The organism is Nitrospirota bacterium (genome assembly GCA_016207885.1).
Classification (GTDB): domain Bacteria; phylum Nitrospirota; class Thermodesulfovibrionia; order UBA6902; family UBA6902; genus JACQZG01.
In genome coordinates, this window is record JACQZE010000008.1 from 1 (window position 1) to 56965 (window position 56965).

Genomic DNA, 56965 nt, shown 5'->3' on the forward strand with positions numbered 1-56965 from the left:
AATGGCAGGGCCAGGAGAAATTATAAATTCTATACATCAGATGCCGATGCAAAGTATGTTGATGTGAGAGAGTATGACTGCTCAAAGATACCGCTGACTGTATCGTGCCCGCATCTTCCTTCAAATACAAAACCTGCGGCAGAGCTTTCGCATATCACTATTGACCAGGTGGTTGTAGGTTCATGCACAAACGGCAGGATCGAAGACTTAAGAGAAGCGGCTGAGATAATCTAGGGTAAGAAGGTCAATCCTAACACGAGAATGATAGTCATACCTGCTACACAGCAGATATACCTGCAGGCTGTTAAAGAAGGGTTGGCTGAGATATTTGTAAACGCAGAGGCTGTCTTTTCAACCCCGACATGCGGGCCGTGCCTCGGCGGGCATATGGGAATACTTGCAAAAGGCGAGAAGGCTCTTGCCACCACCAACAGGAACTTTGTAGGAAGGATGGGAGACCCGGGCAGTGAGGTCTATCTCTCAAACCCGGCCGTTGCCGCAGCGTCCGCAGTGCTTGGCAGGATAGCCGTTCCTAATGAAATAAAGTAAATCGGTATGCTTAGAGGATAATATTCCATGAGGATGACTTCTGCCGTAAACAGCAAGACTTTCAAAGACGATCTTCTCGACAAGATATATTTCATAATGGAACGTATCGTCGTGTTTGACGGAATAGATGATGTGCTTAATCATATTGTAAGGACATCGGTCAGCCTTACCCGGTCAGAGGCTGCGACGATCAGGACATTTGATGTGACGAGCGGAAAGCTTAAGATAAACGCAAGCCACGGCCTTTCCCGCAAATATATAAATCAGTCTTCATTGAATATCGGCGAAGGCATACTCGGAAAAGTCGTGCAAAGCGGGAAGCCTTTTATGACAAAAGATATTCACACGGAGAAGAACTGTGTGTATAAAGAGCTTGCCAGGGATGAAGGGATCCACTCGATACTTTCCATCCCTCTGAAAACAAAGAATGCCACCATCGGATGCCTTACCGTCTACAGAAAGACAAAGGATAAATTCACCGATGAGGAGATGCTGCTGCTCAATATATTCGCCGCGCAGTCGATAGAGGCGATAGATAAAATGTCTCTCGTGGAGAACCTGAAGAGGCAGGCAAGCCATGATATGCTCACTGACACATTTAACAGGCATTTCCTTTACAAGAGGCTTGATGAGGAGATAATGAGGGCGTCACGCCACAGCCTTGTCTTTTCGGTCATTTTCATAGACATAGATAATTTTAAGAAATTCAATGATGAGCACGGGCATCTTCTCGGCGACAAGCTTCTTGTAGACATGATACATCTGATAAAAAAGGGTTTAAGGAAAAATGACATAATCGGAAGGTTCGGCGGAGAGGAATTTGTCCTGATAGCTCCGGAGACCGATAAGAACGGCGCTGTTTCGCTTATTACCAAGGCGCTGAAGCAGGTCAACAAGCACAGTTTTCTCGGTAATAAGGGTGACGTTAAGGGAATCAGCTTCAGCGCGGGAATATCCTCTTTCCCTGAGGATGGAAAGACATCACAGGAGATCATCGGCAATGCTGATGAAGCCATGTACCTCTCAAAGAAGTCAGGCAAGAATGCTGTAAAAGTATGTAAGAAGCCCGCAAAAAAGGCAGCGGGAAAAAAGAAGGCTGAATAAGGGAGGCTTTGAAATTGATACTTAAAGGAAGAGTATGGAAGTTTGGCAGGGATATAGATACTGACGCGATCATACCGGCAAGATATCTTAATACATCTGACCCGAACGAACTCGCGAAACATGTCATGGAAGATGCTGATAAGGATTTCCCGTCAAAGGTTAAAAAAGGCGATATGATAATCGCTGACGCGAACTTCGGCTGCGGTTCTTCACGCGAGCACGCGCCTATAGCCATCAAGGCCGCAGGCATGCAGGGAGTCGTGGCAAAGAGCTTCGCGAGGATATTCTACAGGAACGCGTTCAATATCGGGCTTCCCATCTTTGAGTCTGAAGAAGCTTCTGAAAAGATATCAGAGGGCGATGTTATAGAGGTGGACGCTGACAGCGGCGTGATTAAGAACATTACCAAGGGCGAAGAGTACGCCGCAAAACCGATCCCGCCATTCATGCAGGAACTTATATCCGCGGGAGGGCTTATTGAGTGGACAAAGAAGAGGTTGAAGAGCAATTAACTCCTTCCACTTAAATGATGAAAAATAATTGCGGTGCAAACAGGCCGAAGTCGAATAAGATCATCCTGGCGGATGAGGCCTATCAGAATTTTTTCAACATATCAAACGACATATTCTGCATCGTGGGGCTGGATGGTTATTTTAAACTCGTAAACCCGGCCTTTACAAGGCTGCTCGGTTATTCCGAAGAGGAGCTTCTCGCAACATCCTTCTATGACCTCATACATCCTGATGAGCTTCAAGATAACATTAATGAAATAGAGACGATCTCAGAAGGCACGCACTTAAATTATTGCGAGCACAGCTATCTATGCAAGGACGGCTCTTTCAAGCTCATCGCATGGAACGCGTATTCAGACATTGAGGATGGTGTAATATATGCGGTCGGCCAGGACATCACGAGGCAGAAGCAGGCAGAAGAGGCGCTGCAGAAGATAGGGGATGAGCTTGAGCATGAGAAGTCCTTTAGCCATATCATCACAAGAAGCAAAAAGATGCGGGCGATATTTCATTACATTGAAGCTGTGGCAAGGTCGCGCAAGCCGATACTTATTACAGGTGAGACAGGAACGGGAAAAGAGCTGCTTGCAAGGGCGGTGCATTCTGCAAGCGGGCTGAGCGGCCCTCATGTGGCTGTGAACATTGCCGGGCTTGATGACAATATGTTCTCTGATACGCTCTTCGGCCATAAGAAGGGCGCATACACTGGAGCGGATAAGGACAGAAGCGGGCTTGTTGTAAAGGCTGAAGGCGGCACGCTCCTGCTTGATGAGATAGGAGACCTCAGCGAATCATCGCAGGTCAAACTTCTCCGCCTGCTTGAGGAACGGATATATTATCCGATAGGCTCGGATCTCCCTGAGAAGAGCAACGCGTGCATCATAGCCTGTTCCAACCATAACATTGAAGGCCTTGTCGCAAAGGGAAGGTTCCGCAAGGATCTTTATTTCCGTCTGAAGATACATCACATACATATACCGCCCCTGCGCGAGCGGATAACGGATATCCCGCTTCTGTTTGATCATTTCCTCAAAGAGGCGTCAGGCTCTATGGAAAAGAAGATGCCTTCTGTGCCGGGCGAACTCATTACGCTGCTTTCAACATATCACTTCCCCGGCAATATACGCGAGCTTCAGGCGATGGTCTATGACGCGGTCGCGCAGAACAGGTCAGGACGGCTCTCTCTTGATGTATTCAATAAACAGATGAAGCAGCAAGGCTCAGAACAGATAGCTGATGCGGGCTCTTTTGTTGATATTCTTGGACACTTCCCTAAATTAAAAGATACAGAGAACCTTCTGATATCAGAGGCGCTTAAACGCTCCAATGGAAATCAGGGCATAGCAGCTTCACTCCTCGGCATATCACGCCAGGCGCTTAACCAGCGCTTAAAGAAAAATGAGCCTGATAAGGGATGCAATAATCCTTGCTCTTTCAATAATAGTTGCAACTCTGAATAATCGTTTTATTCCAGCCTGTTATATCTCTTTTGTCAATAATATGTAAAGGATGATTGCATCCCTTCAACCCTCCTGTTTTGCTTGAGCAAAGACATATATCTCCTTGACTTTTAAGCATATTTTCTCATGCTTCAAAATGGTGGCACGGATTCTGCTATTAGAGAGGTGTAAATCAAAAAATTAAACCTGATAACAAAGGAGATCTAAAATGAAATTACTGCTCATCTCTCTTCAATCCAACGCATACGTTACAGGACTTAAATACATAGCCGCAAATGTCATTGATAGCGGTCATGACGCAAAGATACTGCTCCTTCCGGGCTTTATTGAAGAGACTTTGTCGCCTTCAATAGAAGGCTTTATTAAGGATTACAACCCTGACCTTATAGGCATCGGGCTGATGTCAATTGAATTTTATCCGGCAAAGAACCTCACACTTCTTCTGAAGGAAAAATTCCAGGTACCTGTAATATGGGGAGGAGTGCATGTTGTCGTTGATCCTGATGAATGCATAAAGCACACTGATTATGTCTGCGTCAGCGAGGGAGAGAGGGCGGTCGTATCTTTGCTTGACCATCTCCGTGCAAAGGGCAGACATGTCCTGCCGGAGATCCCGAACATATGGGTCAATGATAAAGGCAGGGTCATAAAACAGGAAAGGGCCCTGCCTGAAAAAGACCTTGACAGCCTTCCTCTTCAGGAATATCTGCCTGAGTATTTTTACGGTTATCACAAGAACAGGATAATCAGGTTTGCGGAAGAACCGCGCCTCTTCCGCAGGTATGCGCTCTACGGCGGCACATGCCATATGATGATCACATCAAGGGGATGCCCCTTCAACTGCGGGTATTGCGCCAATTCATACCTGATGAAGGTCTATGGCAATAAGGTGAGGGAGAGGTCTGTTGAAAGCTGCATTCAGGAACTGAAAGAGGTAAAGAAAGACCCGTATATTATTTATATAAATTTCGAGGATGACTGGTTCCTCTTCCACAGCATAGATTGGCTCAAGAAGTTCTGCGAAGAGTATAAGAAATATATCAACCTGCCGTTTATGATACGCGTCTTCCCGTCAAACCTTGACAGGGAGAAGATATTTCTCCTGAGGGACGCGGGGCTCAGCTGGGTGATAATGGGCGTTCAGAGCGGAAGCGACCGCATCAACTTTGAGGTCTTCAACAGGCGGGTGCATTTTTCATCAGTATTAAAGGCTGCTGAGATGATAGCAGAGACAAAGGCTGCTGCTTATTACGAGATGATAACTGACAACCCTTACGAGACTGAAGAAGACAGGATGGAGACGATAAACTCCATAGCAAAGATCAAGAGGCCGTATGCAATATCGCTTGCGCATCTCACATTCTTCCCCGGTACTCCTCTTACCAAGAAGGCGATAAGCGACGGCATCGCAGACCCGGAGGCGTATCTGACAAGGTACATGGTAAATATCGACAATACCTATTTTAATAAAGTCCTTTACATGACGCCTTATCTACCGCGTTTCATAACCGGCTTTTTCAACAGGCCGGAAAAATCGAGAGGGATACTTCACTCACTCCTTGTAACAATCCTCTTCTTTGTAATGAAGAGGACGGTGGAACCTGCTGTCTACTTCTTTATCACAACAAGGGCGCTGAACTATAACATCGAGTGGACATACAAGACCGTGCTTTACAACTGGAGGTCAGCCGTGTCGAAACTCTTTTATAACTTCCTCGGCAGGCAGGACATTAAATTTGATGAGAGGCTGAAGATGTTTCGAAAGGTCAAACCGGCGCTGTTTGTAAAATAACTTTAATTTATAAAATGGAGGTGTGAGATGAAAAAGAGCAGATTTTTATTAGTAGTAATCATTGTTGTGACAGCATTATCTTTTGCAGGCGGTGCTGAGAAGGCTTCTGCTGGTGGTCATTGGGCAACAAGAACAGTAGAAAGTAGGGGTGGTGGTCGTTATGGCTCTTTTATTACTGTCAGTGTTTTTGTTCATACCCAATCTCCCGTTATGCCTATTACTCTTGCCCATCATATAGCTCCTCCGGGTTTTCCATATGAATGGTTTGCAAAAGATGCTGCTGACTCATTCAGGAAGAACGGGCTGAAGGTCAATACCGCTTCAGCAGTTAAAGATGAGCATCCAAAAGCAAAAGAGTGCATGAAGATCCATGTAACCTCAAACGACAAGAACCTTGAAGGATGCATTCTGACATTTGAGAAGAAAGAAGACCTTGAAGCGCAGCAGAAACACTATCTCGCGCTTAATGAAAAAGGCGAACTCCACAATTGGTCATTTGTCAAAGACAATGTGCTCCTCGTGCTTGACGGCTCGGTATCTGAAGAAGAGGCGAGGTTGTATGAATCCTCATTGGGCGCAATGGCTGCGGATAAATAGTTGGAAAAGTTTAATTATAAACATTAAATAGAGTCTGTTATATAATACACGTCAGATGAATATATCTTTAATTAAAGTAAGAGAGTCCTCAACAGATATACCTGAAATGACCCCGCCTTTAGGCCTTCTTTATCTTGCAGGCTATTTAAGAAAGTTCAGGCCCGGCAAGGATGATATCAAGCTGTTTGACCTGTCAGTCCAAAGCGATAATTTTGTCATGGACAATATGAAGGACGCGGATATTGTCGGCCTATCATCAATGAACAGGGACGGGTTGTATTTATCGGAAATAGTAAAGCGCGTCAGAGAGGTAAATCAAAGGTGCGTACTGGTACTGGGTGGGCCTGTGGTATCAAGCCTTATGGAAGAACTGTTCGATACTTTTGATGTTGATTACGCGGTTGCTTATGAGGGTGAGAGAACATTTCTTGAGCTTGTGGAAAAGATCGACGGCAGTCAAATGCCTTTTGAGGAGATAAAAGGCATCCTCTTTAAAAAAGGCGCTGACAGCGTATTTACCGGCAGGAGGGAGTCTATCGAAGACCTTGACGGAGAGATCCCTTTTCCTGCCTGGGATCTCTTCATAAACAGCCCGCTCGGAGCAGAATTCTGGAAGAGAAAAAGTTTCTCGTTCTTCAGAGTCAACAAGAAGTATATGGGGATTTTTTCTTCACGCGGGTGCCCCTATAATTGCATATACTGTCATGACATATTTACCAAAAAGTTCAGAGCACACTCTGCCGAACGGGTTGTCAGCGAGATGGAATTTCTGAACAAACAATTCGGGATCGCGGATTTTGAGTTTTATGATGATACCTTTAATTTTGACAAGGCCAGGGCCAGAAGGATATGTGATCTTATTATTGAAAAACGCCTCAAGGTGAACCTGTATTTCCCTAACGGTGTAAGGGCTGACAGGCTTGAGAAGGACATAGTAGAGAAACTCGCAAAGGCAGGAACAAAAGTTTTATGTTTTGCTATCGAGACAGTTTCAGAAAGGCTGCAGAAGCTTCTGAGGAGAGAACTGAAATTTGACAACCTGGACAGCATGATACAGACAGCCGTAGAGAACGGCATACATGCCGAAGGCTTTTTTATGATAGGACACCCTACTGAAACAAGGGAAGAAATGCTTAAGACGATAGATTATGCCGCAAGATCCCCTTTACACTCTGCCGCTTTTTCAATTACTACGCCGCAGAAGGGAACAAGGCTCTTTGCAGAATACATCGGCGGGGATGCTCCCCAGAAGCTGGGCGAGGGTTACTATGCACATTCAAGCTCAATATCCGGGCTTGGCCCTTCTGAGGTCAACAGGCTTCTTTCATATGCATTCAGAAAGGTCTATCTCAGGCCTGTAAGAATATTCAGAATTATGAGAACCCTTCCGTTTCGACTGTTTTTCAGCAGAAGGTTTTTTGTTCAGATAGTCAAATGGGCAGATGTTGTTGCAGGAAGGCCTTATCGTCAGGAACTAAATTAAAGATGAAAAACCTGCATCACAAACAATTTTTATCATCTGCTAAAAGTTTCGCCAGGCTCTGGCGGGCTCTTCTTTTCAAGCAACTCCCTAACTATTTAATAGTTTTTGTAACAGGACGCTGTAACATGAACTGTGATTACTGCTGTAACATTGCCCGAAAAATCAGAAGTTCTGAAGAATTATCTTCTGAGCAATGGGCCAATGCAGTCAAAGGAACCAACGCATTGATTCATCTTACGATCACCGGTGGTGAGCCATTTATCCGGCAGGATATTGGAGAACTTGTCATTGGAATGGTAAAGTCCTCCGGAGTCCCCCATGTAAGTATCAATACAAACGGCTTTCTGACCGGGCATATTCTAAAAACTACAGAAGAAATTCTGACCTCCTTGCCGGATATTGATTTTACATTACATGTATCACTTGACGGCCCTGCTGAAATACATGATGCCGTGAGGCATAAACATGGCGCTGCATCCGCTGTGTACGATACAATTCATGGATTAAGCCATCTTAAAAAGAGATTTCCCAATTTCAAGGTCTTGCTGCAATCTCTCATTCTTCCTGAAAACGTAGAAGTTATGGAATCATTCCTTGCAGACTCCAGGTTGCTGCCGGTTGATTTTCACGAAATAACCTTTCCCCGGGATATCACTGGTAAAAATATGCATGATGCAGCCATGATCAAAAATTACAAAAAAATAATTAAAAAACACAGATCATTAACCTCTCTGGAAAGCAGGATGTTCAATATACTGAATAAACGCGTAGCAAATACACTTCAGAAAAAGAGATCCTATTTACCATGCTATGCCGGAGGACGGATGGTTGAAATACTCCCTAACGGTGAGGTCATTGCCTGTGAAATGTCAAAAGTTAAAGGTGAATCACTGATCGGCGATGTCAGTAATGGAGAGGATTGTCTGGTTGATATCTGTGGCAGTATTAATGCAAAACAGTTTCGCAACAAAATAGCGAAAAGCTGTATATGTACATTTGAGTGCTCCGTACTATGCAACATTGTTTTTGATGTAAAGAGATGGCCATTGCTTCTCTTTGGCAGATAAAAAGCAGCCAGTATGTCAAGGCAACAGCAGCCATCATTGACATAAAATCATCTATATGCGAATATAAATCACGCCACGAAGGCTGAGAGGTCAGAAGACCTTTAAAACTTTCGTGGTTTTTTTATTTTGTAAAATTTAAGGAGAATACCCATGACAAATGAATTGATGATACTTGTTACTGCCGCTGCTTCCATCGGCTTTCTTCACACGCTGTTAGGCCCGGATCATTATATCCCTTTCATAGCGATGTCAAAGTCGGGCGAATGGTCCATGCGCAAGACAACTTTTGTCACAGTTCTGTGCGGCATAGGGCATGTCCTGAGTTCAGTTTTGCTGGGTACAGTAGGCATAACTTTCGGATTGGCTGTTTCAAGGCTTGAGGCCTTTGAATCATTCCGCGGAGATATAGCAACATGGGCACTGATAGCGTTCGGCCTTGTCTACTTTGCATGGGGAATGAGGCGCGCTTATCGGAACAGGCCGCACACACATATACATGATCACGGCGGCGGCGCAGAGCATGTGCATACTCATGTTCATGCTGAAGAGCATCTGCATCTGCATAAAAAAAAGAATGCAAGCGTTGTGACTCCGTGGGCGCTCTTTATAATCTTCATCCTCGGCCCGTGCGAGCCTTTGATCCCGATGCTTATGTATCCAGCCGCACGGCACAGCATGTTGGGCCTCGGACTTGTTGCCGGAGTATTCAGCGCGGTCACGATATCGACCATGCTCGGTATTGTGCTTGTCTCGACATACGGGATTAATATTCTTCCTGCCAAAGGGCTGGAGCGTTATACCCATGCCATCGCAGGGGCGATAATAAGTTTTTGCGGCATATCGGTGCTCGTCTTTGGTCTGTGATGACGTTTAAATATTAAGGGGAATTGAAATGACGGAACTTGAAAAACTGAAACATCTTCTTGAACACTGGATAGAGCACAATGATGCCCATATCAATACTTATAAGGAATGGGCGTCAAAGGCAGAGGTCCTTGGCGAGAAAGGGCTTGCTGATATTCTGCTGCAGATCGTTGAGGAGAGCAAAAAACTTAACGGTCTCTTTAACAAGGCTCAGAAAGTCATTTAATCGCTAATCCTTCTGCTACAATAACCTATGGCAACATCCCTCTATGTCCATATCCCATTTTGCCTGAAGCGCTGCATGTACTGCGATTTTGTTTCAGGGATATATGACCCGCAAAAGGCTGCCGCATACATCAGCGCGCTGAAGAAAGAGATAATCGCAATCTCCAATGATAATTACCCCTCCCCCATCCCCCTCCCTCAAGGGGAGGGGGCAAGGGGGAGGGTGTTCTCAACTCTTTACATAGGTGGAGGAACACCCACTGCGCTTTCAACAAATCTTCTTAAAGATCTGATAGGTCATATCTTTACATGCTTTGATTTTCCCCCCCCCCATCCCCTGCTTAAGGCACCTACTGTTGCCCTTATTAAGGGGGGGCAAAAGGGGGGGGAAGCGACTATTGAGACTAACCCAGGTACTCTTGATCTGGAAAAATTGAAAGCTGTCAAAGAAGCCGGGATGAACAGGTTAAGCATCGGCGTTCAGTCTTTCAATGATGATGAACTTAAGTTGCTCCACAGGCTTCACTCTTCTTCAGAAGCGGAGAGGGCTTTTTATCTTGCCAGAGAGGCGGGATTTAGCAATATCGGCATTGACCTCATTTATGGAATTCCTGGACAGAGTTTGGAAAGCTGGAAGAAGACGCTTCAAAAGGTGGTTCAGCTCGGCCCCGAACATATATCTGCATATGAACTTACAGTAGAGAAGGGGACGTTATTGCATGAGAGGATCAGGGAAGGCGGTATTTCAGTTTCAGATGAGGAGTTGATCATTGAGATGTATAACCACACCATTGATCATTTGTCTTTATCAGGCTTTGAACACTATGAAATATCCAACTTTGCAAAACCCGGTTTTCAGTCCCGCCATAATCTTAACTACTGGGAGAGGGGAGATTATTACGCTGCCGGGCTTGGAGCGCATTCTTTTGTAAATGGAAAACGTTCTTATAACACTGGCGATCTGGATGATTATCTTAAAGCTATTTCTGACATGAGAAGCCCTGTTTTGGAAGAAGAATATATAACTAAAGATAAGGCTGTCTCTGAGGCCATCTTTCTCGGGCTGAGAAAGACTGAAGGGATAAATGTCGAATCATTCTTCAAACGCTATGGGATGAATATTTTAAGTCATTATCAGGATGAATTGGCGGATATGCAGGAAGAAGGCCTGATCGAGATCACTAATTCAGAATGCTCATATGAAACCAATCTGAGGTTGACGAGGCGCGGCCTGCTTCTCTCTAACGAGGTATTTGTCAGGCTTTCCTGAATTACTGCTAATAAATTTTCTTGCTGTTTATCTGGCGTTTGATTAAAATTAAGCGGTAATCTTATAGGGGATGAATTAGATGCCGTTATCACTGAATGAAATCAGAGACCGTGCGCTTGCCTTCTCCCGTGAATGGGAAGGCGCGAACGCAGAAAGGGTGGCTTTCCTGTTTGAGTTATACCATAAATACACAAGCCTGCTGCCCGCACCGGAGAAACCAAAACAGCGCAGGAGGAAAAGGACTTAAAGAAGGCAATACATCAAGCGCGTTTGTAGTTTTCTTGATGTGCCTAAAAACTGTTATTATACAAATGAGGTTATAGAGCATGAAATTTGAATGGGACCCGGAAAAAGATAAGGCAAACAGGAACAACACAAGCTGACTTTCCTTGAAGCCTGTTATGTCTTTTCCGATAAATATATGCTGACTTTTTTTGATGAGGGGCATTCGGAATACGAGGACAGATGGATTACATTAGGGCAGATCCCAAACGGTAAAATTCTTGTGGTGAGTCATACATACAGGAAGATAAGGAACAAAGAATCCGTGCGGATTATTTCCGCAAGGAAGGCGACAAAACACGAAGAAAAGCAATATGTTGAAAGGAGGGTGAGATCATGAAAAAAGAATATGATTTTTCAAAAGCTGAACAGGGCAAATTTTACAGGCCGATAGAAGAGCTTGAAATCCCGGTATATCTCGATAAAGAGGTTAAGGCTTTTTATAGCAAAAAGGCCCTGATGAAAAATGTGGATTTAACTAAAGTCGTCAATACCATTTTGCGCAAAGAGATGGAGATGTTGAAGGCTATAGGAATTTAACAAGAAGAAAGGATAAATTGTAATGAATTTGTGAGGTGTCGGTTGGGACACTGCCCTTTATCACCAACACTTTCACGCCCGCCCTGCTGTGTAGGGAGCGAGGGCTCTTTTTAAATCTCTTTTTTATCTCAATCATTCCATTCGTTGTCTCTTCCCCACATATCCAGAGTCTTATCCTTTCAACCTCGGTGTTTGTGAAGCTTACCTGAAGTATAGTATCGATCCCATACTCATGTTATAATAGTCACATTGTATAGCTTATATATATTGGAGCGCTTGTAATGTCGATGAAATTTGAACCGAAATGGATAGCCTGGGAGATAACAAGAAGGTGTAACCTCAAGTGCGTTCACTGCCGTTCTTCGTCTGAACTTGAGGCCAAAGGCCATCCTGATTTTTCTATGGAAGAGGCGTATCGGGTCATTGATGATATCTCAAGCTACGCTAAGCCTGTGATGGTCTTGTCTGGCGGCGAGCCGCTTTTACGCAAAGATGTATTCGATATCGCAAAGTACGGCACTGATAAAGGGCTGAGGATATGTATCGCTACGAACGGCTCTCTTGTTACCGAAGAGGTTTGCATAAAGATGAAGGATGCCGGCGTGAAGATGGTCTCGCTCAGCCTTGACGGTTCAACAGCTGAGGTCCATGATAATTTCAGAAACCAGAAAGGCGCGTTTGACGGTGTTATCAACGCCACAGCCCTTTTCAAAAAACACGACATCAAGTTCCTTATAAATTCATCATTCACAAAGAGAAACCAGAGTGAGATACCAAAACTCAGTAAGCTGGCTAAAGAGCTCGGCGCCACCGCGTGGTATATGTTCATGATCGTTCCCACGGGAAGAGGAGAGGATATCATGAATGAGCTGATATCCAAAGAGGATTATGAGGAGCTGCTCAAGTGGCATTATGAGATGGAGAAGAATGAGAAGGATATGCTTGTGCGCCCCACCTGCGCCCCGCACTATTACCGGATAGTGCTTCAGATGCAGAAAGAGGAAGGCGAGAAGTTCGAGCGCCGCACGCTTAACTTCTCAACAGGCGGTTCAAAGGGATGCCTTGCGGGCCAGCTCATCTGCCTCATAGATGTGGACGGCAATGTGCTTCCATGCAGTTACTTCCCTAAATCAGCAGGCAATATCCGGGAGAAGACTTTCAAGGATATCTGGGAGAATTCCGAGCTTTTCAAGGATATGAGAAACTTCAAGGCATACAAGGGGAAGTGCGGTTCATGCGAATACGTAAATGTATGCGGCGGATGCAGGGCTCGCGCGTATGCCGTGACCGGGGATTATATGGATGAGGAACCGTTCTGCGGATATGTTCCGGTAAAAATGTTAAAAGAAGGTAAAACTAAATAAACGTAACAGAAGGGATAAGATCATGAATGATACTTTTTTAAAGGCATGCAGAGGTGAAGAAGTTCCATACACTCCAATATGGATAATGCGCCAGGCAGGGAGATATTTACCTGACTATCAGAAGGTCAGGGGCAAAGTTGATTTTCTGACGCTCTGCAAGACCCCGGAACTTGCGGCAGAGGTAACTATACAGCCGATAGATATTCTCGGCGTGGACGCGGCAATATTGTTTTCCGATATCCTTATCCCGTGCGAGGCTATGGGTATCGGGCTTGATTTCCATGAGGGGAAGGGGCCTCTGCTCTCACCGCCGATACGCGACGCTGCCACTGTGAATAAACTCTCTGTTCCCGACCCTGAAGATACCATGAGGTTTGTGATGGATACTATACGCCTGCTGAGAAAAGAGCTTGCCGGAAGGGTTCCGCTCATTGGTTTCGCAGGCGCGCCTTTTACAACAGCAACCTACATGATCGAAGGCGGCACCTCCAGAAATTTCCTTAACACCAAGATGATGATCTATCAGAACCCCGCGCTGTATAAATCGCTGATGGATAAGGTTACCGCCACGATAACAGAGTATCTCAAGGCGCAGATTAGCGCCGGCGCACAGGCTGTGCAGATATTTGATACATGGGGCGGGATATTTTCGCCTTCAGATTTCAGGGAACATGCCCTGTCATATGTTCAGAGGATCATCAGCGATCTGAGAAACTGGATGAAGAGCGAAAGGATTGAAACAGTTCCTATCATCTATTTTGTCGGTGAGACAGCCGGGCTTCTTGAGGAGATAAAGACATCCGGAGCTGATGTATATGGAGTTGACTGGAGAATAAATATAGATGATGCGATCAGAAGGCTTGGCGGAGATGTTGTGGTGCAGGGCAACCTTGACCCGCTTTCAATGTTTCTGCCCGAACAGGAGATAGAGAAGAGAGTTCAGGATGTTCTGGACAGGGCCTCATCCGCGAAAGGCCATATCTTCAATCTGGGGCACGGCGTAGTACCGCAGACATCTCCTGATAATGTCATAGCGCTTGTGGAGATGGTTCACAGGCTGAGTAAAAAGTAATTTTTCATCAAAACGCTGTAAGGGATAGATATCATGAGTGAACTGGCAGAAAAGAATTATGTTAGCGATGAACGCCGCGGCAGTGAGGAGATATTCCGTAATATCTTTGAATCACTGAGCGATGCTGTTTTTATTATTGATCTCTACGGTAAATTCATAGATGTTAATAAAACCGCTCTTGAACGCCTGGGCCACACAAAGGAAGAGATATTATCCATGAATATATTCGAGCTGTCTCCCAGGGAATTTGCCGTCAGAATTCCTGATTGTATGAGCGCTGTCAAAGAATGCGGTGAGGCTGTATATGAAATGGCCTTAAAGAAGAAGGACGGCGCTGTCATACCGGTTGAGGCAAACTGCAGGATGATGGATTTCGGCGGCGAGAAGATAATGCTGAGCGTTATGAGGGATGTAAGAGACCGGAAGAATATTGAGGAGTCTCTCAGGAAACACCAGCTTTTTCTCTCCTCTATACTTGAAGGCATTGGCGACGGCGTTGTCGTGATAGACCGCGACTATAAGATAATCACAGCCAACAGCGGTTACCTTAAACAGACAAAAATAGATCTTTCCGAAATAGTCGGCATGCATTGTTATAAGGTCTCGCACCATATTGACAAACCCTGCTTTCAGGCCGGCGAGGAATGCAGCGTGAAGAACGCCTTTGAAACAGGGGTAAGCCACAGAATAATACACCGGCACTTTGATAAAGACAGGAATCCGATATTTGTAGAGACCATATCATATCCGCTCAGAAACTCTTCAGGCGAGATAGACTCTGTTGTCGAGGTTGTTTCAGATGTCACCGCAAGGATGAAGACCGATGAGAAACTTACTTTAAAGATAAAAGAACTTGAGGATTTTTATGAGATGTCCGTAGGCAGGGAGCTGAAGATGGTCGAGCTGAAGAAAGAGATTGAGAGGCTTAAGGCGGCGGAGGAGAAAAATTCAAAATGAAATTAAGGCTCCCGGTATTCGTTGCGCTTTTCGGCTGGATGGTTGTCATAACATATTTGTTTTATGACTATGCCGAGCATGGCTCTCTGGTCTTTGAGCATTTATTTCATTTTGATTCTTTTATTGAAACTTTATTTCATATACTTGTTGTAACAGCGCCAATAGCTTCAACCATTACCGCGTATCTGATAAATCAAAACAGAAAGCTCCTTGAGAGAACCCAGAAGTCAGAGAAGCGGCTGAGGTTAGCTTCTTCTGAATGGCTTACTACATTTGATTCCATGCCGTATGGTGTCATGCTTATTGATGAGAACTCCGATATCATAAGGGCGAATAAATATGCAGCCGACCTTGCGGGAAGGGAAATAAAGGAGCTCGTTTACAAGGCTAAGTGCTGCGGGGCTGTCCACAGCCTTAATAAGCCGCTTGAAGGATGCCCTCTTGTGAGATCTGTCAGGAACAACAGGACTGAGGAATTCTTTTATCACAACAAGGAAAACAACAGGCATTTCATTGAGAGTGTGACCCCTATATTTGACGAGGAAGGAAAATCAAACGCATATGTGCTGGTGATAATTGATATTACTGATATAAAAGAGAATGAGAAGAAACTGATACAGTCCAAGGATGCCTTCTTTAATATGCTCAAAGACCTTGACGCCACATATAAGGAGCTTAAAGGCATCTATAATGACCTTGTCGTTGCGTTCTCAAATGTCATTGACGCAAAAAGCCACTGGACCAAAGGCCATTCCCTTGATGTATCTTATTATGCAAATGCAATAGCCAGGGAGATGGGCCTGAAGGAGCAGGATATCGAATACCTTAAGACAGCGGCCCTTTTACATGACATCGGCAAGATAGGCACATATGATGAGATCCTTGACAAGCCTTCCCAGCTCTCTGACGCGGAGTTCATGATGATCAGAATGCATCCTGTAAGAGGCGATGAGATACTGCGCCCTATAAAAGGTCTTGACAAGATACGCCCTATCATCAGGGCGCATCATGAAAAATATAACGGAACCGGTTATCCTGACGCCCTTAAGGGGGAGCAGATCCCTCTGCTTGCAAGGGTGTTATGTGTTGCCGACTCATATGATGCCATGATATCTGACAGGCCTTACCGTTTGTCAGTCGGCAATGAATTTGCGATCGAAGAGCTTAAGCGCTGTTCAGGAGAACATTTTGATCCTGAGGTAGTAGAGGCCTTTCTAAGGGTGCTGAGTAAACATAAAGAGTCTGCAGTAAGGCAATAATATTTCATTCCGGCCTTTAATCTTTTCAGGTATATAAATATGATCGATACGGCTGACAGAAAAACTGATCATACCATAGCCGTTCTTTTGCTCAACCTCGGCGGGCCTGACTCATTAGATGCTGTCAGGCCTTTTCTATATAACCTCTTTTCTGACAGGGATATCATCAGGCTGGGGCCGTCCTTTCTTCAGAAACCTGTTGCAAGGCTTATCTCAACATTCCGTTCGTCAAAGAGCCGGAGGATGTACGGGATGATAGGCGGAAGGTCGCCAATACTGGAAATCACCACGGCACAGGCTGAGGCGCTTGAAAAGTCATTAAATGCAGAAGTTGAAAAGATTGAAAATCTGGAAGATAAGAAAACTTCTGCTTTTCAGCAGCTCAGCTTCTTGACCTCTCAACCTTCCTGTAAAGTTTATATCGGCATGCGTTACTGGCATCCGTATATAAAGGATGCCGTAAAGAAGATCATGCGGGACGGGATCAATGAGGTCATAGTCCTTTCTTTATATCCTCATTACTCCAAGACCACAACAGGCTCGTCAGTCTCGGCGTTCAGGCACGCGGCTGAGGAGACGGGCCTTAGCATAAAATATATAGAGTGCTGGTTTGACTTTCCTCCTTACATCGATGCGCTGTGTGAACTTATACATGAAGGCATTCAAGAGTTCAGGGGTGAGGATATCTTTCTTTTGTACAGCGCCCACAGCCTTCCAAAGTCTTTTATTGATGAAGGCGACCCGTATCTTGACCACATTAAAGGGACGATTGAGGCTGCTAACAAAAGGCTTTCCGAAGAGCCGTATAATATTAGGGATATTAAATGGGGGCTGTCATTTCAGAGCAGGAGCGGGCCTGTTGAGTGGCTTGAGCCTGCAACTGATGATACGATCATAAAGCTCGGGGAGAAGGGATGCAGGAATATCCTTGTCGTGCCGATAAGTTTCGTGTCAGACCATATCGAGACGCTTTATGAAGTAGATATACTATTCATGAAACTTGCCGAAGGGCAGGGCATGAACCTGAGGAGATGCGGGTCGCTGAACACATCGGAGAAGTTCATTAACGCGCTTAAGGAACTGGTTATGATAAAAATGAGAGAGGCACAATGAAGAAGGTAGTTGTTATAGGCGGAGGGCTCTCAGGCCTGTCTGTTGCTTACGCGCTTTCGAATAGCCCGCAGCTTGATATTATGCTACTTGAATCCGATTCCAGAACAGGCGGAAAGATATGGACTGATAATGCTGAAGGATTTGTCTGCGAAAAGGGCGCAAACGGTTTTCTTGACAACAAACCAAAGACGATCGAGCTGTGCGGAAGCCTCGGCATTGACCCGGTGCGCAGCAATGAGAATGCAAAGAAGAGATACATCTTTTCAGGCGGAAAGCTTAACGCGCTGCCTGAATCGCCTCCTGCATTTCTTAAATCTGATTTCATATCATGGCCCGGCAAGTTAAGGATGCTCTATGACCTCTTTGCGCCGAAGGGCCCTGAGGATGAGAGCGTAGCTGATTTCATAATACGAAGGCTCGGCAAGGAGGCGCTTGATAAACTTATCGACCCTATGGTCTCGGGTGTTTTTGCAGGCGACCCTTACAGGATGAGCATAAAGAGCTGCTTTCCGCGCATCAAGGAATTTGAATATAAATACGGCGGGCTCTTCAAGGCCCTGATAAAGATAAAGAGAGAGAGGGGGAAGGAAGGCGCCAATGTCTCTGTCGCGCCTCCGGGCAGGCTCACATCTTTTTACGACGGCGCACAGAAGATAACTGATGCACTTTCAGAGGCGCTTGGCAGCAGGGTCAGGGTCGGGACATCTGTCCACGGGATAAACAGCAGCAGCGGCAGCTATCAGATACATACATCTGCCGGCATATTTGAGGCGGATATCGTCATCCTTGCCTCGCCTGCATACGCATCTTCCAATATTCTAAAAGAGCTGGACAGGGAGCTTTCAGATATACTCTCTACAATTCCTTATCCGTCGCTCTCTGTTGTCTGTCTTGGATACAGGAGGGAGAAGGTAGGGCATGGCCTTGGCGGCTTCGGCTTTCTCATACCTCAGAAAGAAGGCAGAAAGATACTCGGCACTCTCTGGGACTCAAGCATATTCCCGAACAGGGCGCCTGAAGGCCATGTTCTCCTGAGGACGATGATAGGCGGAGCAAAGGCGTCTGAGCTTGCGATGATGGATGACAGCAGGCTGCTGAATACTGTGCTGGATGAACTCAGGCCGATCCTGACTTTAAAGTCTGATCCTGATATGGCAAGGATCTACCGGTGGGAGAGGGCGATACCGCAATATCTGGTGGGGCATTCAGACAAGCTGAAAAAGATCAATGAGAGGCTCAGGCTTCATAATGGGCTTTATCTTGCCGGCAATGCTTATAACGGCATCGGCATGAACGACTGTGTAGAGAACGGATATAAACTTGCCGAAGAGGTTGTCAGCAGGACAACAAAGTGACGACGTATTTTTTTCACTCTTCTTTCGCGTGTATTTCGGCCAGTGTAAGAAATAACGCGGCAATTAAAGGCCCGAGAATAAATCCCAGCAGCCCGAAGAATTGCATCCCGCCGAGGACGGTTAGGAAGACCAGAAGCAGATGCATTCTGGTCCTGCTCCCGATAACCAGCGGCTTGATGATATTGTCAACGCTGCTGATGATTATTACGCTGAAAAGGAGCAGCCCGATGCCTTTCATATAACTGCCTGACAGAAAGAGTATAAGGCACGCCGGGCCCCATACAAGAAATGTCCCGAAAACAGGCACAAGTGATAAAATGGCCATTGTTGCCCCCCAGAAGACGGGCGACGGCAGGCCGAAGATCCAGAAGGCTATTCCGCCGAGGGCTCCCTGCGCGACACCGACCGCAAGCCCTCCGTACACCGCGGCAATGACGGTCTGTTTTATGCGTTCCTCAAACCTGTGCTTCTGCTCCTCAGTGAGCGGGAGCAATTTCTTAAGGTATGCGGCAAGCGCCTCTCCGTCTTTAAGGAAGTAATAAATTGTCATGCACATAATGATGAAATTCATCACGAGGATAAAAGCGTTGGTAAAGATGCCGGAGATGTTCCTCAGGATATAATCGCCGATTGATTTCAATGTCGACACAAGGCTTTGCTGGATGTTGAACTTCTGAAAGACTTCTTCCGGTATGAATTTCCGAAGTGCATCTTCGATCCGCAGGTTTATATCGGTGTTAATTATGTTCTCAACGCCCCTCTGCTCGATCATGTTGTACAGATTTGTAATATCGTTTGCAAGGGAGCCGATAATAAATATAAAAGGGACCAATATCGTCATCAGGATTATAAGAAGTGTAAGCAGCGAGGCAGACCACGGGCGCCTGGATGATCTGAGTATTAATTTATATAAAGGATAAAATGTGATGCTCAGCGCCATCGCCCATGCTAACGTAAAGAGAAACGGGCTTAATATCTTGTAGAAAAGATAAACAATAATTAAGGTGAATACAAGATAGATTGTTTTGGATAAACGGATATCAGTCATTGAATGTCACTTTTTCCATATAGTTGCATTTGCCAGATTAACATTAAGATATATTTTTTCAGGAGCTTTTTCAAATAAAGTTCATGGATCGGCCTTTATCTGAGTATCCTTCCCGGCATTTTTTTTGTGGCCTGCCCTTCAAACAATACAGGCGTGCCGTTCACAAAGACGTGGTGGATGCCTTTCGGCCTTACAAACGGCCTGTTATATTCAGCCGTATCATTGACCTTCTTCGGGTCAAAGACTGTGATGTCAGCAAAGCAGCCTTCCTTTATAATGCCGCGGTTCTTTATCCTGAATGTTTTCGCGGGAAGCCCTGTCATTTTATATATCGCCTCACTGAGCTTCAGCACACCGTATTCCCTGACATATTTTCCTAATATCCTTGGAAAACTTCCGAACGCCCTGGGGTGGGGTTTTTCATTTGTCGTTATGCCGTCAAAGCTCCTTGCGGAACTGTCGGAGCCTATCATCGCGTAAGGCCGTTTAAGTATCTCCCTGAGGTTGTCTTCGTTCATCGAGAAGAAGATGGCCCCTGTCCTGAGTTCATCATCAATGAGCAGGTCGAACATGCAGTTGATAGGGTTCTTTTTCAGAGGGAGGCTTATCTCAAAGAGCGTCTTGCCTTCCATCCACTTGTTCTTGTCTGTGGTCACTGACGATATCATCACAGACTTCCAGAAAGATTTTTCAGGGTGCTTCTTGAGAAAATCGTTTTTAAGGTGAGCCTGTTCATTCCTGAGCCGGTGCAGCTCTTTTTTATGCCCGCCTTCAAACGCCCATGCAGGCAGGATCGTATCAAGGTCTGTGCTTGAAGCGGTGTAAGGATACCTGTCGCATGTGACATTAAAGCCGTTCATGTTCTCATGCTCTATCTGCTCGAATACGCCTTTGAGCTTCTTCCAGTTACTTTCGCCGTTGGTCTTCAGGTGTGAGATGTGGGCTCTTATGCCTGATTCATTGACAATGGTCATGACCTCGTTGACCGACTCAAGGAGCCTGCTGCCCTCGCTCCTCATATGAGTTGTATAGATGCCGCCGCTCTTTGCCGCCTCGCGCGCAAGTTCGATTATCTCCGGTGTATCAGTAAATATCCCCGGCGGATATATCAGTCCGGTTGAGATGCCCTTTGCCCCTGCGCTGACGGCATCACTTAAAAGTTCTGTCGTCTTTTCAATATCACTCTTTGAAAGCGGTTTGTCGTCATACCCGGCGACAGAGGCCCTGAGGTTGCCGTGGCCTGCAAGCGTTGCAAAGTTAACTGCAAACCCTCTCTTCTCCAGAATGCTGAAGAATTCAGGAAAGGTATTCCATCTCTCTTTAATATCAAGGTTTGCGAGCTCTTTCTCCCTGTGTTCAAGAGCCTCCCCGAAAAGCGGAGCAGCGGACAGGCCGCAGTTCCCGTTCATTTCTGTAGTTACGCCCTGGCATATCTTTCCCTCGGCCCTTCCATCTGCAAGCAGGGTGAAATCAGAATGCGCGTGAGAGTCGATAAATCCGGGGCATGCGCAGAGCCCCTTAATATTTATAGTATTATCGGCATGAACTCCTGAGAACTCTCCAATCGCCTTTATGCGGTCGCCTTCAATTGCGATATCAGCTATCTTCGGCGAGGCATCCGCAGAGGTGCCGTCAATAATGAATCCGCCCTTTATTAAATAGTCTATAGCCATATAATTTTATTTTTGCCTGGCCATCAATGTTGAACCTTTGATGTAATCTCCGACTCCTTCAGCTATGCCTTCGGCTATCCTGTCCCTGTAGCCCTTGCTTGCGAGGAGCTTCTCTTCTTCGCGGTTGCTTATAAATGATATCTCAACCAGCGCTGACGGCATCTCAGCGCCCACAAGCACATAGAAGAGAGCCTGCTTTATGCCGAGGTCTGCTGTATCGCGATATTTGTCTTTCACTGTGCTGACCATTGCATCCTGTACGCTGCGCGCGAACCTGCCGGATTCCTGCTTCTTATGGCTCCTGGTCAGGTCGTCAAGTATCATCTGCAACCCGCCCCTCAGCAGCTTCATCTTGCTTATGGTGATATTGTTCTCTCTTGCCGCGACCTTCAGCGACTCGTCGTCAGTCGTCCAGTTAAGTATATATGTTTCGATCCCTTTTGCGGACCTCTTTGTATTTGCGTTCGCGTGGACTGAGATAAAGAGGTCGGCGTTATTCGAGTTTGCAATCTCGGTGCGTTCGTTAAGAGGGATGAATACATCAGTCTTTCTGGTATAGATTATATTTACGCCGTATCTTTCCTTCAGTATCTCGCCGAGCCTCTTTCCTACCGCAAGGACAACATCTTTCTCCTTCAGCCCGTTCGGGCCGACCGCGCCGGGGTCTTTGCCGCCATGCCCGGGATCAATCACTATCGTCTTTATCTTTACATCATCCGGTATCTCTTTGATAACGGGCTTGCTCTCAATTACAGGAGATGCGGTAGTTTCGGGTTTGTAGATATCTATAACGAGCCTGTCGGGATTTTCAAGCATAAACGCAGAATACTGGCTCATGCCCTCAAGGTCAAGAGTGACCCTTGCCGTATCTTCTTTGAATTTGCCTGCGCGTATCTTCTTGATCGTCCCGTTATTTACTTCTATTGCGGTTTTGGCATCTTTTGAGAGCGTGCATCCCTTGATATCGAAATATATGCGTTCAGGTTTTTTAAGGCGGTTGCTGTTGAATGATGCCTCGCTGCTTAGGTCGATTACCACCCTTGTGTGGTCTTTGTATGTAAGGTAGCGTATGCCATTAACGCTGAGAGGGCTGACAGCGGCGCTGCTGCTGTTTGATATAAAGATCATGAGGATGACAAATGCCGGCAGGATCTTTTTCATAGAGTATTTTTGAATAAAAGACCTGTAATGTCAACCTCAACTATTTGCCATTAACTTTTAACAGTCTCTTTCTGAAGCGCCTTGATCTCTGCTATTATCTTTTCAGGGTCGACATTATGCATGGCAGAGCCGAAAGTAATTGATTCGACATTGATCCCCGGACATGTAAAACATCCGTTGCCGAAGTACTTCTTTATTACGTCCTGCGCGCCCGGCACCTCTTTGATCAGTTCCCCGATAACTGAATTTTTTGTAATTTCCATCTTAACACCTCCATATTTATGAGCATCGCCTGCCCTGTTTTTATCTCTCTGAACTTATTGTATTACGTCCCGCAGGCGGTGTCTATGATGCAAATCATAAGCTACATCTGAACCGGCTTTATCGTCTTCAGTATATTAAAGGCGAAGAGGATGACCGCGATAAGCGAGAGCGCTGCTGAGAGCATGAGTATAGGGCCTGCTATTCCTGCGGCATATCCTACTATCGTCATGGGCCATGTTGTTGCCATGCCGATCAGCCCGGCGTTTGAGAGCCAGAACTGGACATTCATTATCTTCGGGCTGTATATATGAACACCGCTGAACTTCGGGAGTATGTGATAACCGACCCCGTATATCATCATTGTCATGAAACCCAGGAGGTTAAAGTGCACGTGTATATCTTTATAGATCCCGGATTCTTCAGGCCATATGAACATTCCCATTCCCAAAGCCGCGCCTGCGACAAAGTATATGACGCTCATTCTCAGATACCAGACAACTATCTTATCCAATTTCGCCCCTCCTTAACTCTTCACTTTTAACTTTCAATTCTTAACTTCTAACCTGCTCTACAGATTTCACCTCAGGCACTTCCTGCTTGAGAGTCTCTTCGATCGCGTTCTTAAGCGTCATCGTCGCACCCGGACATCCTGAGCATGCGCCCTTGAGCCTGACCTTTACCACTCCGTCATCCGTAACCTCAACAAGCTCAACATCCCCTCCGTCCCGCTGAAGAAACGGCCTCACCTTTCCCAATACCTTCTCAACTCTTTCCTTTAACATAACTCCTCCTTTTAGTTCGATGATTTAATGATATGATGTTTTAGACTGATAGTCTATGATATTAATCATAAGGTTCTTTATAAATTATAACAGTTCAATTTTTTGCCTCTGTCAGTTTACCACTGATAAATTTATGAATTATGCTGGAAACATATGTCTGATAAGGCAACCCCTCGTTAACCGCTTTTCTCTGCAATTCAGTTAAGTCTCTTTCGGAAATTCTTATATTCAGTCTTTTATCTTTCTTCAGAGTATTCCGCGCGTATCTCATCAGTTCTGCTTTTCTTTTTGAAAGGTTCTTTACCGGAACCCATTCACCTTTTTCAAAGCTGTCTAAAATCGTTTGTTCTTCTTTAGTTAATTTAGTTTTCATTTTTCTCCTCCAAAATAAATCGCTGTCGCCTTTCTGCTGGGTATAATGGTTTTTAGAAATATTTCTTCATCATTCTCGGCATAAGGGACAAGGTATGCGTAATTATTTATTCCGATTACCATTATCCGCTGTTCAGGATACCGTTTCTGATTTGGATGCAGAAAGTCGTCCATGATATCGCCTTTTTCAATATAAAAAACTATATCCTCGAAGCAGATTCCTCTTGATTCTTTTAGTTTCAGACTTTTTTCTGTATCCCAATTTATCTGCTTCATTTATTAATAAATTACCACATTGTGTGCTTTTTGGGCAACAAACAGTAAATGTAAAATATTTCTTGTCTTTAATAGGCAGAACGTACTATGATTAGTAAGTTTTTCAATGGATGGGTAGACAGGGGTAGGAAATATCTTTCTGATAATTTTAAGAACGGAAATACGGACAAATGATAGCCATTGGAATTTTACTCTATATAGTTTTAGCTTTTTATATAGTCAAGTGGGTCTGGCAGAAGAAGAGGAGTGTATTGCTTGCGGCGTCTACTGCAGTCATTATTCTCCTTCTTGCCACATGGGACAATATAATCGGCAATATCATGTTTAACCGTATTTGCAAAGAAGAAGCAGGAGAGAAGATTTATAGGACAGTGGAGAATGTGGAGGGATATTTTGATGAGAGCAATACATTGGGGTGTGCAGGGGATTGCAGGGAACTTCTATTTAGCGGGGAATATAAATATATAGAAGTTAAAATCCCCGATGCTGAAAGAAAACAATATTTGTTTGGATCAACAAGTAGAGATTTTTTAGTAGAAGGCACTGGAAGTTATCGCTTTTATGTCGATCAAAAAGGCTCACAATTTTGTGACTTATATTACGAAAAAAGAACAAAGATAAAAGCTGATTCTCATTTAAAGGACTATCCTGTTGATGTTTGCATTGCAGGCGAAAAAGTTGACTCTTTGAAAAGCAGATATTCGTACCGTGAAGGTGACTCAAAAGAGCAGTTTCCATTTAGTGCAAGGAAAGACACTGTTATAAAAGATAGGCTGACTGGAGAAGTCATGGGGATGGCTACAAGTTTTGGTAATCATGGAGGTTGGATAAATTACTATTATTATGGCGGAGTATTCGGTTCTGAAAAAGGATGTTCAGGGATAGCGTCAGATGTTCATAGGAAAATACGGACTAATGTATTAAGACCAATTAAATAGAACAAATAACGTCAGATATAACTATTGACATTTGGTGCAGTCAAGACATGACTTCTCTCTCGAAGAAGAATTGCAGTATCTGGTTTTGCTTGTGAAGTTAAGGATTTTGGGTATGATATAATGGGCTGTATGAAGGTGTGTGATTGGTTTTCTTTAAGAGCATGTAACATCCGGCTGTGGTAAGATAAATATGGCAACTAAGGTTAAAAATGAAAAAGACAAAAACACCCCAGAACATAGTCGAAAAGTGGCGGACAAGCCTGACACCGGAAGAGCGAAAGATGCGTTATCTGGAAAGCATTCCGAAACAGGTACACGCCTCAATGGCGTTCGAGGGCGAACCCGTAAGCCTAAAGATGCTGAAAGAATATCTGAAGAGTCTGAATCCTGTTTGACAAAATCCCTCATCTCCCTTAATATTTAGTTCAGTCATTTCAATAGAGTAAATCTTTATTGCGAGTTATCCCTTATGAATTTACAGGACTTGATTTTAAAACTTCAGTCATTCTGGTCTGAGCAGGGCTGTGTCATGCAGCAGCCGTATGATACAGAGGTCGGGGCAGGCACGTTCAACCCGGCGACATTCTTCCGTGTGCTCGGGCCTGAGCCGTGGAAGGCAGCGTATGTCGAGCCGTCGAGAAGGCCGACTGACGGCAGGTATGGCAAGAACCCGAACAGGCTTCAGCACTACTACCAGTTTCAGGTGATACTGAAACCCTCGCCGGATAACATTCAGGATATATATTTAAAGAGCCTTGCTGCAATGAAGATAGACCTCATTGACCACGACATACGTTTTGTTGAGGATGACTGGGAGTCGCCTACACTCGGCGCATGGGGGCTCGGCTGGGAGGTGTGGCTTGACGGAATGGAGATTACACAGTTCACATATTTTCAGCAGGTCGGTGGTATTGAACTTAAGCCTGTCTCGGTTGAGGTCACATACGGGCTTGAGCGCATAGCGATGTATTTGCAGGGCGTTGATAATGTATATGACCTGAAGTGGAACGATGATATCTCATACGGCGATGTGCATCACCGCTCTGAGGTGGAGTTCTCAACCTACAACTTTGACGAGGCTGATATCGGCATGCACCTGAAGCTCTTTGAGATGTATGAGAAGGAATCCCTTGACATGATAAAGAAAGGCCTTGTGCTTCCTTCATATGACTGCTGCCTCAAGTGTTCTCATGTATTCAACATGCTTGATGCGCGCGGCGCGCTGAGCGTCACAGAAAGAACCAAGTATATCGGCAAAGTGAGGAACCTTGCCAAACGCTGCGCAGTAGGTTATCTGAAACAGCGCGAGGAGATGGAGTTCCCTCTCCTGAAAAAAGTTAAATAATTATGAAACAGTTTTTACTTGAGATAGGCACTGAAGAGATACCTGCAAGGTTTATAAAAGGCGGCCTTGATTCGCTGAATACCGGCTTTATAAACTTCTTGACGCAGGAAGCCATAACTTATGGAAAGATAAAGTTATTTGCAACGCCTCGAAGGCTTGCGATAATTATAGACGATGTGGCTGAAAAGCAGGATGACAGGGTGAAGGAGATGGTCGGCCCTCCAAAGAGCATAGCCTATGATAAAGACGGCGGGCTGACAAAGGCGGCTATCGGTTTTGCAAAGTCAGCAGGCATCGATGCTTCCGAACTCAAGGTTCTGAAGAATGAACGCGGCGAGTACCTTCAGGCTGTTGTTCAGGTTCCGGGGATGGATACAAAGGATCTCTTTTCAAGGTCTCTTCCCGGCTTAATCACATCACTGTACTTCCCGAAGACCATGAGGTGGGCCGGTTACTCCACTAAGTTCGTAAGGCCTGTCCGCTGGATACTGGCGCTTATGGGAAGCGATGTCATACAGTTTGAGCTTGAGGGGATAAAGAGCAGCAATCTTACTCACGGCCATCGTTTCTCATCTCCGCAGCCGGTCAAGGTGGCTGACCCGTCTGCATACGCGTCTCTTCTTAACAGGAACAAGGTCATAGCTGATCTGCAGAAGAGGAAAGATATAATTGCCGCTGAGATAAAGAAGGTGGAGCAGGCTGAAGCGTGCATCGTTCACGAGGATGAGGAACTTCTTGATACGGTCGTATCTCTGGTTGAATACCCCACAGTCATTGTAGGTGAATTTGATAATGACTATCTGCTGCTTCCGAAAGAGCTTCCCATAACGGTCATGAGGACACACCAGAAGTATTTTTCCCTTGAAGACATGAACGGCAATCTCCTTCCGAAGTTCATCGTTGTCAGCAATTCTGTCTCTGACAATAAAGAGACTGTAAGAAAAGGCAATGAGCGTGTTATCAGGGCGAGGCTTGAGGACGCAAGGTTTTACTACAACGATGACCTTAAGAAGTCCTTATGGGAATCCAAGGATGAACTCAAGAATGTAACATTTCAGGAGGAGCTCGGGAGTATATTTGACAAGCTTGAGAGGGTCTCATTCATATGCTCGTTCATCGCCGACAAACTGGACTTCAAGGATGAGGAAAAACTCCTGAGGGCGGCGATGCTCTCAAAGGCAGACCTTGTCTCCGGTGTTGTTGGCGAGTTCCCCGAGCTTCAGGGTTATATGGGGAAGGTGTACGCGATCAATTCCGGAGAAGATGAAGAAGTTGCATCAGCTATATATGAGCACTACTTGCCGAGGTTTGCCGAGGACGCGCTTCCTTCATCCGACATTGGCAGCATCATCTCAATAGCGGACAAGGCGGACAACATAGCAGCATTCTTCTTTTTAGGCATGATACCAACAGGCTCGGAAGACCCTTTTGCTCTCAGGCGGCAGGCGGCAGGCATAATCAGGATACTTCAGGAGAGGGACTACCCGCTTACGCTTGAAAATATTATCGAGAACGCTCTCAAGAGCCTCGAGAGCCACACGCCGTCAATTAAGTCGCTCACTGAAAAGATACTTGTCTTTTTCAACCAGAGGCTTGAGGGGATACTCCTCTCTCAGGGATACAGCTATGACACTGTCAATGCCGTACTCTCGGTCAAGGGGCTGACCATGAAGGAGATAAAAGAGAAGATGGATATCCTCTCCGTCATGCGTAAGGAAGCCGGTTTTGAAGGGCTTCTCACTTCAGCAAAGAGGGTCTATAACATTCTCGGCGAGAGCAAGGCAGGCGAGGTCAGGCAGGAGCTCTTTCTTGAAGAATCGGAAAAGGCGCTCTTTGATTCCGCCGACAGTCTTTGTAAGGAGATGGACGGGAATGACTTTTCCGGGCTGTTCATGCTTCAGGAGCCTGTCAATACCTTTTTTGACAAGGTGCTTGTGATGGACAAGGACGCTGCCGTAAAGGCCAACAGGCTTGCTCTGCTTTCCAAAGTAAAAAGCATTTTTGATACGCTCGCGGACTTCTCAAAGATAGTGCAGTAATATAATAGTAACTGCCAGGTATCAAAATATTTTCTTATTAAGCCATTAATTCCCCTGTTCTATTGATTTTTTCGGGATTTTTGATTCCTGATATGCTAAAATAATCAACTTTTCGTCATTGAAATCCAGACATAAATTAATTCTTAACTTTTTCGCCTCAGGTGAACCTGCCTGTCGGCAGACAGGTCAGCCGGGGCTGATAAGTTTCAACTTTAAAATATCTTTAATAGGAGGAGTTTTAGAATGGCTAAGAAATATGTCTATTTTTTCGGTGCCGGAAAGGCTGACGGCAAGTCTGAGATGAAGAACCTGCTTGGAGGCAAGGGCGCTAACCTCGCTGAGATGGCAGGCCATCCAAAACTTAAACTTCCTGTCCCGCCGGGATTCACCATCACCACAGAGGTCTGCACAGAGTATTACAAAAATAACCGCAAGTATCCGAAGGAACTTCAGGGAGAGGTTGACAAGGCTATCTCCATGGTCGAGAAGATCATAGGCAAGAAGTTCGGTGACGTTGAAGACCCGCTGCTTTTTTCAGTCCGCTCAGGTGCAAGGAGCTCTATGCCGGGCATGATGGAGACGGTGCTTAACTGCGGGCTTACTTCAAAGACGATACCGGGGCTTATCAGAAAGACCGGCAACCCGCGCTTTGTATATGATTCATACAGAAGGCTCATGATGATGTACTCGGATGTTGTTATGGAGAAGGCAGCCGGAATAGAGCCGCAGGATGGACACGGCATACGCCACAAGCTCGAATCAGCGCTTGAGAGTATGAAGAAGGCGAAGGGCTACAAGAGCGATATTGACCTTTCCGTGCTTGACCTCAGGAAGCTGTGCGAAGAGTACAAGGTGATAATAAAAAAGACACTGAAGAAGGATTTTCCCGATGATCCGCACAAACAGCTTTGGGGAGGTATCAGCGCTGTATTTCAGTCATGGATGGGAAAGCGTGCGGTTTCATACAGAAAGATAGAGAAGCTTCCGGACTGGTGGGGCACTGCTGTGAACGTTCAGGCCATGGTCTTTGGAAATACAGGAGACAACTCTGCCACAGGAGTTGCCTTTACGCGTAACCCGGCAACAGGAGAGAACATGTTCTTCGGCGAGTGGCTTCCGAATGCGCAGGGCGAGGATGTTGTTGCCGGCCTGAGGACTCCAAATCCTGTCAACAAGTCAGGCAAGACAGATGACACCAGGCACCTGCCTTCTCTTGAAGAGGCTATGCCCAAGCTGTACAAAGAGCTGTACGGGTACCAGAAGAGGCTTGAGAATCACTATAAGGATATGCAGGACATAGAGTTCACTATAGAGGACGGCAGGCTCTGGATGCTTCAGACAAGGGTGGGCAAGCGTAACGGACAGGCTGCCATCCGCATGGCGGTTGAGATGGCAAAGCAGAAGCTCATCACAAAAGAGACGGCGATATTAAGGGTCAGGCCGGACCAGATAGACGAACTACTCCATCCGAGCGTTGACCCCGCGGCAGAGAAGAAGGCTGTAGGGCTCGGCAAGGGGCTACCCGCAGGGCCGGGAGGCGCGAGGGGAAGGGTTGTTCTAACAGCTGACGAGGCAGAGGCATGGGCAAAGAAGGGTGAGAAGGTCATACTCGTAAGGACCGAGACCTCTCCTGAAGATGTGCACGGCATGCACGCAGCCGAGGCTATACTCACCGCAAAGGGCGGAATGACAAGCCATGCGGCGCTCGTTGCGCGCGGTTGGGGCAAGTGCTGCATAGTCGGATGCTCAGAGCTTCAGATAGACCTCAAGTCAAAGAAGATAAATGTGAACGGCAGGACGATAAAGCAGGGCGACTGGATAACACTTAACGGTACAAAGGGAAGGGTATATGAGGGAAGCCTCGCGCTTCTGCCTGCGGATCCCGAGCACAATAAATGGTATAAAGAGCTCATGACATGGGCTGACAATATCAGGTTCATAAAGGTCAGGACGAATGCTGAATCACCGGCAGATGCAGAGGCAGCGGTAAAGTTCGGCGCTGAGGGCATAGGCCTCTGCAGGACAGAGCACATGTTCTTCGGGCCTGACAGGATAAAGGCTGTTCGTGAGATGATCCTCTCTGATACGCTTGAGGGGAGGCAGAAGGCGCTTGCAAAGCTCCTGCCGTTCCAGAAGAAGGACTTCCTCGGCATATTCAAGGCTATGGCAGGAAAGCCTGTCACAATAAGGCTGCTGGATCCGCCGCTCCACGAGTTTCTCCCGCATACAGACGATGAACTGAAGTCACTCGCAAAGAGCATGAATGTGGACTTCAAGGATCTGAAGGCAAAGAATGAATCACTGCATGAGTTCAATCCTATGCTCGGGCACAGGGGATGCCGCCTCGGAGTCACCTTCCCTGAGATATACGCGATGCAGGCAAGGGCTATCATGGAGGCCGCATGCGAGTTAAAGCGGAAGAAGGTAAATGTAATCCCTGAGATAATGATACCGCTTGTAGGGCATGTAAAAGAGCTTGAGTTAATGAAGAAGGTCGTGGTTGACGCAGTGACCGAGGCGCAGGCCAAGGCTAAGGTGAAGGTTCAATATCTGGTAGGCACGATGATAGAGCTTCCCCGCGCATGCGTCACATCAGATGAGATAGCAGAGGTGGCTGACTTCTACTCATTCGGGACTAACGACCTTACGCAGACCGTCTTCGGGCTTTCCCGTGATGATGCCGGAAGGTTCCTTCCTCAGTATGTGGAGCAGGGCATACTCGCAGAAGACCCGTTCGTATCCATTGATGTGGACGGTGTCGGCCCGCTTATGAAGACCGCTGTTGAACTTGGCAGGGGGGTCAAGAAGAATCTTAAGCTCGGCATCTGCGGAGAGCACGGCGGAGAGCCGAAGTCTGTGGAGTTCTGCCACAACATAGGGCTTGATTATGTAAGCTGCTCGCCATTCCGTGTGCCTATCGCGAGGTTTGCTGCTGCTCAGGCTCAGTTGAGGAATAAGAGAACGAAGTAAGTTGTTCAGATATTAACTTAAAAGCGGTCTTGGCAACAGGGCCGCTTTTTTTATTTTCTGATTTCCTGTTTCATATATAATAATGGCAGGACTATATGGAATTTAAGAGCAAAACACAAAAGAAGAAAGAGGCGCTCTCTTTGCAAAAGCTCGGTGAGAAGCTCGTAAAGCTCTCAGCCGAGCAGATCAGTTATATAGATATGCCTAAGGAGATACTTGAGGCTGTTACCTTTGCAAAAAAAATAAGAAGCCACGGCGCCCTTAAAAGGCAGATGCAGTATATAGGAACGCTGATGCGGAATGTCGATTCCGGCCCTATTGAGGAGGCGGTTTCTAAAATAGAGGCCGGAACCATGCAGAATACCGAGGCGTTCAAAGAGACAGAGAGATTGCGTGAAGAGCTTATAGGCGGCAACGATGCGCTCATGGAAGAGATATTGATAAAATTACCCGAAGCCGAATGTGGCCAATTCATAAAGCTTGTCAGGTCCGCCAGAAATGAGATATTAAGTTATAAACCTCCGCGCGCATCACGCGCATTATTTCGTTATCTGAAAAATCTCAGCGCTTAAAGAATGACAGCGGAGCTTTATTGATTCAGCCTCCTTAATGTATAGTATTAGTAGTGAAATTCGAAGAGCTTAACATCCCCGAAAAGGTCATGCAGGGAATCAGGGCGGCAGGGTTTACAGAATGTACTCCTGTGCAGGCGATGACACTCCCCGATGCGCTGTCAGGCGCGGACATTGCCGCACAGGCACAGACCGGCACCGGAAAGACTGCGGCATTTCTTATCGCAATATTCTCGCGGATGCTTAATAAGCCCAGGCCGGAACGCGGCCTCTCACCCCGCGCACTCATTATAGCTCCTACCAGGGAACTCGTAGTTCAGATATCCAATGAGGCGAAACTGCTGGGCGGTTCCGCAGGATTCACTATACTGCCTGTCTTCGGCGGCATCGATTATATGAAGCAGCGCGAGGAGATATCAAAGGGTGTTGACGTTCTCATAGGAACGCCCGGCAGGCTGATAGATTATTTAAAGCAGAAGGCCTACAGCCTGAAGAAGACGGAGTTCCTCGTGATCGATGAGGCAGACAGGATGTTCAATATGGGATTCATCGCGGACATTCGTTTTCTCCTCAGGAGGATGGCGCCTTATGACCAGCGGCAGTCGATGCTCTTTTCCGCCACGCTTTCACACAGGGTACATGAACTGTGCTATGAACACATGAACATGCCCAAGCAGTTCTCGCTCACGCCCGAACAGGTGACAGTGAAGCAGATAGAGCAGAGGCTCTATCACGTCGGTTCATCAGAGAAGTTCGGCCTTCTTCTCGGAATCCTCAAAAATGAACCTGCCGGCCGTTACCTTATCTTCTGCAACACCAGGGCTGCGACTGAGAGGCTTGACCGACTCCTGAACGCCAATGGCTTTGCAGCTGCTTCTATAACAGGAAACCTGGACCAGAATAAGCGCATGAAGGTGCTCTCCCTTTTTAAAGGCGGCACGCTGCCGATACTCATAGCCACGGATGTGGCGAGCCGGGGCATACATATTGAAGATGTGACTCACGTAATCAACTACGATCTGCCTCAGGATCCTGAGGACTATGTACACCGTATTGGCAGGACAGCCCGTGCCGGTGCCGAAGGAAAGGCGATAAGCCTTGCATGCGATGAATATGTATATTCACTTCATGATATAGAGGCGTATATCAAACAGAACATACCTGTGACGCAGATCACCGATGAGATGATAGTTACAGGTTATCGCAGGAGGTCGGCGGTGCCGGCCGGCAAAGAATCAGCTCCGGCGAAGCAGCGCCACGCTGCAGGCCCTAAAAAATTAGCGGCAGGGCAGGGGCCGCACAGAAGAGAAAGACATCCTCAAAAGTCAGGTTCCGGGCGCACTGAGAGAAGAAAGGCCTTTAATAAACCTGCCGGCCGGCCTTCAACAAAGAGCTGATCTGATCTTGCCTATTTGCCCGCATGCGCATATCTCTGCTGCTTCACATTTTTTTTCAGGATATGTTAATATCTCCACACATTTTCTGAAAAAATATATTTTATTCAAAAATAAAAAAATAATGGCTGGGAGAGTATGAGTGATGGGAAAGATGAAACGTTCTAAAAATAAACAATTCACAGACGCTGATATTGATCAATTTTGCCAGAGCGTAGAAGAGATACTGGTTAAGATCAAGGACAAGAACAGCACTAAAAAAGGCAAGAAAGTGAAGGTTAAAGACCTGCTGATCTCAGAAGTAGATATCGACGATGATATTGTTTCCTTAGATGATGATGACCTGCTGAGCTTCCATGATTAACCTGCGCGTTTAGTCCTGTACCCCATCTTTTCAAGCACCTGTATCAGTATACCGCAGTGGTCGCCCTGGATCTCCAGTGATGTATCCCTGACTGTGCCTCCTGTGCCGAGCTTTGCCTTAAGCTGTTTCAGGAGGGCTTCAATCTCCTGCTGCGGCATAATGAGTCCTTCTACAAGAGTTACCGACTTCCCGGCCCTTGCTTTCCGGTCAAGCCTGACGGTCAACTTTTGTTGCGCAGGCGGCAGGCTTGCAGACATACTCTTTTTTTCAGGCTTCTCTTTCCGCTGGATCGCCTGTTCAGTTGAGTAGACCAGTCTTGAATCTTTATCAGGCATAATTACTATCTTATGAATATTTTATAGTAACTTCGTAGTTGATAACTGAGTCGCATGCTGAATTATGATTGCCTTCGCAACTCAGGTCTCCTTTAGACGTCTTGCTTTGATTGCTGATCATAGAGGTTATTACGTGAGAAAGGTCAAACCCACCTTCAACACAGTTATTGCTCAGGCAGTCAATATTGAAAAAAGCATAACTGGCGGGAGTGAAATTAACGACCCTGTTCAATGACTTGCTCAGATTTTTCTGATGATAGACCATGCTGATCTCGATCTTTTCAACTCCGGGGTAATGTTCAGCCACAGAGCCTTCATCGATCTTATGCTGCTGTCTTTCTCTCCTTGCCTCATTCTTTCTCTTAGTCATATTCATGTTCATCCCTCCAATAAAAAAGACCACAAGGTCTGAAAGTCCTTGTGGTTTTCAACAATTAAATCAGCTTCTAACCGTGATTTACTATAACATTTCAAGAGGTGTTTCGGCAATGCGGTGGAAACATCACCTCTTCATTCTCTCATAAGTCTCGTTGAATTTCATGGCAACCTGTTTGAAGGCATTCAGTATTTGAGGGTCAAAGTGATGCGGCATGGTCCTGCCGTCCCCCTCTGTGATGATTTTATATGTTGTTTCATGATCAAAGGCCGGTTTGTAGATGCGGCGGGTTCTAAGCGCGTCATACTGGTCGGCAATGTTCATGATCCTGCCGGAGATTGGTATCGCTTCACCCTTTAAGCCGTTTGGATAGCCGCTGCCGTCCCATCTTTCGTGATGTGATATGGCTATCTCCTTTGCCATAGACAGCCTGACATGGTCGCCGATGATCATTGTGCCGTATAGTGTGTGTTTCTTAATATCCTCAAATTCCTCGGGCGTGAGCTTGCCGGGCTTTTTAAGTATTTCTGGAGGGATATGTATCTTTCCAACGTCATGCATCTGCGCCTGGAGCCTGATCAGGTTTGTGAACTTTTCAGGCATCCCGATCTGTCCGGCGATAAGTTCGCAATATTCGCCGACTCTTACAATGTGCTCTCCAGTGTCTTCATCATTCACTTCCGCCGCGCGCGCAAGCGCATGGACAGTATACGCAAAGGCATCATCAGTCTCACTGATCTGAAGAGCTAACGACTTGAGAAACATGCTTTGCATAACCAGGTTGTTTAAGACCGCTACATCATAAGAAGAAACACTCCTGCCGTAATTGACTGTATGAATACAGAGGAACTGGCTGCTGTAGCGGACATAATTTTGAACATCAATGCCGATAGCTTTTAATGTTTTGACATGTTTTTGATATCCCGGTTCTTTGAGGCTAATCGAATTAGCATGCATAATCGGTAAGCTGTCGCCAGTCTCATCCAGACAGTGGTGAAGGCCGCCTTTATATGAAACCTTTTCAAGTGAGCCATGCCGGAATTCATACTTAATCAATTCCGAAGCCTCTTTGTTACCGGAAATTCTCAAGACTACTATCTCGGGTTTTCCAATATCTTCATCATTTTTTCTGATAATCTGTTCTACGATCTTTTCTAAGCAAACTTTTAAATTAAAATGCAGAGGATCAAAGGATTCAATCATCTTCTCGCCAAAAGATGTAAGGTAATTGATGTTGTCGTATGCAATGCTCAGCCTCTCATTTAACTCCTTAACTTTCAGCAGCATCCTTATCCGCGCGAGCACCTCGGCCTGGTCAAAGGGCTTTGAAATGAAGTCCTCTGCGCCTGCCTCAATGCTCTTTACCCTGTCTTCTTTGGACTGCAGGGCGGTTATCATGATCACTGGCGTGCTTTTATACCGGTTATCTTCCTTGATCTTTCTGCAGACCTCATATCCATTCATGTCCGGCATCATAACATCGAGCAGTATGAGGTCTATTCTGTCTTCATTTATTTTTTCGAGCGCTGCACTGCCGTTTTCAGCCTTAATGACCTCATATCCCCTCGGCACAAGCAATGCCTCAAGAAGCTTGAGGTTTGCCGGCTCGTCATCGACGCATAGTATCCGGGTTTTATTATTCATATTTCACCTCTAATTATAGGCAGTGTAAATGTGAAGGTACTTCCTTTGCCGAATTCGCTCTCTACCCGTATCCTGCCGCCCAGCAACTCAACAAGTTTCTTTGTGAGTATCAAACCAATGCCTGTGCCGCTGTATTTTTTCGTATACGGAGACTCTAACTGTGAGAATGGCTGAAAAAGCTTATCAATATTTTCAGGTTTTATACCTATGCCGGTGTCGGCAACGCTGATTTCGATGAAATCCCGACCCCCCATCTCCCCCCTTGTCAAGGGGGGACTTAAGGGGGGTAATTCTTCACTATTAACCAACCGCGCAGCGACGCGCACGCTTCCCCCGTCCGGAGTAAACTTCACGGCGTTATCTATGAGATGGAACAGTATCTGGGTGAGTTTGCCGGTATCGGTTTCAAGCTCGATGTCAGCGTCTGGCTCTATCTGAAGAGTGAATTTCAGGTTTTGACTTATTGATTTCTCATTAAAGATGGCGGCTGAAGATATCAGGGCATCCTTCAGAAGAAACCTGTTCACTCTTAACTCGTCTTTTCCTGATTCGGTTCTCACAAGATCGAGCATATTTCTTATGAGACTTAACAGGTGTATGCCGCTCTGAAGGATATTACTCACATATTCCTGCTGATGAGTATTCAACTCTCCATAGAGGCCGTCTTTAAGCACTTGCGAAAAACCGATGACAGAATTAAGAGGGGTAGTCAGTTCATGGCTCATGTTCGCAAGAAACTCTGACTTTGTCCTGTTTGCCGCCTCTGCTGTAATAAGTGCATCTTGCATTTGTTCCTCGGCCTGTCTCCGCTCGGTGACGTCTCTGAATATGCCCACAAGATATTTTTTCCCTTTTAATATAACGGGAAATCCGCTGATATCCGTGTAAAAGATGCTGCCGTCCTTTCTCTTCACGGGGATATCAGTCGTATGCGTGATATCTTTCCTGGATTGTTTTTCAAAAATTTCCAAAACATATGAGAGGTTTTCCTTCGGGTGAATATCCATAACCCCGAGCGTACTGATCTCTTCCGGGCTATACCCCAACATTCGGCTAATTGTCTTATTGCCGAGGTAAAATCTTTTATTCTCTAAATCGGCCAGCAGGATGCCGTCGGCTGCATTGTCAAAAATCGTTTTAAACCGTTCCTCGCTTTCCCTTATTGCTTCATTAGCGTTTGTCAGTTCTGCGGTGCGCTCCTCAACTCTGCATTCCAGTTCTTTGTTGAGTTGCCGGAGTTCTTCCCTGCTCTCCCTTAGTAGGGCTTCATTCTGTTTTTTCTTTACGTTATGGATGGCAAAATTCAGGAATATAATGCAAACCAGAATGTTATATGAAATACCCACGATGAAATGCTCTGTATCAAAATATGAAATTTCAGGATGGAGTACAATGTCCACAATAGCGTTCAAATTGCCGGTCAGCAAAATTACCGCAATAAAGAACGCGATCTTGGAAATAGTCGCCTCCTGCCGTATTGCAGACAGAAGTGACACGGTTTTGATCGTTATTGTGCTGCTCATCAACTACACTCCTAAATACATTTGTACAATCTTTGGCAGCGCTCTGGTATCCATCGGCTTTGCTATATAGTCATCAAAGCCTGCCGCCAGTATCTTGTCCCGGTCGCCGGACATTGCAAAGGATGTTAAAGCGATAACTTTGATATCTCTTGTCGCGGGATCCTCCCGCAGAAGTTTAAGCGCTGTAAAGCCGTCCATGACCGGCATCTGGATATCCATCAGGATAAGGTCCGGCAACTGTTCAAAGGCAGATTTCACAGCATCCTCTCCGTTTTCAGCCTCAATGACCTCGTATTTGTAATACTTCAGGACGTCTACTATCAAGCGCCGGTTCTTTTTATTGTCCTCTACAACAAGAATTTTTATCATGCTATATTCTCCTTTCTCCCGCCCCGTGCCGAAGTGTCGGGACATCCCTCCTTGGTTAAGGACCAACAGTAGGTGCCTCAAGCAGGGGCAGGGGTGGTTTGCCTCACCGGTATCACAAATGTAAATATACTCCCTTTGCCGAATTCGCTCTCCACCCATATCTTTCCGCCGTGAAGTTCGATCAGCCGCTTTGTCAGTGCAAGGCCGAGGCCTGTGCCTTCATGGTTTTTTGTATATGCTGATTCAAGCTGCATGAACTCAGTGAAAAGTTTCGGTATATCTTCAGACTTTATACCGATACCGGTGTCGGTAATGCTGATTTCAATTAACTCCCGACCCACCATCTCCACCCTTTTTGCCTGCACGCTTACGCTTCCCCCATCAGGCGTGAACTTGATGGCGTTGCTCAGAAGATTGAACATTATCTGCTTCAGTTTCCGATCATCAGTATCTATCTCAATGTCGGCATCAGATCCTATTTCAAGGCGCAGTCTTATCCCGTGCTTCATAGCCTTTTCCTTAAGCATTGTCATTGAAGCATTCAAAATATCTTTTAAAAGAGATCTGTTCAGTTCGAGATCAAGCTTACCCGCCTCAACCTTTGAGAGGTCAAGAATATCATTGATGAGAGAGAGGAGGTGCCTGCCGCTGGTGAGTATGTTATTGACATATTCTTTCTGGTTTTGATTAAGCTCTCCGTATAATCCGTCTTCAAGCACCTCTGAAAACCCTATGATCGAATTCATAGGCGTGCGCAATTCATGAGACATATTTGCAAGAAAATCAGACTTGGCTTTGTTTGCCGATTCAGCGGCTAATATCGCGACTTGCAACAACAGTTCTGCCTCACGCTCTGCTGTCACATCTCGAAATACCAGCACAACACCAAGAATTTCACTGCCTTTGCCACGGATCGGGGCGGCGCTGTCGGCTATGGGATGTTCAGTCCCGTCTTTTGAAATCAATATCGTATGGTTTGCCAGTCCCTTGATAAGTCCTGTTGAAAACACCTCCTCGACAGGAATCACTGCTGGCATCCGCGTCTTTTCATTCATAATGCGGAAGACTTCTTCGACTCTGCGCCCTCTGGCCTCTGCCTCCTTCCATCCTGTGAGATGCTCTGCAACCGGATTTAGCCGGACAATCTTCTGTTCAACATCCACAACGAGAACTCCATCCCCGATAGAATGAAGAGTAACAGAGAGGTTTTCCTCTGCGATTTTCACCGAAACCATCAGTGCTGAAGCCTTGTACGCAAAATATCCTCCAAGCAGAAGCATAAATCCGGTAACAGCAAAGAGCGCAAATTGTATCTTCTTTGCCGGAGCAAGGACAGCATTAATCTGCTGCTCCACGACAACGCCCCATCCCCACTCGGTAACAGGATGGTAAGCAGAGATGACCGGAAGTTTATGTACCGGGCCTATTATCGTTTCAATACCCTCCATGCCTTTTAGCACATTTCTGACAGGAGGAATATTCGAATAATCTATTATCCTGTCCATGACATAATCAGGGTGAAAGACAAGATTCCCCTTTTTGTCCACCACATAAATATGGCCTTTATGCATATTACCTTGGAAGTTTCTGGCAATATCCACGTCGCTGACAGCGTTTTCAATAAAATCCTCCCTTGGCTGTATCACGAGTATCCCGATAACATTTCCTTTATATCTCATAGGGACCGCAATGGCAAAAAGATATCTTTGCGGCTTTGCAATTCTCATGAAAAAATCGGACACATACGGCGACCAGTTTCTTGACACTCCTTTATAATAGTCTCGTTGCGAAAAGTCCTTGCCGATGGTCTCAGGTGTTAACGGATAATTATCAATCTGAATGCCCGCATGGTCTAATATGGTTACCCGCTCGATTGTATTTGAGTTTTCTATGAGAGTTACCAGATGTCTGTGTATCTCCTTTGTGTCCCTTTTGTCAAGTGCTTCTTGCAGAAGATATCTTGAAGAAAAGGATTTGCCGAATGATATCTCGCTTTTCAGTTTTTCTTCGAGCGTATGCGCTGCGTATTGCGCAATCCGCTGGTTTTCTTTCAGCAGCCTTTCTTCAAGGGCGGATGTTACACTGAAGTAAACATATGTGGAAAGAACGAGAAGCGGTATCGTTACAATCAATATTCCAGACAGTAAAATTCTCCAGCGTTTTTGTAGAATCCAATCTTTCATAAAAGATCTCTGATGATACTGTTACAGAACAGAATATTGATAGTTATCTTATAGCGTGTTTATTATTGGCTGTCAAGTATGAACTTTTCCATCCGATTACAATAATTCGGCAGATTGTATTCGCTGCATTAAACCTTGAACTGAATCTGTTCAAAGAAAAAATCACATATATTTTCCAGAAAAATAGTGCTTGCTTTTGTTCTTAATTAAGCTATAATGGAATCAGAAGATGAGATAGCGATACCCTGGAATGAATTGAGCTCATAGCCGGGAACGCGGCTGGTGACGGGGTAGGAGACGGTGGATTGAGTTTCTCTGAGATTCAGAGTAAATGAAAACACCTTACCTCTCACAAAAGCTTCAGGGGCTTCGGCCCCGCCAGGGAATCGCATGAATTTCTTATAGAGCCATCTGAAGGCAAAGGTAACTCGAAATAGCAGTGACGCATGGCGGAGGTAACTGCGAGTTGTCCAAGGAAGTGAGCCTGATGATGACTCTATTTTTTTGTTACTTCCTGAAATAAGGCATTCTTTTCACATGCATCTTTCCAATCGCATTCTTTGCAGCGTGATGAATACCAGTTTGGAAATATTCTCTTTACCTTATTCCTGATTTCATCCCACTTAACCTTATCTTCTTTTGAAAGACAGAGGAGCGCGAGTGCTTCAGTATCCATGTTTCTAACATCTTCATCAGAACTCTCGGTATACAGGCACCTGCTTTCTTTCAGATAGGGACAGAGTACGCATATATCATCAGCGCCGGAGGAGATGGTTATCTCTTCATCTTTCGCACGTTCGAGTATCTTTCGCAGGTTATTAATGAATGCTTCATCATAGCCTTCACCATCAAAGAAGTGCAGGCAGATGAGGTGATGTCCTCGCAGAAGCGGCATTGATGCCTCCTTTTATACTTCAGTATACCTTACGGCAGGATAATAAGAGGGGAGGGTTAATAGAATTAAATAAGCAGAAATCCTACTGTCATAGTTCAGCGCAATCAGTGAAGCTTTTTATTCATGGAAGATGAGCAGTTCATCTTCGATCGGGAGCATATCCTCATCTTCTAAGAGAAGTTCTTCCGGTATCAGCAGGTCTTTACTCTTGGCTTTCTTGCCTTTTTTTAAACTGCTTCTGGTCTTGATCTGAGTCAGTACATCTTCCACGCTCCGGCAAAATTGTTCAATCTCAGCATCTGAAAAGCTTTTATGTTTAGACCGTTTCAATGTTTTCATCATATCACCTCTTAAATGTCTCTTTCTTGCTTTAAATATATAACAAAATATTTGAAAAATATATGAAGATTTCCCACGGCATTATTTGCAGGTTATTTATTTCTATTATTAAAAAGGCATAAAAAAAGCAGGCTGCCTGTTACAGCAGCCTGCCCCCAGTTTCTAAAGATTAGTGTTATATCTTTTTGATGTTTGTTGCTTTTGGCCCTTTGTCGCCCTGTTCTACTTCAAAGCTGACTGAGTCGCCTTCCATGATGGTCTTGAAGCCTTCACCCTGGATCTCTGAGTAGTGAGCGAATACATCCGGTCCATTTTCCTGAGTGATAAAGCCGAAGCCTTTTGACTCATTAAACCACTTTACTGTTCCTGTTGGCATAGTATACCTCCTTATAAATTTTTGAAGCATAAAGGAGGTAGTTATGAATAAACCAACATGATATTACTTATGTGAGGCTTACAACAACCTTTACTTCCAGTATTCTTCTTTTATTGAGAATGGCATATGTATGCATGAATAGTCAAGTGGTATAATTTATGTATGACCATTCCACCCTTTCCTGAATTTAAAGATATTGATTTAACAATGAAGGATGATATCAATCGTTTGTTGTCCCGATATCCAATTGAGGCTTCTGAATATACCTTTACAAATCTCTTTGCTTTTAAAGGAACATATGACTTTAAAATATCCATTCTCAATAATTGCCTGATAATCCTTAGGAACAGGCATCCTGTCTCGTTATTCTGCCCTGTGGGTGATGCACCTGACCTGGAACGGCTTTTTGACTATATGAAGGGGCAGGGTGCAGAGCCCTGTCTCGAGAGGGTTCCAGAGAGTTTTGTAAAAAAATATCTGGAAGGCGATGAAAGATATTTTTGTCTTGAAGAGAGAGACCAGTTTGATTATCTCCATAACGTTCAGGATCTGATAGATTTGAAGGGCAGAAGGTTTCATGATAAAAAGAACAGAGTCAACAGGTTCAGGAGTGAATATAAATATGAATATCAGACTCTGACTGCTGAACTGGCGGATGAATGTATTGAGTTTGAAGATTACTGGTGTGAGGTCAGGGAATGCGAGAAATATTATGGGCTGGACAAGGAGAGGTGCGCTATTTTTGCCATGCTCAGGAATTTTGAATATCTGAACCTGAAGGGAGGGGTAATAAGGATAGAGAACAGGATAGCCGCATTGACCATTGCTGAACAGTTTCTGCACGATACATTGGTCATACATGTAGAGAAGGCAAATCCTGGCATCCAGGGGCTTTATCAGATTATAAACCAGGAGTTCCTTATGCACGAGGCGGGAGGTTTTAAGTTTGTAAACAGGGAACAGGATCTGGGCATCAGGGGATTAAGAGATGCCAAGATGTCATATCATCCAGTGAAGTTCATAAAGAAATTCAGGGTTATGGAGAAAATTCATTCTTAAGGCTTAATCTTTTTCCATCTCCCGTTCCTGAACCGCATAGTCATTGCGATGCCCTGAAATAAGATTGACACAGCCATGGCTATCCAAACTCCGATGGCGCCGTAACCCGCAACGATCGCAAGCATATAGGCAAGCGGCAGCCGTATCAACCAGTGTGTGCTTACAATAGCCAGCATTGCACCCTTTGTATCTCCTGCGCCTGTGAGGCTTCCTGCTAAAATTACGCCTATAGCCATAAAAGGCTCTGAGAGCATCGTTATCCTGAGATACCGGACTGTCTCCGCAAGAACATTTGCATCTTTTGCCAGCGGGGAGGATATCTCACCAGCCCATATGAAGATAGGCAGTGAGATAAAACTGACCAGCGCCATACCTGCAATAGATATGTTCCAGGCTATCTTTTCAGCTCTTTGTGGCTCGCCTGCGCCGAGGTTTTGCCCTGCAAGCACGGATGCCGCCATATTCAGCGCGAAGACAGGGAGATATATAATTGCTTCGATCCTCAGGCCGTTGGTAAGCGCAGCCATGGCCGTTATGCTGACATCCTGAAGACGGCTGAGGATGTTGTAAAGGATAACGGTTCCCGCGTTCCAGGATATCTGTATGAGCGCCGCAGGCCAGCTTATAATAATTATACGTTTGGCAAGCTCAGATGAAACATGCCATGTTCCTGCCTCTGAAAAGATATCTTTCCATCTGCTCTTTTTGAATAAGAAGAAACATATGGCCATGCCGGCAAACATAGAGATAGCGGTCGCCAGCGCGATGCCGATGTATCCTGTTCCGAGACCGAAGACCAGAAGAAAATTCAATGCGATATTGATAAGGCTGACGAAGAACATCGCTGTCAGCGTAAGCCTCACCTCTCCGCCGGCCCTGAATACGGCGTTCGAGATTATCACCATATAATTAGGCGCAAGGGCGAATATGTAGACAACAAAGAAGTCAACCGCAGCCTTACGGACATTCCCGGAAAAACCTGAGAGTGATATTATCTGATTCTTGAGGAGAAAACCCGGCAGTGTGAGTATGATGGCGCATATTCCGCCGAAGATAAGGGACTGCCTTGCTGTAGAAAGGGAGTCTTCGAACCTTCCGGCGCCTACCGCCCTTGAAAGTATCGCCACAGTGCCGATGCTGATGGCGTTCGCCACAACTATGACAAAAAAATAGAGCTGGCCGACAAAGCCTACAACCGCCTGTATCTCAGGGCCGAGAAAGCCGGCGACATAAATATCAGTAAGGCCTACGAGGAAATTGAAGAACATGACAAAGAGCATGGGCCATGACATGCGCCAGATATTATCCCATGTGCTTCCCTTTGTAAGGTCGCTTGTTTCGACCCTTTCAGTCACCGGGCCTCCGTGTTAATGTGCTTTCAACATTATATCGCTAATGATGCAAAAATCCGCGCGCAGAGACTGCCTTTTTATCTTTCTGATACTGCTCTGCGTGTTGCTGTCTTTGTCCGGAATTTCGGATTAAAGGATTTGCGGATATCAGCGCCGCGCTCCGGCTGAACCTTGTGCCATTTTTTTGTTGCGGCTTTCTCGACGGTTGTCGCGGGCCTGGATTGAGGCCTCTTTTTCTGGTCGCGCGGCGGACGGGCAAATTCTGTATTGCGCGGCGGTGCCGGCTTTTTATAATCAAAGTCTTTCAGGATGCGGCGCTCCACCTTTTCTCCAAGTACTGACTCGATACTGCGCACCATCGCCTCGTCTTCCCTTGTGATGAATGTGAATGCATCGCCGTTTTTAGCGGCGCGCCCGGTCCTGCCTATACGGTGAGTGTATGCATCGGCTGTATCCGGTATATCGTAATTGATCACATGTGATATGCTTGAGACATCTATGCCGCGGGCTGCTATATCAGTGGCAACAAGCACCTGGAATCTGCCTTTCCGGAATCCGTCAAGAGCCTCCTGGCGTTTGTTCTGCGAGAGGTTTCCCTGAAGAGATGCCGCCTTGTAGCCTGCCTTTTCAAGCTGCTCTCCAACGCGCTTCGCGCGGTGCTTTGTGCGGGTAAAGACCAGAACAGATTCAGTATCGGTATGGCTCAGCAGTTTAAAGAGCAGCGGTGTCTTGAGGTGATGTTCAACCGGGTAAAGCGCGTGAGCAACAGTGTTTAACGGCGCAGTGTGGTCGACCTGCACAGTTACAGGATCCTGCAGTACATCGTGTGCCAGCTTTCTGATATCATCAGGCATGGTGGCTGAAAAGAGCAGGGTCTGGCGGTCTGCCGGTATATGCTTGATGATCTTCTTTATATCAGGCAGAAAACCCATGTCAAACATGCGGTCTGCCTCGTCCAGTACAAGAACCTCTATGTTTGACAGGTTGATCGTGCGCTGGGTTATGTGGTCAAGCAGACGGCCCGGGCATGCGACTACAATATCAACTCCTGAACGGAACTTCTTTATTTGCGGGTTTATACTCACTCCTCCGTAAACAGAAGTGCTCCTGATCATTGTTCTTTTTCCAAGGCTTGTTATCGTCTCATGGATCTGCTCGGCAAGTTCACGCGTAGGAGCCACGATAAGCGCGCGTGTACGGCCCATAGGCCCTTTAATAAGCCTTTGGAGTATCGGCAGTACAAATGCCGCTGTCTTTCCTGTCCCTGTCTGTGCCAGGCCCATTACGTCGCGTCCTTTGAGCGCAGGCGGGATAGCCTGTACCTGTATCGGTGTTGGTGTTGCATAACCCGCCGCTGTGATCCCTGCAGCGACCTTATTATCAAAATCAAATTTCTTAAATTCCATACTCTCCTTATTTTCTGCTTTCAGACGAAAACAAAAGCCCCGTGTGTATTCCGGGACTTCCTGTTATCGTTTACTCAATGAATTTACCTCATCTTACTTTAAAAGCTCTTCAAGCTCTTTTACATTATAAGTAGTCTCATGCGCCTCTTTCATCCACCTGGCACAGCGGTTTGCATCGATAGGGATGCCGACAGGGGATATGCCGGCCCTGATGCACTCTCTCATGCCATGTACAAGTTCAGGCACGCAGGCGATTCCGAGCGCGCCGACGCTTTTATGTTTTGCCCTGACCTTCTTAAAGAGCGATTTGAGGTCTGTTGTAGCTGAGATGTAAGGGTGGATATCATACTTTCTCAGCAGATTGGCGCCGAGGTTTATTAAACATTCGTTTGTGCAGCTTTTGCATATTGCCGCAATCTCTCCTGAGACAGACCTGCATTCCGGCCTGAAGTCCTTAAGGCAGTGGGCGATGAGTGCGAATTTATATTCGCTCTTTTTAAAGGTTGTTATATATAGCCTGTTAATAAGCTCGATCTCTATCATGTAGAGGTGGTACTGCTCTTCCTTTGTGTTGATGACAGGATCGAACTTCTGACAAAGGGGTATATTTCTCAGATGCTCATTAACGCCGGTGGTATACACATATAGCGATTCTCTCAGGACTTTCTTTATAAATAATATAAGCTGTTTATCGGTATTCCTGCCGGCCAGTTTGCTCAGAATGGAACTGCTGCCCGCTTTCTGCACATGGTCAAGGAGCATATTCACATCAGGGCACATCAGAGTTAAAAGGTCAGTCAGTTTTCTGATCGTCTCGTAATACCGTTCTGTGCTGCTTCGCCCGCCGTATAGAGAGTATGTTTTGCCTTGCATCGTCATAACTGAATTATACATCAAGAAAAAAATATGATGAGCGATGCTGCGTTACAATTCAATGATGAAACACTCTCTATTGTGAAAATCGGGACGTTCGCCTGTATGAGCCAAAGCCCTGTATGTCATCATGCTGTCTCTGTGTTTAATGACCGCGCTCATGCCCGCATTCAGTTTCTGATCTGCGAGATTGATTTTATCCAGATCAAGCTCAAGTGAAAGAAGCAGGTCGCCAGGATGGATCGATACTTTAAAAGGCAGTGATGTAAAAGCAGGTTCCTCCTGCATGCCTTCACGATACGAACTGAAGCGATAGATATTCCAGTGCCCGGCAGGTGAGATATTGAATTCCCAGTAGTTATTGGAATTCATCGGACAGAGAAATAATTCAAAAGATGTTTCTTTCCAGATGGAGTTTCTGCGTTCCGGGATATTTGCCGGAGTAGGGATGTTGAGTTTCGAAATATCGCCTGTCAATGAATAGCTGATTGCAAGCTTATTATAAGACCGCTCAATGCTGCCTGTAATCTCAATTCCGCTTAAGTCTGATGAGAATGGCGTGAGGGAAAAGCTCTTCATCTGTCCAGCTTCTTCTCTATCTGGGTGCACAGGCCCATGAGTAAATTCAGTTCCAGTTCAGTAAGCCCGGCCCTGCCGATGAAGCGTTTCAGGCTGGTGATGATCTTCGCATTCAGATCCATGTTGCCCCTCGGTGCGTATTCAAGCAGTTCAAGTATTCCGGCTATCCTATCGTATAAAGGCGCTATCTCTCCGTGTGCTTCAAGCTCCTCAAGTAGAGAGGGCTTGTTATAATCTTTATAGTTCGCGCCGTTGGATGTAACAATGTTTTCTTCACTGTATTTTGAAAGCTCGTATGCGATTATCAGAACTGCCTGTGAAAGATTCAGAGAGGGTTGCATCTTACTGCTTGGAATCGTGATCATGAATCCGCATTCATCAACATCTTCCTTACTGAGCCCGTTCGTCTCTGTACCAAAGAGGATGGCAACTTTATTGTTTGCCGTTATGGCGCTTATCTTCTCTGCGCCCTCTGAAACAGGCAGGATCAATCCGCGGTGCATTCCTTTGCGCTGTGTTGTGCCGACAACAACTGATTTGTCGCTTACAGCCTCTTTAACAGAATCATAGAACTTTGCAGACTTCAGCACATCATGTGCATTGCAGGCAAACCATCTCTCTTCCTTAGGCATATGCGGCGGGGGATTAACAAGGCAGAGGTTCGTGAAACCCATATTCTTCATCGCCCTTGCGGATGCTCCGATATTGCCGGGCTCTTTAGGTTCAACAAGCACAAAATATACATTATTCTTCCATTCATCCATACCGTAGTTTATCAGGTCTCATCCCTTTCGCTCAATGCCTCTCTTTAACTTGCATAACCTTTATTGTATCTGGTACATTTACCGCATCTTATTTTATATATTATGCGAGGTGTTCCCATGTCTGAGTTTATGAATGTAACGGTTGTGAAGAAGGCGAATATTTATTTTGGCGGAAAGGTAACGAGCAGGACAGTACTTTTCAGCGACGGCTCAAAAAAGACCCTCGGCGTCATGCTGCCGGGTGAGTATGAGTTCAATACAGCGGATAAAGAGATAATGGAGATATATTCCGGTGACCTTGATGTGCTTCTTCCGGGAGAGAGCGGCTGGAAAAAGATAAGCGGAGGCGAGTCTTTTGAGGTTCCTGCCAACGCAAAGTTCTCGCTTAAGGTCAGGGCGATTGCTGATTACTGTTGTTCTTTTATACGGTGAGAATCCAATGACAGGAAGATACGACTGGCCGTATCTTCCTGTTATTGATAGTTATAAAGAGTAATAAAAATTATTGTCTTGTCAGGTGCCTGTATTTAAGCCGGTGCGGCTGGTCTGCCGCAGCGCCGAGGCGTTTCTTTCTGTCAGCTTCATATTCCGAATAGTTCCCCTCGAACCAGACCACATTGCTGTCGCCTTCGAAGGCGAGCATATGGGTGGCGATACGGTCGAGGAACCACCTGTCATGGCTGATGACAACGGCGCATCCTGCAAAATTCTCAAGCGCCTCTTCAAGCGCGCGCATCGTGTTTACATCAAGGTCGTTGGTTGGCTCGTCAAGCAGAAGGACATTGCATTCGTCTTTGAGCATGCGGGCAAGATGGACGCGGTTGCGTTCTCCGCCTGAGAGCATCGAAACTTTTTTCTGCTGGTCGCTGCCTGAAAAATTGAAGCGCGCCACATAAGCGCGTGAATTTACCTGCCTCTTGCCTAACTGAACTACATCATGGCCGTCTGAGATTATCTCCCAGATGCTCTTTTTCGGGTCAAGGTCGTCGCGGCTCTGGTCTACGTATGCGAGCTTCACCGTCTCTCCTGTTTTAAAAGTGCCTGAATCAGGTTTTTCCTGTCCGGTTATCATGCGGAAGAGGGTGGTTTTTCCGGCGCCGTTCGGCCCGATTATTCCCACTATACCACCGGGCGGCAGGGAGAAGGTCATTCCTTCCATGAGAATATTGTCGCCGTATGCCTTGCTCACATTATTTGCCTCAATGACCACATCGCCGAGACGCGGGCCGGGCGGGATATATATCTCAAGGTCTTTTGCGCTTTTTTCGCTATCCTGGGCAAGGAGCTGCTCATATGAGGTGATACGCGCCTTTGCCTTTGCATGCCGCCCTTTGGGAGACATGCGTATCCACTCAAGCTCGCGCTGGAGCGTCTTCTGGCGGTCGCTCTCGGTCTTCTCTTCCTGCTGAAGACGGTTCCCTTTCTGTTCCAGCCATGAAGAGTAATTACCCTTCCACGGTATTCCCTGTCCTCTGTCGAGTTCGAGTATCCAGCCTGCGACATTATCAAGAAAATACCGGTCATGGGTCACTGCTATGATGGTTCCGGCATAGCTCTGCAGATGGTGCTCAAGCCATGCGACGGTCTCTGCGTCAAGGTGGTTTGTGGGCTCGTCAAGGAGAAGTATGTCAGGCTTTTTAAGCAGGAGCCTGCACAGCGCCACGCGGCGCTTTTCTCCGCCGGAGAGGACTTTTACTGGCGTATCTCCGGAAGGGCAGCGCAGGGCATCCATCGCCATCTCAAGGCGTGAATCCAGATCCCAGGCATCAAGCGCATCGAGTCTCTCCTGCACCTTCCCCTGACGCTCGATAAGTTTGTTCATCTCATCGTCAGACATCGGCTCTGCGAACTTCTCATTTATGAGGTTGTATTCATTAAGCGCGTCTACAGTCTCCTGAACTCCTTCCTCAACTATCTGCCTGACCGTTTTGCTTTCATCGATATTCGGCTCCTGCTCGAGAAAGCCGATGGTGTGCCCCGGCGAGAGAACTGTCTCGCCGTTGAACTCCTTGTCTACCCCGGCAAGTATGCGGAGAAGGGAGCTTTTCCCTGACCCGTTAAGGCCGATGACGCCTATCTTTGCACCGTAGAAGTAGGAGAGATAGATATCTTTTAAGACAGCTTTTTTCTCATGAAACTTGCTTACCCCGATCATGGAGTAAATTACTTTATTAGGCTCGTTGCTCATCTTGTTTTATTTCCTTTCTTTAGGTTGCTGCATATAAAAATTTTGCGGTTTTGAAGTATAGCATAATGAAGTATAAACGTAAAAAAAGCAGGCTGCATTTTATTGCAGCCTGCTTTTGAGTTTGAAAGATCTACAAACTTATATCTTTTTGATGTTTGTTGCTTTCGGGCCTTTGTCGCCTTTTTCTACTTCAAAGGTTACCTGATCGCCTTCTGACAAGCTCTTGAATCCTTCGCCTACGATCTCTGAGTAGTGAGCAAAGACATCTGTTCCGTTTTCCTGGGTGATGAAACCGAAGCCTTTGGACTCGTTAAACCATTTTACAGTTCCTTTTGGCATGTAGCATACCTCCTTATAAATTTTTGAAGCTTAAGGTAGGTATGTCATCGTAAACCGTAAAGTCGTTGCTTTTCGAGGCTTAAAAATAACGATTACTTCCTTAATCTTCTTAAAAGAATTTACATAATTATCAAAAAATAGTCAAGAATAATCTTGTAATAATGATATTGCGTTTCAGGCAATCCTCTATTACAGTATCCCGACGATCTCTATGTCAAAATTAAGCGTTTTTCCGGCAAGCGGATGGTTAAAGTCCATCACTACGGTATCTTTTTTGACTTCCTTAACTGTTACGATCACTGTCTGTCCTTCCGGGCTTATGGCCTGAAGGGTCATTCCCGGCGCTGGAACTATAGTAGCAGGCAGCTCTGTAAGCGGCATCTCCTGAATTGCATCCGGATCTACTTCCCCGTATCCGTCAGCCGGGCTTAACTTGAATGATTTTTTTTCTCCGAGTTTCATGCCTTTAATCGCATCTTCAAATCCCGGAACTACCTGGTTGTCTCCGACCTTGAATTCAAAAGGTTCATTATCTATTGATCTGTCAATGACCTTGTCATCAACTGTCAGCGTGTAAAGAACCTTTACCGTATTGCCGTCTGCAACCTCGGCGGCCTTCTGTACCGTTTCCTCAGCAGAAACGGCAATACATCCAAAAATCGTTAAAAATACTGCCAGTATGGCTACTAATGGTGTTCTCTTCATGATATCTGAAAATCTCCTTGGATTTATATTGAAGTTAAGGGATACACCTTCCGATAATCTTCAGTAATTAGAGTGACATAAACAGGTGTAATTATCAAGACAGGTGTTTTATGCCTAAGCAATTAACAAGGTGCGTATGATACTATAATGAGCATTTCGCAGTTATCAATATCTTTATCTATTTCACTTGAACTGAGGGGTTAATATCATGCATGAAATGATTATGTGGCTGGTCGATACTATCGGCGTCATGGGCTATCCCGGCATCTTTTTGCTCATGGCTATGGAGAGCTCTATCATTCCAGTTCCGAGTGAGCTTGTGATGCCGCCTGCAGGATACCTTGCCCAACAGGGAGAGATGAATATCTGGATCGCTATCTTCTGGGGTACGGCAGGGAGCCTTGTGGGCGCTTACGCGAACTATTTCGCATCCCACTATTTAGGCAGGCCGCTTCTGCTGAAGTACGGCAAGTACGTCTGGATCACTGAAGAAAAATTTGCCAAGGTTGAAAAGTATTTCCATGAACACGGAGAGATATCAACTTTCATAGGAAGATTGCTGCCAGTGGTGAGACACCTGATTTCGCTTCCTGCCGGACTTGCAGGGATGAACCACTTCAAGTTCACTCTTTACACTCTCATGGGCGCGGGCATCTGGGTGACTATTCTGACCTTCATCGGCTATTTCTTAGGCGCAAATCAGGATCTGATCATGCAATATTCCCATCAGGCTTTGGCAGGTGTAGTAATCGTCAGCGCTGTTATCATCTACTTTTACATCAGGTCGCATAAAAAGAAGAGCGCCGGTGCAGTTAGGGATTAAGAAGAAGAAGGCTTACTGATCAAACTTTATCGCCTTGCGCACATCATTCATCGTCTTGTCAGAGACCTTCTTTGCTTTCTCAGTGCCTGCTGAAATAACCTCTTTAATATATTCCGGCTTCCCGATCAGTTCCTTTCTCTTCTCCCATATCGGTTCAAGCACCTTAAAGAGGTTTTTGATCAGAACCTTTTTGCAGTCGATGCAGCCGATGCCTGCGGTCCTGCATCCTTCGGCAACTTCGTCCTGTTCCTCTTTGGTTGAGAATATCTTGTGGAGCTGAAACACAGGTGAAAGTTCAGGGTCGCCAGCGTCCGTGCGCCTTTGCCTCTGCGGGTCTGTCATCATCGTCCGTATCTTTTTATCAACGTCTTCAGGAGTGTCTGACAGATAGACGCAGTTATCGTATGACTTGCTCATCTTCCTGCCGTCAACACCGGGGACTTTCGGGAACTTTGTCAGCAGTCCTTCAGGCTCGGGAAAGACATCACCGTAAAAGGTATTAAACCTCCTGCATATCTCTCTCGTCATTTCAAGGTGCGGCATCTGGTCTATGCCTACCGGAACGTAATCTGCCTTGTACATGAGTATGTCAGCAGCCTGCAGAAGCGGATATCCGAGGAATCCATAGGTGTTCAGGTCTTTATCTTTAATCTCAAACTGCTTCTCTTTATATGACGGCACGCGCTCAAGCCATCCAAGAGGCGTTATCATTGAAAGGATTAGATGGAGCTCCGCGTGTTCAGGAAGGCTTGACTGCAGGAATATGGTTGACTTTTCAGGGTCAAGCCCTGCGGCAAGCATGTTTATAAGGACGTCATTTACATTCTCTCTTATTGACGAAGTGTCTGCGTACTGGCTTGTAAGCGCGTGCCAGTCCGCAACAAAGTAGAAGCAGTCGTACTCATCCTGAAGCCTTACCCAGTTCTGAAGCGCTCCTACAAGATTTCCGATATGCAGTTTACCACTCGGCTGCACCCCGCTCAATACACGTTTTTTTACAGACATAGGCTCACCTTTCTAAAGAAGTATAGATAAAAAAAAGTTAACAATAGGTTCGACAAAGAACCTTGTCATCCCTGTTGAAATAAGCAGAATGAGTATTAAAAAACCAAAGGGCTCGATCCTGCTGTATGCCATCGCCTGTTTGTGCGGCAGAAGCCCTACAAGCACCCTGCCTCCGTCAAGAGGCGGCACAGGTATCATATTAAAGACAGCAAGGACGACATTAAATATTACACTCGCCTGAAGCATCATGCTCATAGGTTTGAAGAATGCTGTGCCTGCCCCGCCAAGCAGGGCGTACAGGGGAAATACTATAAACTTGATGGCTATCATGCTTAAAACTGCAAGGAGGATGTTTGATACAGGCCCGGCAGCGGCTGAGAGGGCCATGTCACGCTTGGGGTCTTTGAAATTATTCGGGTTGATAGGCACCGGCTTTGCGTATCCGAACATGAACTGTCCGTGCGTCAGCACCAGCAGCATGATAGGCATCAGCACTGTCCCTACAGGGTCTATGTGAGCGAGCGGGTTCAGCGTCAGCCTTCCTGTGAACTTTGCGGTCGGGTCACCGAGCTTGTCTGCCACAAAGCCGTGAGATGCCTCATGGAATGTGATGGCAAAAAGGATAGGCAGAGCTGATACAGTTATCTGTTTGAGTATTGACGGATCCAAGATATATAACCTTTCTAAAAGAGTTTAGAATAATAACATTCTGACCGCCTAAAGTGAAACGGCTTTAATGTTTACTGCGCGCTATTCTCCTGATTCTGGAATTTTTCTTGCGGCAACTTGTATAATTTAAGGCTTTCAAATAATGAGATGAGCAGGTTAAAGAGGAGATACCATGAATGTCACAGTTAACAACAAAAAACTTAACAATTGGATAAAGGAAGTGTCGGATCTGTGTAAGCCCGACGATATATATATATGCAACGGTTCCAGGGAAGAGTACGACCTTATGATAAATAAACTTCTCAAGAGCGGCATTGCCATACCTCTTAAGAAGCGTCCTCACAGTTTTCTCTTCAGGTCTGACCCGAGCGATGTGGCGCGTGTTGAGGACAACACATATATCAGCACAACCCTGCAGGAGGAAGCCGGCCCCACGAACAACTGGATGCCTCCGGCTGAATTGAAAAAGATCATGCTCGGCCTTTACAACGGTTGCATGAAGGGACGCACAATGTATGTCATACCTTTTTCCATGGGGCCGATCGGTTCTCCGATATCGCACATCGGAATTGAGATCTCAGACAGCCCATACGTTGTCATCAATATGCATATCATGACTCGCGTAAGCTCCAGAGTGCTTGACCTGTTAGGCACAGACGGCGACTTCATACCATGCCTTCATTCGATTGGCGCGCCGCTTGCGGAAGGGCAGGAAGACAGCAAGTGGCCGTGCGCTCCGATAGAGAAGAAGTACATCAGCCATTTCCCTGAAGAGAACCTTATCTGGTCTTACGGCTCAGGCTACGGCGGAAACGCACTGCTTGGGAAGAAGTGCCTCGCGCTCCGCATAGCATCTGCCATGGCAAGGCGTGAAGGCTGGATGGCAGAGCATATGCTCATACTCCGCCTGACGAACCCGAATGGCAAGCAGTACCATATCGCGGCAGCTTTCCCTTCTGCCTGCGGCAAGACCAACCTTGCAATGATGCAGCCTTCGGTTCCCGGCTGGAAATGTGAATGTATCGGCGATGATATCGCATGGATGAAGGTCGGGCTGGATGGACGTCTTCATGCTATAAATCCTGAGAATGGCTTCTTCGGTGTTGCGCCCGGAACATCATACAGCACAAACCCTATGGCTATGGATTCGATAAAGGAGAATGTTATCTTCACCAACTGCGCGCTCACAGATGACGGTGATGTATGGTGGGAGGGCATGGACGGCGATGAGCCTGCGCACGCGATAGACTGGAAGGGGAAAGACTGGACACCTGACAGCCCGACAGATGCAGCTCATGCGAATGCGCGCTTCACCGCTCCCGCGTCTAACTGCCCTGTGATATGTAAGGACTGGGAAAAGCCTGAGGGCGTTCCCATTGATATCTTTATATTCGGCGGCCGCCGCAGCACTGTTGTGCCGTTGGTATACGAGGCATTCAACTGGGATCACGGCGTATTTCTCGGTTCCACCGCAGCCTCTGAGACGACCGCTGCCAATATCGGCGCGCTTGGAAATCTCAGGCGCGACCCTTTTGCAATGACGCCGTTCTGCGGATACAACATGGGCGACTATTTCAAACACTGGCTTGATATGGGCGACAAGCTCGGTGATAAAGCGCCGAGGGTCTTTTATGTTAACTGGTTCAGAAAGAGCGATGAAGGTAAATTCCTATGGCCCGGCTTCAGCGACAACAGCCGCGTGCTCAAATGGATGTGCGACCGTGTTGACGGAAATGCAGGAGCGCAGAAGGCCTCAATCGGCCTGCTGCCGAATGAAGGCGACCTTGACACTAAAGGACTTGATATATCTCCTGATAAGATCAGAGAGATAATGAGCGTTGATACAGATGCGTGGAAGGCCGAGATCCCTGATATTGAAAGTCACTTCGCTAAATTCGGCAATCGCCTGCCTGAGAGGCTGAAGAAGCAGCTTGAGGAATTCAAGAATCGGCTGGGGTGATTTTACTTTACCGGATACAGTTTTAAAGCAGTCGCGCCTTTGATATTTTCAAAATCCTTATCAAGGGTTAAGAGATATGACTTGTTAGTGTTTGCGATAACAGCTATAAAGCAATCGGCAAGTCCTATTGTCTTACCCTTTTTGTGCAGGGTGTAGGAAAGCGTTCCTGCCTTTTCCCATAGAGTTACATCTTCATGGAAAAAATCAAATACGTGCAGGAAGTCTTTTAACACTGCCAGTTCCTTATCTGATTTTGCGCCCTGTATCAACTCGGCAAGAATTATGCCGATACAGCATATCCTGTTACCATCTATCAGGTCTCTGATTATTCTGTGATAAGGCTCCTTATTCTTGAAAAACTCGATCCATGCGGAAGTGTCAACCAATACTTTATCCAAGTCTCTTATCCTTATGCCTGAGTTCAGAAGCTGACTTTGAAAATTCCATCTTGCCGGCCATTGCCTTGATCTTCTCTTTCTTTTTCATCCTGATCTCGTCTTTTATGGCCTCTATGACTGCGCCGGTTTTGCTTTTAGCCTTGAGCTCTGACATAAGCTCGTCCAGCAGATCATTAGGCAGTGTTATGGTCATTCTTGACATGATAAACCTCCATAAATATTAAGCATGATAAATTTTAACATTTTCATGCTGTCTGTGCAAACAATAAATCGGATTGATTCTTACTAAACCCTGCGTTGTCTGATTGCTTCATAAAGTATAACAGCGGTTGCGGCTGAAAGGTTAAGCAAACTTTTTCACACCGGCTTTCTTTGCGGCCTTTTGTAAATTTTCGTCAAGCGTCGCCAATGGTATGCCCCGGCGCAATGCCAACTCAAGGTAGGATGCATCATAAGCAGACAACTTGTATCGCCTTGCTAATTGCAGGGTATCAGACAGCGCGTGTGAGAACGTGGCCGCATCCACCTCAATATCAACGCCTTCCAGCATCTCAAGAAATGTGCCGCTACGCGCTTCTGTCACCAGGCCTTTTGCTTCCGCCCTGGCAATGACGTTTGCCACCTCAAGCCCCCATGTTGCTGGTACAATGGCGTTGTCTTGTTTCATCGCATCAAGCACCTTGCCAGCATAGGCAAGTTCTTGAGGTTTGCCATCACCAAAAAACCAGCGCATGGTAACAGA

The 56965-nt window shown here is 46.0% G+C and carries 60 protein-coding genes and 2 pseudogenes (1 of these 62 cut by a window edge); 32 read left to right on the top strand and 30 right to left on the bottom strand.

The genetic code is table 11. The features are described from left to right. The 20 genes and pseudogenes from HY807_06255 to hemG all read left to right on the top strand — a co-directional run bounded on the left by HY807_06255 (nt 1) and on the right by hemG (nt 18865). Nucleotides 1-549, top strand: a pseudogene (locus tag HY807_06255) (3-isopropylmalate dehydratase large subunit). A 27-nt stretch (nt 550-576) separates the two neighbouring features. Further along, nucleotides 577-1653, top strand: a complete 1077-nt coding sequence (locus HY807_06260) for a GGDEF domain-containing protein (GenBank protein ID MBI4826009.1) — start codon at nt 577-579, stop codon at nt 1651-1653. Between the two features lie 14 nt (nt 1654-1667). Further along, nucleotides 1668-2165 (top strand): 3-isopropylmalate dehydratase small subunit, encoded by a 498-nt coding sequence (gene leuD / locus HY807_06265; GenBank protein ID MBI4826010.1) that lies wholly within the window; start codon nt 1668-1670, stop codon nt 2163-2165. Nucleotides 2166-2179: 14 nt separating this feature from the next. Next, nucleotides 2180-3625, top strand: a complete 1446-nt coding sequence (locus tag HY807_06270; GenBank protein ID MBI4826011.1) for a sigma 54-interacting transcriptional regulator — start codon at nt 2180-2182, stop codon at nt 3623-3625. A gap of 208 nt (nt 3626-3833) precedes the next feature. Further along, the gene (locus HY807_06275; GenBank protein ID MBI4826012.1) at nt 3834-5417 is read left to right on the top strand and encodes a B12-binding domain-containing radical SAM protein; all 1584 of its coding nucleotides are present in this window, start codon (nt 3834-3836) and stop codon (nt 5415-5417) included. Nucleotides 5418-5444: 27 nt separating this feature from the next. Then, on the top strand, nt 5445-6014 hold the full coding sequence (locus HY807_06280) for a hypothetical protein (GenBank protein ID MBI4826013.1): 570 nt from the start codon (nt 5445-5447) through the stop codon (nt 6012-6014). A 55-nt stretch (nt 6015-6069) separates the two neighbouring features. Next, nucleotides 6070-7497, top strand: coding sequence for a radical SAM protein (locus tag HY807_06285; GenBank protein ID MBI4826014.1), 1428 nt, complete (start codon nt 6070-6072; stop codon nt 7495-7497). Between the two features lie 2 nt (nt 7498-7499). Beyond that, on the top strand, nt 7500-8564 hold the full coding sequence (locus tag HY807_06290) for a radical SAM protein (GenBank protein ID MBI4826015.1): 1065 nt from the start codon (nt 7500-7502) through the stop codon (nt 8562-8564). Between the two features lie 150 nt (nt 8565-8714). Next, nucleotides 8715-9428 (top strand): sulfite exporter TauE/SafE family protein, encoded by a 714-nt coding sequence (locus tag HY807_06295; protein MBI4826016.1) that lies wholly within the window; start codon nt 8715-8717, stop codon nt 9426-9428. A gap of 28 nt (nt 9429-9456) precedes the next feature. Beyond that, nucleotides 9457-9654, top strand: coding sequence for a hypothetical protein (locus HY807_06300; GenBank protein MBI4826017.1), 198 nt, complete (start codon nt 9457-9459; stop codon nt 9652-9654). A 75-nt stretch (nt 9655-9729) separates the two neighbouring features. Continuing rightward, nucleotides 9730-10923, top strand: coding sequence for a radical SAM family heme chaperone HemW (gene hemW / locus HY807_06305; GenBank protein ID MBI4826018.1), 1194 nt, complete (start codon nt 9730-9732; stop codon nt 10921-10923). A 79-nt stretch (nt 10924-11002) separates the two neighbouring features. Then, on the top strand, nt 11003-11170 hold the full coding sequence (locus HY807_06310; GenBank protein ID MBI4826019.1) for a hypothetical protein: 168 nt from the start codon (nt 11003-11005) through the stop codon (nt 11168-11170). 79 nt (nt 11171-11249) lie between these two features. Beyond that, nucleotides 11250-11545 (top strand): annotated as a pseudogene (locus HY807_06315) (BrnT family toxin). Continuing rightward, entirely contained in the window at nt 11542-11745 is a 204-nt protein-coding gene (locus tag HY807_06320) for a hypothetical protein (protein MBI4826020.1), read from the top strand. Before HY807_06315 ends, HY807_06320 begins: the two are co-directional and overlap by 4 nt. A gap of 287 nt (nt 11746-12032) precedes the next feature. Then, entirely contained in the window at nt 12033-13109 is a 1077-nt protein-coding gene (locus HY807_06325) for a radical SAM protein (GenBank protein ID MBI4826021.1), read from the top strand. Nucleotides 13110-13131: 22 nt separating this feature from the next. Beyond that, nucleotides 13132-14181, top strand: a complete 1050-nt coding sequence (gene hemE, locus HY807_06330; protein MBI4826022.1) for a uroporphyrinogen decarboxylase — start codon at nt 13132-13134, stop codon at nt 14179-14181. A gap of 33 nt (nt 14182-14214) precedes the next feature. Further along, the gene (locus tag HY807_06335; protein MBI4826023.1) at nt 14215-15138 is read left to right on the top strand and encodes a PAS domain S-box protein; all 924 of its coding nucleotides are present in this window, start codon (nt 14215-14217) and stop codon (nt 15136-15138) included. Next, entirely contained in the window at nt 15135-16397 is a 1263-nt protein-coding gene (locus tag HY807_06340) for an HD domain-containing protein (GenBank protein ID MBI4826024.1), read from the top strand. Before HY807_06335 ends, HY807_06340 begins: the two co-directional genes overlap by 4 nt. 39 nt (nt 16398-16436) lie before the next feature. Further along, on the top strand, nt 16437-17510 hold the full coding sequence (gene hemH / locus HY807_06345) for a ferrochelatase (GenBank protein MBI4826025.1): 1074 nt from the start codon (nt 16437-16439) through the stop codon (nt 17508-17510). Beyond that, nucleotides 17507-18865 (top strand): protoporphyrinogen oxidase, encoded by a 1359-nt coding sequence (gene hemG / locus HY807_06350; protein ID MBI4826026.1) that lies wholly within the window; start codon nt 17507-17509, stop codon nt 18863-18865. The genes hemH and hemG overlap by 4 nt, the downstream gene beginning before the upstream one ends. Before the next feature lie 13 nt (nt 18866-18878). On the opposite strand, the gene HY807_06355 is transcribed toward hemG, so the two are convergent. The 8 genes from HY807_06355 to HY807_06390 all read right to left on the bottom strand — a co-directional run bounded on the left by HY807_06355 (nt 18879) and on the right by HY807_06390 (nt 24441). Next, on the bottom strand, nt 18879-19913 hold the full coding sequence (locus tag HY807_06355) for an AI-2E family transporter (GenBank protein ID MBI4826027.1): 1035 nt from the start codon (nt 19911-19913) through the stop codon (nt 18879-18881). A 95-nt stretch (nt 19914-20008) separates the two neighbouring features. Beyond that, nucleotides 20009-21586: a D-aminoacylase gene (locus tag HY807_06360; GenBank protein MBI4826028.1), complete on the bottom strand. Its 1578-nt coding sequence runs from the start codon at nt 21584-21586 to the stop codon at nt 20009-20011. Between the two features lie 6 nt (nt 21587-21592). Next, entirely contained in the window at nt 21593-22747 is a 1155-nt protein-coding gene (locus HY807_06365) for an N-acetylmuramoyl-L-alanine amidase (GenBank protein MBI4826029.1), read from the bottom strand. A gap of 50 nt (nt 22748-22797) precedes the next feature. After that, nucleotides 22798-23010 carry a DUF1858 domain-containing protein gene (locus tag HY807_06370; protein MBI4826030.1) on the bottom strand — a complete coding sequence of 71 codons (213 nt, stop codon included), beginning with the start codon at nt 23008-23010 and terminating at the stop codon, nt 22798-22800. 101 nt (nt 23011-23111) lie between these two features. Next, complete coding sequence (locus HY807_06375; GenBank protein ID MBI4826031.1) at nt 23112-23522, bottom strand: cbb3-type cytochrome c oxidase subunit I; 411 nt, start codon at nt 23520-23522, stop codon at nt 23112-23114. A 40-nt stretch (nt 23523-23562) separates the two neighbouring features. Further along, a complete protein-coding gene (locus HY807_06380; GenBank protein ID MBI4826032.1) occupies nt 23563-23793 on the bottom strand; it encodes a NifU family protein in 231 nt (76 codons plus the stop codon). Nucleotides 23794-23887: 94 nt separating this feature from the next. Further along, a complete protein-coding gene (locus tag HY807_06385; protein ID MBI4826033.1) occupies nt 23888-24166 on the bottom strand; it encodes an antitoxin in 279 nt (92 codons plus the stop codon). Beyond that, nucleotides 24163-24441 carry a BrnT family toxin gene (locus HY807_06390; GenBank protein ID MBI4826034.1) on the bottom strand — a complete coding sequence of 93 codons (279 nt, stop codon included), beginning with the start codon at nt 24439-24441 and terminating at the stop codon, nt 24163-24165. The genes HY807_06385 and HY807_06390 overlap by 4 nt, the downstream gene beginning before the upstream one ends. A 170-nt stretch (nt 24442-24611) precedes the next feature. Here HY807_06390 and HY807_06395 point away from each other — a divergent pair, with 170 nt between their 5' ends. The 8 genes from HY807_06395 to HY807_06430 all read left to right on the top strand — a co-directional run bounded on the left by HY807_06395 (nt 24612) and on the right by HY807_06430 (nt 34063). Then, nucleotides 24612-25379, top strand: a complete 768-nt coding sequence (locus HY807_06395) for a hypothetical protein (GenBank protein MBI4826035.1) — start codon at nt 24612-24614, stop codon at nt 25377-25379. 209 nt (nt 25380-25588) lie between these two features. Continuing rightward, nucleotides 25589-25774 carry a hypothetical protein gene (locus HY807_06400; GenBank protein ID MBI4826036.1) on the top strand — a complete coding sequence of 62 codons (186 nt, stop codon included), beginning with the start codon at nt 25589-25591 and terminating at the stop codon, nt 25772-25774. Between the two features lie 74 nt (nt 25775-25848). Beyond that, complete coding sequence (gene glyQ, locus HY807_06405) at nt 25849-26724, top strand: glycine--tRNA ligase subunit alpha (GenBank protein MBI4826037.1); 876 nt, start codon at nt 25849-25851, stop codon at nt 26722-26724. A gap of 2 nt (nt 26725-26726) precedes the next feature. After that, the gene (locus tag HY807_06410; GenBank protein ID MBI4826038.1) at nt 26727-28763 is read left to right on the top strand and encodes a glycine--tRNA ligase subunit beta; all 2037 of its coding nucleotides are present in this window, start codon (nt 26727-26729) and stop codon (nt 28761-28763) included. A 243-nt stretch (nt 28764-29006) separates the two neighbouring features. Continuing rightward, the gene (locus HY807_06415) at nt 29007-31733 is read left to right on the top strand and encodes a pyruvate, phosphate dikinase (protein ID MBI4826039.1); all 2727 of its coding nucleotides are present in this window, start codon (nt 29007-29009) and stop codon (nt 31731-31733) included. 95 nt (nt 31734-31828) lie between these two features. Beyond that, entirely contained in the window at nt 31829-32305 is a 477-nt protein-coding gene (locus tag HY807_06420; protein ID MBI4826040.1) for a DUF615 domain-containing protein, read from the top strand. A 53-nt stretch (nt 32306-32358) separates the two neighbouring features. Further along, the gene (locus HY807_06425; protein MBI4826041.1) at nt 32359-33702 is read left to right on the top strand and encodes a DEAD/DEAH box helicase; all 1344 of its coding nucleotides are present in this window, start codon (nt 32359-32361) and stop codon (nt 33700-33702) included. Nucleotides 33703-33844: 142 nt separating this feature from the next. Next, a complete protein-coding gene (locus tag HY807_06430; GenBank protein MBI4826042.1) occupies nt 33845-34063 on the top strand; it encodes a hypothetical protein in 219 nt (72 codons plus the stop codon). Here the strand turns inward: HY807_06430 and HY807_06435 are convergent. The 9 genes from HY807_06435 to HY807_06475 form a co-directional block, all read right to left on the bottom strand. Continuing rightward, nucleotides 34060-34398: a translation initiation factor gene (locus tag HY807_06435; GenBank protein ID MBI4826043.1), complete on the bottom strand. Its 339-nt coding sequence runs from the start codon at nt 34396-34398 to the stop codon at nt 34060-34062. The two genes, HY807_06430 and HY807_06435, sit on opposite strands and share 4 nt — an antisense overlap. Nucleotides 34399-34408: 10 nt before the next feature. Further along, nucleotides 34409-34774 carry a hypothetical protein gene (locus HY807_06440; protein ID MBI4826044.1) on the bottom strand — a complete coding sequence of 122 codons (366 nt, stop codon included), beginning with the start codon at nt 34772-34774 and terminating at the stop codon, nt 34409-34411. Nucleotides 34775-34900: 126 nt separating this feature from the next. After that, nucleotides 34901-36418, bottom strand: a complete 1518-nt coding sequence (locus HY807_06445; GenBank protein ID MBI4826045.1) for a response regulator — start codon at nt 36416-36418, stop codon at nt 34901-34903. Continuing rightward, complete coding sequence (locus tag HY807_06450; GenBank protein MBI4826046.1) at nt 36415-37941, bottom strand: PAS domain S-box protein; 1527 nt, start codon at nt 37939-37941, stop codon at nt 36415-36417. The genes HY807_06445 and HY807_06450 overlap by 4 nt, the downstream gene beginning before the upstream one ends. A 3-nt stretch (nt 37942-37944) precedes the next feature. Next, nucleotides 37945-38310, bottom strand: coding sequence for a response regulator (locus HY807_06455; GenBank protein ID MBI4826047.1), 366 nt, complete (start codon nt 38308-38310; stop codon nt 37945-37947). Between the two features lie 77 nt (nt 38311-38387). Further along, entirely contained in the window at nt 38388-40493 is a 2106-nt protein-coding gene (locus tag HY807_06460) for a PAS domain S-box protein (GenBank protein ID MBI4826048.1), read from the bottom strand. Between the two features lie 496 nt (nt 40494-40989). After that, on the bottom strand, nt 40990-41388 hold the full coding sequence (locus HY807_06465) for a DUF1284 domain-containing protein (GenBank protein ID MBI4826049.1): 399 nt from the start codon (nt 41386-41388) through the stop codon (nt 40990-40992). A gap of 117 nt (nt 41389-41505) precedes the next feature. After that, nucleotides 41506-41730, bottom strand: coding sequence for a hypothetical protein (locus tag HY807_06470; GenBank protein MBI4826050.1), 225 nt, complete (start codon nt 41728-41730; stop codon nt 41506-41508). A 172-nt stretch (nt 41731-41902) separates the two neighbouring features. Continuing rightward, nucleotides 41903-42103 carry a cold-shock protein gene (locus tag HY807_06475; GenBank protein MBI4826051.1) on the bottom strand — a complete coding sequence of 67 codons (201 nt, stop codon included), beginning with the start codon at nt 42101-42103 and terminating at the stop codon, nt 41903-41905. A gap of 162 nt (nt 42104-42265) precedes the next feature. Between HY807_06475 and HY807_06480 the strand changes: the two genes are divergently transcribed. Then, nucleotides 42266-43162: a DUF2156 domain-containing protein gene (locus HY807_06480; protein MBI4826052.1), complete on the top strand. Its 897-nt coding sequence runs from the start codon at nt 42266-42268 to the stop codon at nt 43160-43162. On the opposite strand, the gene HY807_06485 is transcribed toward HY807_06480, so the two are convergent. From HY807_06485 to HY807_06505, 5 genes are all read right to left on the bottom strand, one after another. After that, nucleotides 43159-44517, bottom strand: a complete 1359-nt coding sequence (locus HY807_06485; protein MBI4826053.1) for an MATE family efflux transporter — start codon at nt 44515-44517, stop codon at nt 43159-43161. The genes HY807_06480 and HY807_06485 overlap by 4 nt on opposite strands. A gap of 74 nt (nt 44518-44591) precedes the next feature. Further along, nucleotides 44592-45920, bottom strand: a complete 1329-nt coding sequence (locus tag HY807_06490; GenBank protein MBI4826054.1) for a DEAD/DEAH box helicase — start codon at nt 45918-45920, stop codon at nt 44592-44594. A gap of 93 nt (nt 45921-46013) precedes the next feature. After that, nucleotides 46014-46799, bottom strand: coding sequence for a DUF116 domain-containing protein (locus HY807_06495; protein MBI4826055.1), 786 nt, complete (start codon nt 46797-46799; stop codon nt 46014-46016). 45 nt (nt 46800-46844) lie between these two features. Continuing rightward, nucleotides 46845-47372, bottom strand: coding sequence for a DOMON-like domain-containing protein (locus HY807_06500; GenBank protein ID MBI4826056.1), 528 nt, complete (start codon nt 47370-47372; stop codon nt 46845-46847). Next, complete coding sequence (locus HY807_06505) at nt 47369-48136, bottom strand: RNA methyltransferase (GenBank protein ID MBI4826057.1); 768 nt, start codon at nt 48134-48136, stop codon at nt 47369-47371. Before HY807_06505 ends, HY807_06500 begins: the two co-directional genes overlap by 4 nt. 117 nt (nt 48137-48253) lie before the next feature. On the opposite strand from HY807_06505, the gene HY807_06510 reads away from it, so the two are divergent. After that, nucleotides 48254-48568: a pyrimidine/purine nucleoside phosphorylase gene (locus HY807_06510; protein MBI4826058.1), complete on the top strand. Its 315-nt coding sequence runs from the start codon at nt 48254-48256 to the stop codon at nt 48566-48568. Between the two features lie 70 nt (nt 48569-48638). Here the strand turns inward: HY807_06510 and ettA are convergent, their stop codons facing one another. The 3 genes from ettA to HY807_06525 form a co-directional block, all read right to left on the bottom strand. After that, the gene (ettA, locus tag HY807_06515) at nt 48639-50324 is read right to left on the bottom strand and encodes an energy-dependent translational throttle protein EttA (GenBank protein MBI4826059.1); all 1686 of its coding nucleotides are present in this window, start codon (nt 50322-50324) and stop codon (nt 48639-48641) included. A 138-nt stretch (nt 50325-50462) separates the two neighbouring features. Beyond that, complete coding sequence (locus HY807_06520) at nt 50463-50663, bottom strand: cold-shock protein (GenBank protein MBI4826060.1); 201 nt, start codon at nt 50661-50663, stop codon at nt 50463-50465. Between the two features lie 189 nt (nt 50664-50852). After that, nucleotides 50853-51368 carry a peptidylprolyl isomerase gene (locus HY807_06525; GenBank protein ID MBI4826061.1) on the bottom strand — a complete coding sequence of 172 codons (516 nt, stop codon included), beginning with the start codon at nt 51366-51368 and terminating at the stop codon, nt 50853-50855. Nucleotides 51369-51576: 208 nt separating this feature from the next. On the opposite strand from HY807_06525, the gene HY807_06530 reads away from it, so the two are divergent. Next, the gene (locus HY807_06530; protein MBI4826062.1) at nt 51577-52191 is read left to right on the top strand and encodes a DedA family protein; all 615 of its coding nucleotides are present in this window, start codon (nt 51577-51579) and stop codon (nt 52189-52191) included. 12 nt (nt 52192-52203) lie between these two features. Here HY807_06530 and trpS read toward each other — a convergent pair whose 3' ends face one another. After that, entirely contained in the window at nt 52204-53196 is a 993-nt protein-coding gene (trpS, locus tag HY807_06535; protein ID MBI4826063.1) for a tryptophan--tRNA ligase, read from the bottom strand. Between the two features lie 12 nt (nt 53197-53208). Continuing rightward, nucleotides 53209-53865 (bottom strand): site-2 protease family protein, encoded by a 657-nt coding sequence (locus HY807_06540; protein ID MBI4826064.1) that lies wholly within the window; start codon nt 53863-53865, stop codon nt 53209-53211. A gap of 172 nt (nt 53866-54037) precedes the next feature. On the opposite strand from HY807_06540, the gene HY807_06545 reads away from it, so the two are divergent. Then, entirely contained in the window at nt 54038-55825 is a 1788-nt protein-coding gene (locus HY807_06545; protein MBI4826065.1) for a phosphoenolpyruvate carboxykinase (GTP), read from the top strand. Nucleotides 55826-55827: 2 nt separating this feature from the next. On the opposite strand, the gene HY807_06550 is transcribed toward HY807_06545, so the two are convergent. The 3 genes from HY807_06550 to HY807_06560 form a co-directional block, all read right to left on the bottom strand. After that, nucleotides 55828-56223, bottom strand: coding sequence for a PIN domain-containing protein (locus HY807_06550; protein MBI4826066.1), 396 nt, complete (start codon nt 56221-56223; stop codon nt 55828-55830). Next, a complete protein-coding gene (locus HY807_06555) occupies nt 56216-56425 on the bottom strand; it encodes a DUF2191 domain-containing protein (protein MBI4826067.1) in 210 nt (69 codons plus the stop codon). The genes HY807_06550 and HY807_06555 overlap by 8 nt, the downstream gene beginning before the upstream one ends. A 141-nt stretch (nt 56426-56566) precedes the next feature. Next, nucleotides 56567-56965: the 3' portion of a type II toxin-antitoxin system VapC family toxin gene (locus tag HY807_06560; GenBank protein MBI4826068.1), read on the bottom strand. The gene runs 21 nt beyond the window's last position; the window shows 399 of its 420 coding nt (coding positions 22-420); its start codon lies beyond the right edge, outside the window; the stop codon is at nt 56567-56569.

Excerpts from the sequence above, each read along its gene's own strand:
- HY807_06530 (MBI4826062.1), top strand. The coding sequence starts at position 51,577 with ATGCATGAAATGATTATGTGGCTGGTCGATACTATCGGCGTCATGGGC.
- HY807_06270 (MBI4826011.1), top strand. The coding sequence starts at position 2,180 with ATGATGAAAAATAATTGCGGTGCAAACAGGCCGAAGTCGAATAAGATC.
- HY807_06280 (MBI4826013.1), top strand. The coding sequence starts at position 5,445 with ATGAAAAAGAGCAGATTTTTATTAGTAGTAATCATTGTTGTGACAGCA.
- HY807_06370 (MBI4826030.1), bottom strand. The coding sequence starts at position 23,010 with ATGGAAATTACAAAAAATTCAGTTATCGGGGAACTGATCAAAGAGGTG.
- ettA (MBI4826059.1), bottom strand. The coding sequence starts at position 50,324 with ATGAGCAACGAGCCTAATAAAGTAATTTACTCCATGATCGGGGTAAGC.
- HY807_06500 (MBI4826056.1), bottom strand. The coding sequence starts at position 47,372 with ATGAAGAGCTTTTCCCTCACGCCATTCTCATCAGACTTAAGCGGAATT.
- glyQ (MBI4826037.1), top strand. The coding sequence starts at position 25,849 with ATGAATTTACAGGACTTGATTTTAAAACTTCAGTCATTCTGGTCTGAG.
- HY807_06340 (MBI4826024.1), top strand. The coding sequence starts at position 15,135 with ATGAAATTAAGGCTCCCGGTATTCGTTGCGCTTTTCGGCTGGATGGTT.
- hemE (MBI4826022.1), top strand. The coding sequence starts at position 13,132 with ATGAATGATACTTTTTTAAAGGCATGCAGAGGTGAAGAAGTTCCATAC.
- HY807_06385 (MBI4826033.1), bottom strand. The coding sequence starts at position 24,166 with ATGAAAACTAAATTAACTAAAGAAGAACAAACGATTTTAGACAGCTTT.
- HY807_06520 (MBI4826060.1), bottom strand. The coding sequence starts at position 50,663 with ATGCCAAAAGGAACTGTAAAATGGTTTAACGAGTCCAAAGGCTTCGGT.
- HY807_06290 (MBI4826015.1), top strand. The coding sequence starts at position 7,500 with ATGAAAAACCTGCATCACAAACAATTTTTATCATCTGCTAAAAGTTTC.
- HY807_06450 (MBI4826046.1), bottom strand. The coding sequence starts at position 37,941 with ATGAGCAGCACAATAACGATCAAAACCGTGTCACTTCTGTCTGCAATA.
- HY807_06420 (MBI4826040.1), top strand. The coding sequence starts at position 31,829 with ATGGAATTTAAGAGCAAAACACAAAAGAAGAAAGAGGCGCTCTCTTTG.
- hemW (MBI4826018.1), top strand. The coding sequence starts at position 9,730 with ATGTACTGCGATTTTGTTTCAGGGATATATGACCCGCAAAAGGCTGCC.
- hemH (MBI4826025.1), top strand. The coding sequence starts at position 16,437 with ATGATCGATACGGCTGACAGAAAAACTGATCATACCATAGCCGTTCTT.
- HY807_06440 (MBI4826044.1), bottom strand. The coding sequence starts at position 34,774 with ATGAATATGACTAAGAGAAAGAATGAGGCAAGGAGAGAAAGACAGCAG.
- HY807_06415 (MBI4826039.1), top strand. The coding sequence starts at position 29,007 with ATGGCTAAGAAATATGTCTATTTTTTCGGTGCCGGAAAGGCTGACGGC.
- HY807_06365 (MBI4826029.1), bottom strand. The coding sequence starts at position 22,747 with ATGAAAAAGATCCTGCCGGCATTTGTCATCCTCATGATCTTTATATCA.
- HY807_06390 (MBI4826034.1), bottom strand. The coding sequence starts at position 24,441 with ATGAAGCAGATAAATTGGGATACAGAAAAAAGTCTGAAACTAAAAGAA.
- HY807_06480 (MBI4826052.1), top strand. The coding sequence starts at position 42,266 with ATGACCATTCCACCCTTTCCTGAATTTAAAGATATTGATTTAACAATG.
- HY807_06380 (MBI4826032.1), bottom strand. The coding sequence starts at position 23,793 with ATGTTAAAGGAAAGAGTTGAGAAGGTATTGGGAAAGGTGAGGCCGTTT.
- trpS (MBI4826063.1), bottom strand. The coding sequence starts at position 53,196 with ATGTCTGTAAAAAAACGTGTATTGAGCGGGGTGCAGCCGAGTGGTAAA.
- HY807_06360 (MBI4826028.1), bottom strand. The coding sequence starts at position 21,586 with ATGGCTATAGACTATTTAATAAAGGGCGGATTCATTATTGACGGCACC.
- HY807_06455 (MBI4826047.1), bottom strand. The coding sequence starts at position 38,310 with ATGATAAAAATTCTTGTTGTAGAGGACAATAAAAAGAACCGGCGCTTG.
- HY807_06310 (MBI4826019.1), top strand. The coding sequence starts at position 11,003 with ATGCCGTTATCACTGAATGAAATCAGAGACCGTGCGCTTGCCTTCTCC.
- HY807_06285 (MBI4826014.1), top strand. The coding sequence starts at position 6,070 with ATGAATATATCTTTAATTAAAGTAAGAGAGTCCTCAACAGATATACCT.
- HY807_06275 (MBI4826012.1), top strand. The coding sequence starts at position 3,834 with ATGAAATTACTGCTCATCTCTCTTCAATCCAACGCATACGTTACAGGA.
- HY807_06470 (MBI4826050.1), bottom strand. The coding sequence starts at position 41,730 with ATGATGAAAACATTGAAACGGTCTAAACATAAAAGCTTTTCAGATGCT.
- HY807_06445 (MBI4826045.1), bottom strand. The coding sequence starts at position 36,418 with ATGAATAATAAAACCCGGATACTATGCGTCGATGACGAGCCGGCAAAC.
- HY807_06325 (MBI4826021.1), top strand. The coding sequence starts at position 12,033 with ATGAAATTTGAACCGAAATGGATAGCCTGGGAGATAACAAGAAGGTGT.
- HY807_06490 (MBI4826054.1), bottom strand. The coding sequence starts at position 45,920 with ATGGAATTTAAGAAATTTGATTTTGATAATAAGGTCGCTGCAGGGATC.
- HY807_06435 (MBI4826043.1), bottom strand. The coding sequence starts at position 34,398 with ATGCCTGATAAAGATTCAAGACTGGTCTACTCAACTGAACAGGCGATC.
- HY807_06410 (MBI4826038.1), top strand. The coding sequence starts at position 26,727 with ATGAAACAGTTTTTACTTGAGATAGGCACTGAAGAGATACCTGCAAGG.
- HY807_06320 (MBI4826020.1), top strand. The coding sequence starts at position 11,542 with ATGAAAAAAGAATATGATTTTTCAAAAGCTGAACAGGGCAAATTTTAC.
- HY807_06430 (MBI4826042.1), top strand. The coding sequence starts at position 33,845 with ATGGGAAAGATGAAACGTTCTAAAAATAAACAATTCACAGACGCTGAT.
- HY807_06465 (MBI4826049.1), bottom strand. The coding sequence starts at position 41,388 with ATGCCGCTTCTGCGAGGACATCACCTCATCTGCCTGCACTTCTTTGAT.
- HY807_06510 (MBI4826058.1), top strand. The coding sequence starts at position 48,254 with ATGTCTGAGTTTATGAATGTAACGGTTGTGAAGAAGGCGAATATTTAT.
- HY807_06460 (MBI4826048.1), bottom strand. The coding sequence starts at position 40,493 with ATGAAAGATTGGATTCTACAAAAACGCTGGAGAATTTTACTGTCTGGA.
- HY807_06300 (MBI4826017.1), top strand. The coding sequence starts at position 9,457 with ATGACGGAACTTGAAAAACTGAAACATCTTCTTGAACACTGGATAGAG.
- HY807_06295 (MBI4826016.1), top strand. The coding sequence starts at position 8,715 with ATGACAAATGAATTGATGATACTTGTTACTGCCGCTGCTTCCATCGGC.
- HY807_06400 (MBI4826036.1), top strand. The coding sequence starts at position 25,589 with ATGAAAAAGACAAAAACACCCCAGAACATAGTCGAAAAGTGGCGGACA.
- HY807_06260 (MBI4826009.1), top strand. The coding sequence starts at position 577 with ATGAGGATGACTTCTGCCGTAAACAGCAAGACTTTCAAAGACGATCTT.
- HY807_06335 (MBI4826023.1), top strand. The coding sequence starts at position 14,215 with ATGAGTGAACTGGCAGAAAAGAATTATGTTAGCGATGAACGCCGCGGC.
- HY807_06475 (MBI4826051.1), bottom strand. The coding sequence starts at position 42,103 with ATGCCAACAGGAACAGTAAAGTGGTTTAATGAGTCAAAAGGCTTCGGC.
- HY807_06525 (MBI4826061.1), bottom strand. The coding sequence starts at position 51,368 with ATGAAGAGAACACCATTAGTAGCCATACTGGCAGTATTTTTAACGATT.
- HY807_06495 (MBI4826055.1), bottom strand. The coding sequence starts at position 46,799 with ATGACGATGCAAGGCAAAACATACTCTCTATACGGCGGGCGAAGCAGC.
- HY807_06505 (MBI4826057.1), bottom strand. The coding sequence starts at position 48,136 with ATGGATGAATGGAAGAATAATGTATATTTTGTGCTTGTTGAACCTAAA.
- HY807_06555 (MBI4826067.1), bottom strand. The coding sequence starts at position 56,425 with ATGTCAAGAATGACCATAACACTGCCTAATGATCTGCTGGACGAGCTT.
- hemG (MBI4826026.1), top strand. The coding sequence starts at position 17,507 with ATGAAGAAGGTAGTTGTTATAGGCGGAGGGCTCTCAGGCCTGTCTGTT.
- HY807_06545 (MBI4826065.1), top strand. The coding sequence starts at position 54,038 with ATGAATGTCACAGTTAACAACAAAAAACTTAACAATTGGATAAAGGAA.
- HY807_06395 (MBI4826035.1), top strand. The coding sequence starts at position 24,612 with ATGATAGCCATTGGAATTTTACTCTATATAGTTTTAGCTTTTTATATA.
- HY807_06355 (MBI4826027.1), bottom strand. The coding sequence starts at position 19,913 with ATGACTGATATCCGTTTATCCAAAACAATCTATCTTGTATTCACCTTA.